Below are 57,671 nucleotides of genomic sequence, written 5' to 3' on the forward strand. Positions count from 1 at the left end.
ACGGTTACGACAACTACACCAACGGGTTCGGCTCGTGTCCGCGCAATATTTGGCGATAGCGTACATCATTTTTACTTACCTTATGATTTACATATGGCCATGGCTGGAATGTTGAAAAGAGTAAAGCCAAAAGCGGTACTTATCACCGAAGTGGAGCTTTGGCCTAACCTCATTCACGCTTGTTGGAAACGAAAAATACCTGTTATGGTGATAAATGCTCGAATGACGGATAGGTCGGCAAAACGATATAAGAAAATATCTAAGCTTTTTCGTCCTATGCTAAGCAAGCTTTCACATGTCTGCGCACAAGGAGAACGTGACTTTAACAATTATCAAAGTCTTGGTGTAAGTGAAGAGAAGCTGACATTAACCAATAATATCAAATTCGACCAAGTAGCTGTTACCCAATCATCAACTACCTCATTTATGAGTCTCAACAATGCAGAATACCCAGTGTTGGTAGCAGGTAGCACGCATGAATCAGAGGAAGCTGAGATTTTAAAAGCTACAACGGAGCTATGGAAGCGCTTTGCAACCTTGAAAGTGGTGATTGTACCTCGTCATCCAGAAAGGTTTAACGCAGTAGCGAAGCTGATAGAAAAGACTGCGCACCCATTTGTTCGTAGCTCTACTCACGCTAAAGTACCAGACGATACGAACATCATATTGCTAGATGAAATGGGAAAGTTAAACGATGCTTATGCAGTTGCTTCTTTCGCGTTTGTTGGTGGTTCGATTGCCAATAAGGGGGGGCATAATGCCTTAGAGCCAGCCAGTTTTTCTGTTCCTGTAATGATGGGCCCTTATACATATAACAACCCTGTTATATGTGACTATTTGAAAGCGAGCAAGGCACTAACTATTGTGAGAGACAGTGCAGATATCGTTAAACTGGTTAGTCGGTGGATAGAGCAACCAGCGCTTTGCCTCCAAGAAGGTAGAGCCGGCAGGAAAGTGCTCGATGACAACAGTGGTGCGCTAGAAGAAACAATGTCGTGCATTCGTAAGTATGTTGTTTAACTTTATGTTTTTGAACAAAAAACAAACCCAAAAACAGTGCAGCTCCCGCACCAAAATTGGGTGAAAGAAGATAATTAACGACAGTTATTTCAGCGTACGCTTGTAAGTTGTTGTAACCTTTAGGTTTAATGAAACTGGTTCGTTCTTTGCTACTAATTAGATGACAGCGTAGTCGAGGCAGAATAACAATCAAATATGCTCCGTCAAAGAGCGCCTAACTATGCCGTTTTCCAGGGCGAAGCCTCCTGTCACCAGGCAGGAGGCTTTCTTCTATCAGTTTTCCTTATCCTCAACGTCTGGCTTAGATTCTGGTTCTATCAAACTGATGATACGCCAACTGGCTTTGGGCTCAATACTATTGCCATTAATAAACGTATAGCTTTTACCTTCTGATGTTATTGCAATAAGCGGAGTTGCACGCTCACCATATTGTTTTACATATTGCTCGTAAGTGAATTCATCGGAAAGACGAGTTGTTTTTATTGTTGCGCCTCGAGCAATAGCCGATGCCAGATATCCATAGGTGACGCCTTCATCGAACAGGGTAAGCTTTTTAGCGTACTGCTCACTGACTTGATGGCTAGGTCGAGTTGCCTGCTCATTATTGGTGAGTGCCCAAACTTTATCTTTACCCATGGTATATTCGAAATGATACGCGATGAGTGGGTTAAGCTGCTTGTATGGAGACATGATTAAAACCGTACCGAAAGTATTGATATCAAGGTGTCTCGCGGCGTGATCTGACATAGGGTTGCCAAAATATACGGGGATATCCATCATTCGTGCTTCACGTATTGCGTCCCAGTTTGTGTCAGCAATAGTGACATCAAGCTTTTGATTCATCATTTCGCACGCCAACGCGCGATTAAATTTACTGCCACCAAAAATCAAATAACCTGTAGGGGCAGGGGCACGAACCTTTAATAGTGTTGCCACAGTGCGAGATGTCAGGCTTTGAACGACAACCGTTGCTATGATTACCATAAACACAATTGGCACGATAATGCCCGCTCCTTCGTAACCAATTTCCTCTAATTTCAAGGAGAATAATGCTGAGACCGCGGCCGCAACAATACCTCGGGGGGCAATCCAACTTAAAAGTGCAAGTTCATTGAGCTTGAGACCAGTTCCAACAGAAGACGCCAGAACTGAGAGGGGCCTTGCAACGAACATTATTGCGGCAAGAACCACAAGCGACCCCCAACCCACATCTATCACCGATTGAAGGTTTAGCCGAGTTGCTAGAAGAATGAATAAACCAGAAATCAGAAGTACGCTGAGTGTTTCTTTAAACTCTAGGATGTCTTCAACATCAACGTCTTTCATGTTAGCCATTACCATGCCCGTTATAGTCACTGCTAACAGCCCCGATTCATGAGCGACATAATTTGATGCGGCGAATACACCAAGAATTACCGTCAAAACAGCGGTATTTAAAAGGTAATGTGGGATCCACTCTTTGCGAACTGATAGCCCTAGCAGATATCCTGAGCCTAGCCCTAGTACAGACCCTATACCTATCGTTTTACCGAAGGCGATAAGCGTGTGCGTAATAGCTGTTTCTTGAGAAGCGACAATAAATTCAAAAACCAATACAGCGAGTAAAGCGCCAATCGGGTCGATAACTATGCCTTCCCAGCGCAGTATATTCGACAAATTTGTTTTGGGTCTAACGGTCCTAAGCATGGGCACAATCACGGTGGGGCCCGTAACGGTGACTAATGCACCAAATAAAAAAGAAAGTTGCCATGTGAGGTCTAAGCTGTAGTGCGCCGCCGTTGCTGCAACTATCCACGTGACCACCACACCAATGGAGCACAGGTTTCTCACCATATTACCGTGACCCGCAATGTCACTGAATTTTAAGGTTAAGGAGCCTTCAAATAAGATAATCGCGACAGATAACGAGACGACAGGAAATAACAAGTCGCCAAACAATGCATCTGCATTTAACAAACCGAACACTGGCCCAACGACAATACCCGTTATTAGAAGAGGAAGTATTGCAGGCAGTCTAACTTTGTACGCTAAGTATTGGCATGTTATCGACAGTAATCCTACTGCAACTAGTGAAATAAGTGGGTCTGACAAGGGGTAATCCTTTCCAAGTTTATGTTTATCAATCGTATATCAGCATAACTGTTTGCGACATAGCGATTTTAAACAAAAAATACGTGTCGACTTCCATTTTAGACCAACGATGAGAATACGCTTGCTGTTATTTGGACTAATAGGCAATAGAATAAATATAATATTCTTATTACACTCAACGCAGGTAAATTAGGGAGAGCTAAAGTTGAATTTTGTTTGTAAATGCGGGGCCATATTATTTTCGCTTTTTGCTCTCTGTGCGTGTGCAGTCCGCTATCCTAATACGTCTGCCGGGTTAAATGTTGAAAGCACAACCGAGTTGCCAGAGGCCCTCTCTGAAACGTCAGGTTTATTTTGTGAAAAAGAAACGCTTTTGTCACTGAATGACTCCGGTAATGATCCCGTCATTTTTACATTAGATTATAAAGGGAATATCGTAAACCAGTCAGGCCTTGGCGTAGATAATAAAGATTGGGAAGCGATTACGGCTGATGAGACTTTTTATTACATTGCAGATGTAGGTAATAACAAAGGTCGACGTGAGCAAGTCGAGATTTATCAAGTTTCAAAACACAGTCCAGAGCAACACGCTACTATTACTCTTAGGTATGCGGGCAATGATTCAAGTAACAACATTCCTTATGCGCACGATTATGACTCAGAGGCAATGGTAAAAGTTAGCGATGATTTATTACTCTTTTCAAAGAGTTGGAGAACAGGTATTACGCATGTTTACCATGTAAACGAGGCCCAGCCCGAACAAATGTTAAGTCCTATTGGCCTCATTAAGGGATTGCCTGGCGTGGTGACTGGCGTCGATTTTGATAAGACGCGCAATCTCTTTGTATTGGTTGGTTATAAATCTGATCCTTTCGGAAATTTCGCAACGTTTATGGCTCAAGTATCACTTAGCTACGAAGTTATAAACGTATGGCCATTAGAAAACTTTAAGCAGGTTGAAGGCGTATGTGTTGACAGCATAGGTGACTACTGGTTTTCGGAAGAAGCCACCGAAGGGCGGGCTGCTTCGTTGTCACGCGCTGTTATTACCCAATAATAAATTCGCCCGGTTACGTTCAGCACTACAAATGATGATATAGCTATATGTGATGATGCTTGCATCACTCTTGTTTTTTTCAATCCGTATTGCTTTTGCAATTTTAGTAAAATGGCTAATACCCTAATCTGAATTTGACTGACTATACTGACCATGAGGACAGAGTGTAAATATACTTTGTCATTATATGGGGCAGCGCTAATGCGACATTTGAACATAGCCATTACTGCGATTTTTATTTACTCGCTTTGTTTACCCTTGACGGTAAGAGCGTCAGCTGTAGAGCGCGCAGAAAAGTGGTTAAATCAGTACGCTGAACGCGGAGATGTTTTTTCACTGTCGCTAATAAAAAATAAAATAAAGTTCGAGGGGTGTAAGCAAAAACAGTATCAACTAGCATTAAGCCACAAGATAACCAATGAGCTTAATATTGATGCGGTTGTGTATTATAACAAAGGGCTTCTAGATTTTGGTGTATTGACCCAGCGCGTGAGAAGTCATGAGTTTGAAGTAGTCGGCTGGTGGAATAAAAAAGGGTATCGAATTGGGTTGAGCCATAAAGTTCGCCCTCGTCATACAATGACCCTCCCTTTATCAGACACTGTGTATCTACCTACATCGACCACCGCCGGCGTTTATATCGAACTGCCGCTAGCCAATGATAATCACCTACTGACGCTCGGAGCAATGCAAGAGTCATGGGATGGTAATAGTGCTTCAATTAACTTGCCGTGGCGTTCCAGCAAAGACAATCAGATAACGCTCACCTACGCCATCACTTATTAGCAACGGCGTAGCCTACGTTTCGGTTAAGATATCATAGTTTAAAGCGGCTCACTTCGGTTTCAAGCTCATTGGCTAACTTATCAAGTCTGTCGCTTACACTTACCAGTACTTGAGTGGCGTTTAACGTTTCTTCGCTTGAAGTGCTTATATCGTTAATGTTTCGGCTAATATCCTCTACTACGGTAGCCTGCTCTTCGGTTGCCGTTGCAACGTGCGTGTTAACATCGTTAATATGAGAAATTTCCTCTGCAATTTCCTGCAGAAGTTTATCTATTTCACTCGTTGCATCGACCACATCATGCGTTTTGTTTCTGCTGGATTCCATTTGTGATACTGCAGACTTTGAATCTTGCTGAAATTTATCAATTTTCACCTGAATTTCGTCGGTGGCTTGGGCTGCTCGTTGAGCGAGTGTTCTTACCTCATCAGCAACAACTGAAAAGCCTCTTCCATGATCTCCTGCGCGAGCAGCCTCAATAGCGGCGTTTAACGCAAGCAAGTTAGTTTGTTCGGATATGCCGCGAATTGTATCTAGTATGCCGCCAATAGCCGCTGTGTGTTCGTCAAGCGATTGAATGACAGTAGATACGGCTTGTATTTGCCCGGATAAGTCGTGAATAGCCTTCACAGCATGCTGCGTGACTTCGCGGCCATGACTCGAATTATTCGTGGCCAGGTTGGCATTTTGCGCGGCAAGCGTTGCTGATTTTGCCACTTCATTCACAGTACTTCCCATTTCTGTTAACGCTGCCGCAGCTTGAAGTGTTTTATCTCGTTGACTCTTGGTTGACAATTCTGTTTGATGAGACTGCTTCGCGACATCTTCTGCTGAAGCTTTGAGGGCATAGCTTGTTTTTGCAACTTTCGAGATGGTTCCGTGAAGATGGTCAATGAAATTGTTGAACCCTTCCACTAATCGCGCAATCTCTCTCTGTTCTGGTACAGTGATGCGCGAGCTTAAATCGCCCTGGCCTTGGCCAAGTTGTTGAAAAACGTCAGCTAATGATTCTAATGGTTTTGTGAGCGTACCCGCGAGCCAAATACCAATAAGAGCAAATGCTAAAGCAATGCCGATTGCCCATAGAATAATTTGTCTACTGCCGGCGTTTAACGTTGCGTAAAGCTCATGTTCTGGGACTTGTGCAATCACGTACCATCCAGCTTTTTTCACATAGGTGCTTGCAAAAAGCTGTGTGTCATGACCTGAGTGGCTTGTTGCCATCGCAAAGCCTTGTTCAGTGAGAAGCTTACTTGCGGCTTTCGCATCGCTTAACGAAGACAATGTGGATTTGCCCAGTAGACTGGTATCTGGATGGGCTATGATAGTGCCGTTACCATCTACTAAAAAAACGAACCCTGTTTGTGCTATTTTCACGGCATTCACAATATCGAGTAATTCGTCAACAGACTTTGCGACTCCAGACATCCCCCTGCCACTTATTTGCTGATAATTTGCGAACAGACGATACCCTTGTCCTGGTTCATTATAGAGGCTCAGTGATATGGGTTGGCCACTGTTCTTATACGCAAAAAACCAACCATCAAATTCATCGTTTTTTAATTGGCGTAAGAAACCGTCTTGGTTCCAATATTTATAAGTCTTTCGGTCTACAAAAGATGCAACGGTTAAGTTATTAAATGCAACAATGTTGCTTAAGTAATTTACGAGTCTCGTTTCACCAGATTTGTCCGCTCCAGATTCGGACCATGCGAGAATATCTGGATTAGAAGCGATACTGTGTGCAACCGTCAGCATAACGCTCGCTTCTTTATCCACACGGTTGCCAATTTGCTTAAGTAGTGAAGGAAGTTGAGTGGATTCCATGTTCTCTTTCATAAGATCACGGGCAATCCACTGGCTAACTGAGCCAACCAAAATTGCAGCGGCGAGGACTGCAACAATAAGAGAAATAATAAGTTTTTGTTTTATACTGAAAGTCATGACTTTCGACCACGTTAGTTAATGCTGATGAAAAAATATGTATGACGAGGCACTCAGGCTCAGCAACGTCTTGAAGTACTAATCCTTCGCATTGATATATTTTTATTATTGCATGCGCGGACTTTGTTATCGGCTAATCAATGAGAAAGTTTATTGTTTCCATTGGTTTAGCCAAACACTTTTGATTGTGCGGCAAAATTGACCAAGGGGTCAATGAAAATAATGACCAAAGGCAAAGAAGTGTTGATAGCTTTTTAGTGATTAAGCGAGTCACTGCCAAAGCAGTAACCCGCATGAGAAAGCCAGGATTGGCTACATTATAGGTTCAACAGTGACGGGAAAGCCTCGGTCGCGCATAAGTGCTTCCACATTTGCATCACGACCACGGAACTTGCGATAGGCTTCTGCCGGATCCATTGCGTTACGCACGGCAAATAAATATTTAACTAACCTGTCGCCGACTTCTTTGTCATAAAAACCGCCGGGTGCTTCCATAAAGGCTTCAGCAGCGTCAGCTGTTAAAACCTCTGCCCACATGTAGCCATAGTAAGCTGCAGCGTAGCCCTCGCTTGAAAAAACATGGCCGAAATGCGGCGAACGGTGTCGCATGACTATTTCCTTTGGCATGCCCAGTTTATTTAACTCTTCACGCTCAAACGTATCAGGCTCAATTTTGCTAGGGTCTGTCGTATGGTATTTCAGATCCATAATGGCGGAAGCCATATACTCTGTCGTAGCAAAGCCTTCATTAAACGTTGCTGCTTTCTTTATTTTCTCAACAAGTTCTGCGGGAATTGGCTCACCCGTTTCGTGATGTACCAGATAGTTGTTGATAACTTCATCGGTCGTTAACCAACGTTCTAACAACTGAGACTGAAACTCTGTGTAATCTCGAACACCAGAGTGAGAGGAAGGGTATTTAACATCTGACGCTAAAAAGTGAAGGGCATGACCAAACTCATGGAAATAAGTTTCAGCATCATCCCAAGAAATAAGCGTAGCCTCTCCGTCAGCGCCCTTAACAAAGTTAGAGTTGTTAGAGGACAACACAGTTTTCTTGCCGTCAAATGTAGTATAAGAGCGATAAGTGGTTGCCCATGCGCCAGAACGTTTGCCTTGACGAGCGAAAGGATCTAAATACCAGAGGCCTATGTGCTCTCCACTGTCTTTGTCGGTGACTTCCCATACTTTCACATCTTCATGAAAAACGGGAACCTCACCCTCTTTTACCGGAGAAAAGTTAAAGTTGAATACGCGACCTGCTACGTAAAACATGGCTTCGCGCAATTTGTCGAGCTGAAGGTATTGCTTTACTTCATTAGAGTCTAAATCGTACTTAGCCTTACGTACTTTTTCTGCGTAAAAACGATAGTCCCAAGGCTCAATGGTGATACCGGCATCTTCTTTATCAGCGATAGCCTGCATATCAGCAACTTCTTCTTCAACACGTGCAATGGCAGCAGGCCACACCTTCATCATTAAATCCATGGCATTTTCTGGGTTTTTAGCCATGCGATCTTCCAAGCGCCACTGAGCATAATTATCATAACCCAATAATGCGACGCGCTCGTCTCTAAGCGTTAAAATTCGTTTGATTATGTCGTTATTATCGAAGCTATCACCGTTGTCACCTCGGTTGTAATAGGTTCTCCATACTTTCTCACGCAGCTCTCGATTAGTGGAATAAGTTAAAAAGGGGTCCATCGATGAGCGAGTATTGGTTATTGCATATTTGCCTTGTTCGCCACGAGATTCAGCGGCAGCTTTTGCTGCCTTTACAAAGGAGTCTGGCAGGCCTTCAAGTTGCGCTTCAGTGATATAGGTAACGTAATTTTCTTCATCAGCAAGAATGTTCGTTGAAAATTTGGTTTGAAGCGTTGCCAACTCTTCATTAATTTCAGCGTATCGTTTTTTTGCTTCACCATCTAAAGTCGCACCGTTACGAGCAAAATTGTTATACGTCATCCAGGTAATGCGTTGTTCTTCAGGCGTTAAAGTCGAAAGGGCTTCAGATTCGTAAACGGCTTTAACTCGTTCAAAAAGCTTTTCGTTCTGAGTAATTTGAGTAAAGAAAGCAGACAGCTTCGGCGACATCTCTGCTTGGATTTCGCGAAACTCTGGACTAGATTTGTTTGCGCTGTAGATTCCGTAATACGTGAATACGCGGTTAAGTTCAGCTCCCGCTCGCTCCATTTCAACGATAACGTTATCGAATGTCGGTGGCGCTTCATTGTTTGCAATAGCCTCTATTTCTGCTAGGTTCAATTGCATCGCCTGCTCTAGCGCTGGTTTTAGATCTTCAAGCTTCATCTTATCAAACGCCGGCACGCCGCCGTAAGGGCCTTTAAATTCCTGAAGTAGCACATTGTTGAATTGAGCCTGCTGAGAGGCTTCTGTGTTTTGAGCATCTTTATCGGTAGCCTCAGTTGTTTTAGGATCCGAACATGCGCCTAGTGCAATAATAACCGCCATGGCGGTAAGTGAAGATTTAAATTTTCCCATGTGTATTCCTGTCATTTTGTTATTTATTTTTCAGCAATAATCTTAAGGTAATGCAAATACAAGTTAAATGCTCTTTAACGTAATTCCGCGCAATATAACGGCTTAATACCCGTTCGCATAGATGATCGCCCATCCAGAGCTCTCTGAAAGGAAGGATTATTTTTGCAAACTGATATTACGATAAGTTGCAGCGGTATAACGTGGGGGCTTGCTGCTACTGAAGCACTATTTGCGCTATCCAACTTATGGTATTACTTGAAGCTCAAGCGGAACTTGAAAGTAACGGTTGTTTAACTTTCCATATTGAATCTAGCCGAAGATTATGATTTTATGATGTTTTTTACTTTGAAAGTGGGATCTATCAAGGACGAACTATGCGAAATAAACAAAAGGACAGATTGCCCCTTTTAATTTTTCCGGTGCTACTTCTGCTACTTTTCGTTATTAACTTAACTGCTGACAGCCGATTGTCAACCGTTACAGCGATAGCTAGCGTGGCTGTTTTAATAGGCTTTATTGCTTATGTGCGAAGTGAGCGTTACAGCAGACGTTTTCCGATAGAGCGCTTAATAACAAAAGAAGATAAGTTGATTGTTTTTGACCAGCTTTACGGCAGTAAGCAACCACCACTTAAATTACCAGTCGAAGGTATTTATGCCCTTAATTTTTCATACCACTACCTAGGCGTTATTGTCGATAAAAACGGTAAGGGCTACGATTTTTACTATCCACATAAGGCGTCAGTTATAGAAGAAAGGCTCAAACGAGTTATCGGCAATGACACTTTTGACAAAATAAAGATTAACACCTAAAAACGGTACGGAATATACGAAACCCAAAGCTAGCGCAGTGCGTTTGGGTTTCGGGGGCTTGCTAATGAGCTTTAGTCACCGTCATTAAGCAAATACCACGGTTTTATTTCTGTGAATGATCACGCGGTCTTCTAAATGATAGCGCACGCCATGAGCTAGTGCCGTTACTTCACAATCTTTACCCTTACGCACCATATCAGCTGCACTGTCGCTGTGACTGATACGTTTAACACTCTGCTCAATAATAGGGCCTTCATCTAAATCTTTAGTAACGTAGTGACAGGTTGCGCCGATTAACTTTACGCCGCGATCATAGGCTTGCTGGTATGGCTTAGCACCGGCAAAGCTCGGCAAAAAGCTGTGGTGAATGTTAATGGCTTTACCTTGCAACTCTTGGCAAAGCATATCAGGTAAAATCTGCATAAAGCGGGCAAGCACGGTCAAATCAATTTTGTATTCTTGAAGTAAAGTCGTGATTTGCGCAAAAGCGGCTTCTTTCCCTAACGCTTTAAAGTCTACCCAATGAAAAGGGACTTTGTACCAGTCTGCAAACTGTTTCATTTGCGGGTGGTTACCAATAATAACTGGAATATCGCAGTGTAGTTCGCCTGTGTGCCAGCGGTGAAGCAGGTCAACTAAACAGTGAGACTCAAGGCTGGCAAGCAGAGCGACGCGCTGTTTTTTGCTGGAGTCGCTCAGCTTCCAGTTCATCTGATATTCGTTAGCAAGCGGGGTGAATTCTTTCACAAAGCTTTGATGATCTAGTTTTAGCGAGTCGGTGCTAATTTCATGGCGCATGAAAAAGCGGCCAGTTTGTAAGTCAGTGTGATGGCTTGCTTCAACGATGGTAGCGTTATGGTCAGCCAAAAATTGTGACACGCTGGCAACGAGCCCAATTTGGTCTGGGCAGTCTATTACTAATCTAAATGTTTGTTGCATTTGGGCAGTTTGAATAAAAAAACAGGCTTTCTTTTTACCTGTGCCATCAGGCGTTGTAAAGGCGGCGCGCTACTTTAAACCAGCTTAAATTGCTATAACTCATAATCACACGCGGTCTTAAACTAAAAAGGTGTGAGTCAAATGAACATCAGTTTACCCAAGTTAGCACGGTATTGCGTTTGCCTTTACTCGTCGGTTATTCCTCGGCGCAGCTTTTCTCTCACCGACATATTGTGTTTTAACGGCCAAGACTGGCGGATAGGGTAGACTACCCCTTGCGGTGTCGAGACAGACTCAAAAAGGTGAAATGCCGAAACGTGAATGTCTACATTGGGGTTATAAAGAGGTAGAGGCAGGCTCGACGTGGCCTTTCTAACAAGCGTAACGTGAGGCTTGTATTCTCTGCTTTCTACCTCTATTGCCGCTTTGCGGGCTGCTTTTCGTGACAGTTTAGCGAGTTCACCTAGCGCCTTTGGCGCATCTGTCGGCGAAGCGAAGAGTATTTTAGGGCCGCTCCATAATCCCGTTGCATCGAGCGTTAAAGAAAAGGGTTCGCTCACAAGCTGATCGAGTTCATACACCAGTGCCTCGTGCTGACGGTGATTTATCTCGCCTAAAAAGCTAAGTGTAATATGGAAGTTTGCCGCTGGCACTGCGTATGGTTGCGCAGGCCCTTGGCTACTGGTGTGATCGTAGCGCTTATTGGACGACTTTCGAGAACGAATAGGCTCGCTTTTTACCCATTGACGGGGCATAACTTCAGGCAGCGCCTGCTGGCGCCAGCTATCTAGAGCAAGTTTTTCTGTGGCGCTAAGATCTAATCCAATAAAGCTTCGCATAGCTTTCCTCCTTCAAATTTGCCCTTTCGTCTGTACATCACGTTGATGTCCATACGAGCCTAAGTTTACCATGGCGCTAACTACGAATTCCAAAACAAGACGCAAGTGTTGAGCTATTTACCAAATTTAAAAAAATAGCAGTGATGTTCAGGTGCATTGCTCAAATCAGGTACACTATATCCATCAACTTATAACACCTTTATGCCCTTTATGTTACAGCCGTTTTCTCATTTGCCCGCTTATGAACTCGTTACGCCGCTCGAAGAAGCTGTAGTCGCAAGCAACGTCATCATAGGCGCGCCTCCAGGCGCGGGAAAGTCAACCGTGCTGCCTTTGTCTCTGCTGAAATCATCGCTCAAAGGAAAAATATTGCTTATGCAGCCGCGGCGCGTGGTGGTGAGAAATCTTGCAGACTACTTGGCTAGGCAATTGAATGAGAATGTGGGAGAAACGATTGGCTATCGCATTAAGGGGGAGTCGAAAACATCGTCTGCCACTCGGCTTGAGATCATAACCGAAGGGGTGCTGAGTCGTATGATTCAGCAAGACCCTGAGCTTGACGGTGTAGCCGCTATTGTCTTCGATGAATTTCACGAACGCAGTATTCACAGTGACTTCGGCTTAGCACTTGCGCTTGAAGTCCAGTCCGGGCTTCGCGATGACTTACGACTAGTTGTAATGTCGGCTACCTTGGATGTAACACCCCTTCAAACGTTGCTCAACGCGCATAGCGTATTGCCAGTGGTGAACTTGAATACCGAAGGGCGCATGTTTCCCGTTGATATCCGCTATACACAAGATATGCAGGCGTACGAGTTAGTACCCAAAACCTGCAATATTATAAAGCAGGCAGTAGGCGAACACGACGGCGATATGTTGGTTTTCCTTCCTGGGCGAGGAAGCATCAATGCTGTTGCCAAAGAGATAAAAGATTTAGCAGAGAGCATGGAAATAGCCGTTCACATGCTCCATGGTGCGCTAAGCAAATCAGCGCAGCAAGCCGCTATTGCACCAGACCCGCAAGGCAGACGAAAAATCATATTATCTACCAATATTGCTGAAACGAGTCTTACCATTGAGGGCGTGACGGTGGTTATTGATAGCTTATGGGAAAACAGTGCTCAGTATCACCCGTCCAGTGACATTACAGCGCTTACCCAGCAGCGTATTTCGCAAGCATCCGCTATTCAAAGGGCGGGGCGAGCGGGGCGGGTAATGGCCGGAACCTGCTATCGTTTGTGTAGCAAAAGCAGCTTCGAGCGTTTGGCCAAACACAATGCGGCTCAAATTGAAAAGGAAGACTTAAGTAGCTTTTTGCTTGATACCTTAGCCTGGGGCAGTAGCCCAGATACCTTGGCATTATTGACGAAGCCTACACAAGCGCAGCAACAGGTTGCACAACAAAAGCTTCAGCGGGTTAATGCTATCTCACAATCCAGTATTACTCCCTATGGAAGAGCGCTGGCCCAGTTACCCTGTCAGCCCCATTTAGCCCACTTATTGCTGACCGTTAAACAAGGAATTGATGGACTTAGTGCCGATAAAAACGACGCGCTTCGCTTTGCGGCACCGTTTGTTGTGGCTCTTAGCGAAGGTAATATCAGCGTGGGTGGCACCACTAACGTAATAGATGCGCTGCTTCTCGCCAATAGCATCACGCGCAGTCAGCTTATACAACAAGCTGCCCGTTATGCGCGCTACGTACAAAACAATGATGGAAAAGCACAGCGGAACCCTGATATTAACGAACTAGATGAGCAAGCCCTTGGGCTTTGTATCGCCATCGCATTTCCTTTGCAGGTGGGCTACAGGCGCAGTGCGCCAGATAAATCAGCAGAGAGCTCGAATACAACAAAGGGTAAGCCTAAGACCAGTATAGTCGAATACAAACTGGCAAGTGGCAAAGGTGCAGAGCTCACTGCTGCTGGTAGTGCGTCCATTTTTAATGAGAGTGAAAATGGCGATGGACCATGGCTGGCAGTGCTCGACGGGCAGCTGATAAAAAGCACGGTGGCAATACGCTTGGCACAGTCAGTGCCTGAAAGCTGGTTGCGTTTAGCCTTTCCTGACGCGTTCAAAGAAAAGCGTAGCGTTATTCTTAACAGCGATACTGGAGTAATGGAAGCTAGAGTTAGTACGGGCTTTTATGAGATAACGTTAAATAGCACACCAGTTTCAGGACAGGAAAAAAGTCGTGAAAAAGCATTCTGGGATGATGTGTTATGCAACGCATGGTTCGCCTATCTTGACGCACTTCCTCTATCAAGTTGGCCACTTTCTGAGACAGACTGGCAATGGTGGCGAAGAGTGGTAATGGCTGGGAAGCTCAATTTGCCACAAGACAAAGCCTTCGATGAACCCGACCCGTGGCCGTTGTCATTGAGCGACCTTGTAAATAAGGCCAAAGACAGTTTAGCGCCTGTCTTGAAAAACTGTAAAAACATCAAAAACCTTAAGCAGTTACCATGGAAAACAGCCTTGAATAATGGTTTGTCTTGGCCTCAGCAAGATGCGTTAGCCACCCTATTGCCCACTCACGTAACGATACCAACGGGCAGAGAGGCGAGCTTGGATTATCGTGACAATGGCGATGTGGTGCTGTCGGTTAAAATGCCAGAGTTGTATTCGCAAAGCATGCCATTAACGATAGCAAACGGGCGAGTTACGGTTGTTTGCGAGCTACTGTCGCCAGCAGGTAGACCGTTACAAACCACCAGTGATTTAGCGACCTTTTGGCAAGGGAGTTATAAGGAAATACAAAAAGAAATGAAGGGGCGCTATCCAAAGCACTTTTGGCCAGATGACCCCGCAAATGCAGCGCCGACCAGCAAAACAAAAAAACATATGTAGTTCGCCTGCAGATACGCTGTCTTCGAATATAATATGTTTAGTTTTTACAACAGTAGCCGTTTTCTAAAAACTACGCTAAGTTGGTGAAGAAACCTTACATTTTTATCTGGGTTAACTTACGCCATGAAATTATCTTACATCATTACTGCTATTTGTTTACTCGTCACTTCAATTAACGCGCAAGCACATGATTTCTGGTTGGAGCCTGCTGTTTATCGCTCCCAAAATCCGAGCTCGATAGCATTGCAATTTAAAGTGGGTCATAAAGAAGATACGTCACATTGGAATCTTGCTTGGGATCGGATAGTAGCGCTACGCACTTATTCTTCTGACGGTGTGACGGATATGGCCGCTAGCGTTGTACCTAAAACCTCAATGCTTCCGGGCATGGCGAAAACGGCAACGCTCTCACCGGGCTCCCATATCATTGGGCTTGAAAGCTATCACGCTACTAGCGTGTTGAAAGCAAAAAAGTTTAATCAATATGCAAAAGAAGAAGGCTTAATCGACATATTGTCGTATCGTGAGTCCAGAGGACAGAACGATATCGCTGGGAAAGAGTTGTACTCTAGAAAGGCGAAAACCATTGTACAAGTTGGTGATGTGGTAACGAGCAACGCATTAAAACCCATTGGCCATACGTTAGAAATAGTGCCGCTTGAGCATCCGTATAAACTTACCAGTGACACACTATCTATACAGGTACTATTTAAAGGAAAACCCTTAAGCAACGCACTTATAGATGCATTGTCGCTGGTCGATCATAACGCTAGAGAGCAAGCGATAACAACAGACAGTGAGGGCAAGGCAACGTTTAAGTTTGACGTTCAAGGGCCAGTAATCCTTACCACTGTATGGGGAGTGCCACTATCAAGTAGCGCAGAAGCAGATTTTGAAACCTATTTTGCAAGCCTAACGTTTGAGTACTTCAGCAACCAATAAGGTGAGAGGTTTTTGCCTTATTGGTTACTGAAAATGCCAAATGATTAATGCGCCCCTGAAAGGGCGCTGTTTCAATCAAGATTAAGAGTTAGCTTTGCTTGCCAGGTCAATATTAAGTGCAGCCATCACTTCAAGGCCCGGGAAGCCATCTGCAATCATGTTGTTACTAATTTGGTAGTTGCGAATACCTTCGCGGGTGGCTGGACCAATGATACCGTCGGGATTGCCTACATCAAAGCCCAATTCATTCAGCTTGCTTTGAAGGGCAATAATATCTTTGCGACTGTACGCGGGCAGGTCAGGCAATGTGGCTGTAATACCTGATGCACCAGCAATGCGGTCGGCTAATACACCCACGGCGATGGCGTAAAACTCAGAGTTATTCCAGCGCATAATAACGCGGAAGTTTTTGTAGGCGATAAAAGCAGGGCCGTTATGTCCTGCAGGCACTATCACATAGGCTGACGTATCGCCTTCTCCCAATTCAGCGCCATTTGCTTTTTTCAAGCCTTGGGCGTTCCATTCGCTAAGCGACTTTCTATTTTTATAGCCAGACTCTTGATAGTCGAAGCTTTCAGGAAGTTGCACTTCACGCCCCCAGCGGAAGCTACGTTCCCAGCCAAGGCTGGCAAGGAAGTTAGCCGCAGAAGATAGCGCATCTTCTTCGCTAGCCCACAAGTTAATTTGCCCGTCGCCGTCTCCATCAATAGCGTAATGGGTATACGCTGAAGGCATAAACTGAGTATGACCCATTGCACCGGCCCATGATCCAATCATGTCTTCTTTTTGCAGCTTCTCTCGTTCCATCAGCTTTACCGCTACCAGAAATTCTTGAGTAAAGTAGGTGCTTCTTCGTTTATCACAAGCCAACGTGGCTAATGAGTCGAGAACCGGCATTTTGCCTTTGTACGAACCAAAGTTTGTTTCTAACCCCCAGAACGCAAGAAGATAATGAGGAGGTACGCCGTACTTATCGTTCAGCCTATGCAAAAGCTGTTCATGCTTTGCATACATTTCCTTACCTTTGTTTGTGCGCCAATCAGTAACGCGTTTGCTGAAATAACCTGGGAAGGTTTGTACAAATTCGGGTTGACTTCGGTCTAGTTCAATTACGCGGTCTTGATGCACGAGATGTGGAAATACGTCATCGATAACTTGTTGGCTAACGCCCTCTTGCTTAGCTTTATCGGCGAGGCTGGCGGTGCAGCTAGCGAACTGGTCATTAGCAAACGCCGGGCTTATCGACGCACTCGCCATAAGCAGTGTAAGAGACGTGCGAAGTGACAATCGAAAAGATGAGACGTAAGACTTGGCCTCTACGAGCGAACGGTTAGAGAAAAAAGAAAACTTGAGTGGAGCTAAGCGCATAGTACGGTTCCTGTGTTACTTGCAAGCATGCTATCGCATTGTGACCTTCAAACGCGAGTAAAATTCATTGTTGTCGTCCATTGTGCAAGCAGCCTAAGGCGTGTAAACAGTGTTTGAATTAGTAGTGTGCCTATTTGGAAACAGTTGTTGAGTGGCTGCCCGAATGGTAATGTTAACAGGATTAAAACTAACGTTTTTTAAATCCATATCGCACTACGTGCGATTTCATCTTCAATGATCTGCATGGCGCTTACACGTGGCAAAAAGGCAAACAAAAGATAAATCCTCTTCTAAAAGCAAAGCACCTCGAAACGATAAAAGTCCGAGCAAGCGCTCGTGGTTTTTCAAACTGTTTTGGCGAGTGACGTTAATTGGCTTGGTCGTGCTTGGGGCGTATGCGTTTTACCTCGACGCACAAATCAAACACGCATTCTCTGGAAACAAGTGGGAGGTGCCGGCGCAGATCTTTGCCCGTCCGTTGGAAATTAGTAAAGGCGAAGAAATTACGCCTCAAGAAGTCATCGATGAACTTAATCTGCTGGGTTACCGCAAAGTAACCTTTGCCGACAGTAGTGGTGAATACAGTTATCAAAATAGAGTACTAACAGTGCAGCGTCGCGCGTTTCAGTTTCCTGAAGGTGCAGAACCTTTGCGCCATTTGGTGATAACGTGGGAAGGGGCGCGCATTGGTGAAATTTACGATAAGTCCCAAAGTCGACCTTTTGGTTCAGTAAAACTTGAACCTTGGTTAGTAACGCGTATGACAAGCGGATCGCAAGAAGACCGTATGCTGGTGACGTTAGACACCATTCCAGAAATGTTACCTAAAGCACTAACGCTGGTTGAAGACCGCAATTTCTATAACCACCATGGTGTGGCGCCGCTTTCAATACTTCGAGCCCTTATGGCGAATATTGCTGCCGGTCGTACCGTTCAAGGTGGCAGTACGCTAACGCAGCAGCTGGTTAAAAATATGTTTTTAACCCGTGAGCGTTCAATAGTGCGTAAAGCAAAAGAAGCGTTAATGGCAGTGATCATTGATGCCCGTTATAGCAAATCAGAAATTATTGAAGCGTACTTAAACGAGGTGTTCTTAGGCCAAAACGGCGATATGGCCGTGCACGGCTTCGGGCTTGCCAGTTATTTCTATTTTGACCGACCGGCGAACGAGCTAAGTACGCCCGAGATAGCCACGCTGGTTGCTATTATCAAAGGCCCATCTTATTACAACCCACGCAGATATGCCGAGCGCACGAAAGAGCGTCGTGACCTGGTGCTGCGAATGTTGTTTGATGAAAATGAAATTAGCCGTCAAGACTACGAACGGTTTGTGAATATGCCGTTAGGGCTTGCCAGTGGTGCAAGTTTAGCAAGCGGTAAACACCCTGCATTTATGGAGCAGGTGCGTAAAGAACTTAATGAAATTCTGGCAGAACCCAGCTTAAGAGACTCAGGGGTAAAAGTGTTTACCACACTAGACATTGTGGCTCAACGCCGCGCTGAAAGCGCATTGTCGGGTACGTTAGACGGTTTGCAAAAAGACAGAAAAGTGCCTTTACAGGGCGCTATGGTAGTCACCGACAGCGCCAGTGGTGAAGTTCGCGCTATCGTCGGCGGAAGGGACTTTGCATTCAAGGGCTTTAATCGTGCGCTAGACGCAAAACGTCCAATTGGCTCGTTGATTAAACCTGCGGTTTACTTAACCGCATTAGAGGATCCAACACAATTTAACTTGGCTACGCCGCTTCAAGATGAACCCATCACCCTTGAAAGTCGAAATGGAAAAACGTGGTCGCCGCAAAACTACGACAAAGAATTCAGAGGTCAGGTGCCTTTACTTCAAGGGCTTGTCGAGTCGCTAAATGTGCCAACGGTTAATTTAGGCATGCAAATAGGGCTGGATGCGTTGGCCGACACGATTGAGCGACTAGGGGTAACGACACCGGTTGACAAAGTGCCTTCGCTAACCCTTGGTGCTTTTGAGTTGACCCCTTTTAGTACCAATCAAATGTATCAGACATTATCAAACGATGGACGTTATATTCCTCTTCACACGGTGACTTCTGTCGTAACGGCTGATAATGCTCTATTGTGGAAAAAGGCCGAGTTTTTTTCACAGCGTACCGATGAAGCCGCAACCTATCTGCTTAACTATGCGTTGTATAAAGTCACCACCGAAGGAACAGCAAAGCGTATAGGTTGGAATTTTGGCAATGTAAATATGGCCGGCAAAACGGGCACCACAGACGATTATCGCGACAGTTGGTTTAGTGGCTTCGATAGAAACAATGTGGTTACAGTTTGGGTTGGTAACGATGATAATCAACCGGTAAATTTAACTGGTGCAGGTGGTGCCTTGCCCGTCTTCATTAACTACATGAAATCTCAGTCGCCTAAATCGTTATCAAGGCGTTTCCCCAAAGGTCTAGGCATTGCACATTTTAACGCAAAAACTGGGGAAGTGGTTGTGGCCGGGTGTGCGGGCAGCTTGAGCGTGCCTGCTATCTTAGATGTACTTCCTCCGCCTCAGCAAGACTGTTCCGGGCGGCCAGTAAGAGAAAATAAAGATAAGAAAAGCTGGTGGGAACGGATATTTGGATAAAAAAACTCCAGAGAGAAGATAGAAAGTGCAATCACTTGGCTTGAAATCGCAGAACGGGCATTCCACTATATTTTCTATCTTCCTCTGGAGAAAAGCTGCCAGGGAAAGGCTAATTCTTAAGTTGCTTATTTCGGCTTCAAACCATACCGGAAGGGCCAATATGCTTGAACGAAATTGGTTTAATTCTGTCTACGCTTTGTGCGTTTTCAGTGCCCTTTTTGAGAAAATGTCGGGCAGTTGAAAAGAGTAATGCACTGACAATAAAAGCGATAAACGGCCCGAGTACTACCATTAAAAATGTACTGACAGTCAACATTGCAGTCTCCTTATGCGTCGTTGTTATCGGTGTCTAGCGTTTCAAGTGGGGTAATTGTTATATCTGCAATCAACGTATCACCCTCTTGCAATTCAGTTTCGAATGTATGGCTCGCGGTCAAAACGTCATGGGTCGCGTCGAGCATTAAATTTTGTTTTACTTCGTGTACAGCTTGCTTCACTTGATAGTCGTTATACTCTTCAACGCTGATGCTGCTGTTTTCATCGGCAAAGGCTGATGCGCTCATTAGAGCAGCGGTTAACGTTAGTGCAGTGACAATATTGCGACGGAATAACATAGTAATCTCCTAAAATATAAAAGTTAGACACTGCACTTAAAACCTACTGCACGGCAGATATCGTATTGCTGAGAGTTCAAAAGTGTCGTTAAAAGAGTGAGTTCATTTCGAAACTCAAGATACATGGTGACGAATGGTTAACAGCACATCACTCATTTAACTAATCAATTTGTTCTTCTTAATTCTACTATTGCGAGGGATGTGCCATTTTTTATTTTGCAATTAAGTTGTTGAATTAAAATAACTTTATTTTTTTGAGTGTTTTTTAAATGTCGCTAATGAAATTTGGAAGGCTAAAAAATGGCGATTTTAGCAACTAGGTTGGTCAAATTGGCTAATGCCAATTCGCATAGGTAGTTGCCCACTCAGAAGGCGCTGGCAAGTTTCCTAGCACAGCGTGGGAATGCAGGATTGGCTGTCCCTTTTCAAATTCTCAGAATGAAGCTAGGAAGTTTGCCAGACCTTGCTGTTGGGCGAGTTTAAAATGTCCGTACTCTATGTTGTAGCACCTTAACGCAGAACCACTATACCTGCGGTAACACGCCGCAATTACGAACATTTTAACGCTCGCTCAGTAGGTACTGATCTATGCGAAATGGTATCAGCGTGTTTGCGCCTAGTGTTTTTTAAATTTACCGTATGTCGTTACGGCTAGCGCAAGCAACGTTCCGGCAACGATGCCTACTATGCCGTCTGCGATGATTGACATTAGAAGTGTGATGTTCGGCGCGAGCGCAGTAAACCACTCACTAACGTAATGAAGTGCATCAATACTGTGTGTAAGTATACCTCCGCCCACTAAAAACATCGCAACAGTACCCACAATAGCGAGTGTTTTCATCATAGCGGGTGCTGCTATCAACAGCGTACGACCAATGAGTCGTTGCGTTGTATTCATTGAACCTGTTAACGATTTGCGCAGCATATAAAGGCCAAGATCGTCCATTTTCACCAGTGCCGCTACCAGCCCATATACGCCTAGCGTGATCGCTAAGCTTAATGCAACCAGTACACCGATCTGAGTAGTCAGTGGTGCATCACTTACGGTTCCTAAAGCAATAACGATGATTTCTGCAGACAGTATAAAGTCCGTTCTTATCGCACCTTTTATTTTTTCTTTTTCAAAAGCGACCATATCGACATCTTGGTGGGCAAGCGCGTCTATTCTGGCTTCTCGCTCTTCGATATCATCATCGTGAGGTAAATACTTATGTAAGAGTTTTTCTGCTCCTTCAAAACATAGATAGAGCCCACCCAATACCAAAAGCACAGTAATGAGCGAAGGGACAAATGCACTGATTGCTAACGCGGCAGGCATCAAGATAGCTTTGTTAAATAAAGATCCCTTTGCAACGGCCCACACCACCGGAAGTTCTCTCTCGGCTTTTACGCCTTGAACTTGGTCGGCATTCACAGCAAGGTCATCGCCTAACACCCCTGCCGTTTTTTGTGCTGCTACCTTCGACATTGTTGCAATGTCATCCATTAACGTTGCAATATCATCTAGTAGGGCTAGTAAGTTAGCTGCGGCCACAGTGATTTTCCTTGTATCTATTTTTATTAAGTATGCTGTTTTTGTGTTTCACAAACATTGTTAATCGACAATCGATTAGTAATGGCGGTATACAAAGAATACGCGCAGCATCTTGTCTTTGGCAACTTATGAATAATATGACATTAGAGAAATAGGATAAATCAGTGTGATTACCGACAGAGAAACAGTAGAAGCAACGGAATTACCCTCGCTTTCAGTTCGTTCCTATGCCAGAGAAGCGCGCAGTCACACACACCCTTTTTACCAGTTGGTTTTGCCTATAAACGGTCATATCGAAATAGCGCAAGATTATTTTACAGGCAGTGTTGGTGTGGGAGAGGGGGTGTGCATTGCGCCGCTTGAAGTACATAATTTTAGTGCAAACGAAAATGCAAAGTTTGTGGTTGCTGATTTACTTTCAGTACCTACGCAGTTGCAAGATAAACGGTCGCCTATTTTTCAGGTTAATGCTGCGCTTCAGGCTTTTTTGAGTTTTGCTGAAGTGCAGTTAACGAATTACGCTTTTGACGGACAAGAGGAAATGGCGACGTTATTTCAGGTGCTATTGGCAAAAAGCAAAGTAGGAGCGGGTACAGATAAACGAATCACCCGGGTGTTAAGCCATATACATTGTGATTTAGGGGCGTCGCATTCGCAGCAGTCTCTTTCAGAGGTTGCCTGTATGGGAACCACACAATTCAAAGTACGTTTTAAAGAGGCCACCGGGCTTAGTTTGCGCGACTACCTTGCAAAAGTAAGAATGGAGAAGGCCAAAGCCCTGTTAAGAAACACTGATGCACCCATGTTGAGTATCGCTCAGCTAACAGGCTACGACGATGTATCCGCCTTCAGCAGGCGGTTCAAAGCATACTTCGGACAGTCTCCTAAGTTTTTTAAAAGAAAGTAACTGCGTTTACGTTTTTATCAGATATGCGACAAATCATTCATAGAGACGCCTAATTTCGCTCTCTCTGTTCAGGGACTTTTTTTACTCTGGAATCTATAAAACGTTTGTGGTCGTCCATTTTGGTGCATTTTAGGGTACCTTTGGCAAAACTACTCAAAATCGCCAAGGTTTTATTAATGGAACTACTACAGTTTACGCGTTTTGATGGGCGTTTATTTTCGGTAGCTTGTATTTGCTGTGTGCTTGGCCCATAAAGCACCGGACTATTTTTACGCTCCTGAAAATCGCTTGCTGCTTGCTTAGCATCTTGGGCTATTCTATCGCTGTGATATTTGTCAAGGTATTGTGCGGTGCCGTCTTTTACGGACAAATTCAATTTTCCGGCGCGCCGATTTGCATCTTTTGAAAGCGTAAGCGTTGGCGGCGTTATAGTTGGCTTATTTTCTATGGGTACTTGCGGTATTTCGGGCCCACTATCTTTTTGCTGCTTGGCTACAGGGTTTTCAGATGTTTTATTTTTACTATCAGGTATTTCAGTGGTTTGCGTGACATCTAACTTCAGCCTAATTTCTTGCTTTTCTGTGGAAACATCGACTGTCTTGATGTCTTGAGGTTCAGCTTGGGCAGCAGGGCGCAGCGCAGGAGGATAATATAGCCTGGCGCTAATCTCGGGCGTTTGCTTTAAAACACTCACTCGCGCTTTTTTATCATCGATACTCAACTGAGAGAGAATGACCACTACGATGACAACGAAGATATGTGCGCAACCCGAAATTAATAGCGGTCGCCACGCCATTTTTTTTGCAAGGGCATGATGTTCAATGCTGCGCTGTGGCGCAAAAAAGGAAGGCGTGATAGACGTCATAGTAAACAACAGACCATGGGTACTGTTGAATAGTTCCATCCTAATTTCATCGTACTTTTTAGTTACCTTACCTCAATACTTCATCTGGCTGCTTCATTGTTGGGCATTTTTATCGCTATGCACCATTAGCGTGCAATATTTTTGTGCATGGTCTCCCTGTTTGTGACTATATCTATGATTTTTAATGAAAATTATTTATGGCATGGCTCTTGGTTTATCTTCAGATAGTTGGAAACACGACCATAAATCACAGAATAACCAAAACAATCTGGGAGCATCTCATGAAACTAGTCACAGCAATCATCAAGCCGTTCAAGCTAGATGATGTCCGTGAAGCCATTTCAGAAATCGGTATCGACGGTTTGACCGTGACCGAAGTAAAAGGCTTTGGACGTCAAAAAGGACACACTGAACTTTACCGCGGAGCGGAATATCAGGTGGATTTTCTACCTAAAGTCAAACTGGAAATTGCTGTTCAGGATGATCAAGTAGAACGCCTGGTAGAAGCCATCGTTGGCGCTGCCAAAACAGGCAAAATTGGAGACGGCAAAGTGTTTGTTTACGACCTTGAACATGCCGTTCGTATTCGAACTGGTGAGTCGGATAGCGACGCGCTGTAAGCCACAACGATATTTTTGCGGAGAAAACCATAATGGAAATCACTTTTGAACTTGGGTATGCGCTAGATACCTTTTATTTTCTAATCTGCGGTGCATTGGTTATGTGGATGGCTGCAGGTTTTGCAATGCTTGAAGCAGGTCTTGTTCGAGCGAAAAACACCACAGAAATTCTAACTAAAAACGTGGCGCTATTCGCTATCGCTTGTACCATGTACATGATTTGCGGTTACGGCATTATGTACGGTGGCGGCGACTGGGGTCCTTTCCTAAGCGGTATCATGGCTGATGGCGCGACAGGTGTCGCTGAAGAGCCAGCAACGTATGCACCTTCTGCTGACTTCTTCTTCCAGGTAGTCTTCGTTGCAACAGCAATGTCTATTGTATCTGGTGCGGTAGCTGAGCGTATGAAGCTGTGGGCATTCCTAGCGTTCGCAGTTGTTATGACGGGCTTTATCTATCCAATGGAAGGTGCTTGGACATGGGGCGGCGAAGCAGTATTCGGTATGTATACGCTTGGCGACCTTGGTTTCTCTGACTTTGCAGGTTCAGGTATTGTTCACATGGCTGGTGCAGCTGCAGCCCTTGCTGGTGTACTTGTACTAGGTGCTCGTAAAGGTAAATACACCGCTGACGGTAAAGTAAATGCGATTCCAGGTGCCAACCTACCGCTTGCAACCTTAGGTACATTTATCTTATGGATGGGTTGGTTTGGCTTTAACGGTGGTTCAGTACTGGCTACTGCAACGGTTGAAAGTGCAAACTCGGTTGCTATCGTATTTATGAACACGAACGCTGCGGCGGCTGGTGGTGCTATTGCTGCACTTATCGTAGCACGTATTCTATTCGGCAAAGCTGACCTTACAATGGTACTTAACGGTGCGCTAGCTGGTCTTGTGGCAATCACAGCCGAGCCTTCTACACCAACGCCTCTACAAGCCACTTTATTTGGCGGACTTGGCGGTATCCTAGTTGTACTTAGCATCGTTGCACTTGATAAAGTAAAAATCGATGACCCAGTGGGCGCTATCTCGGTTCACGGCGTAGTAGGTCTTCTTGGTCTAATCCTTGTACCTTTCACAAACGATGGTTCAAGTATTTCTGGTCAGCTAATTGGTGCAGCGACTATCTTTGTATGGGTATTCGTAGTGAGCCTAGTTGTATGGCTAGTAATCAAAGCGGTAATGGGTGTACGTGTGAGCGAAGAGGAAGAATTCGACGGCGTAGACATGAGCGAATGTGGTCTGGAAGCATACCCAGACTTTACAAGCAGCCGTTCGTAAAAGAGTCTCGATTAGGCAAACTAAACAATATTAATAATGCCTTATTACTTCGTTTAAGCCCTGCACCTGCAGGGCTTTTTTCGTTGTCGCGGTATATTCGTTGAGTGAGCTATCTATGCGCGCTTGCCGTAAAGCGCTAGACTAGGTGCATAGACACTGTACAAATTACTATTAAACGTAATTATCTTCGCTTTGCCACTAGCGCTATTAAAAGCAGCGAGGAAGCGTAAATAACAACGGAAAATTGCTATGGCGATCCATTTAAAACTACCACTACTCGTGCTCATTTTTTTAACGACGTCGGTATGTGCTTACGACCGCATTACTGGCCAGCCATTCGCCAGCCGATCTGAAGTTATCGCACAAAACGGGATGGCAGCGACAAGTCAGCCCTTAGCTACTCAGGTGGCGCTCGATATATTAAAGAAAGGAGGCAGTGCTGTTGACGCCGCCATAGCGGCAAATGCAATGCTAGGCCTTGTTGAGCCCACAGGTTGCGGTATAGGCGGAGATTTGTTTGCAATTGTATGGGATGCAAAAGAAAAAAAGTTAGCAGGTTTAAATGCGTCGGGTCGCTCGCCTCGCCAACTTACCAAAGATGTTTTTGCAAAGCGTGGCCATAATAAAATTCCTAAGTTTGGGCCGTTACCAGTTTCTGTTCCTGGCGCGGTAGACGGATGGTTCGAGCTTCACAGCAAGTACGGCAAGCTACCGATGGCAACGTTGTTGACACCCGCTATCGAGTACGCACGAGAAGGTTTTCCCGTTTCTGAATTAATTGCCTATTATTGGGAAAAAAATGTTGAGCGAATAGGGCATTACCCCGGGTTTTCTGACACATTTCTAGTTAATGGGAAAGCGCCTAAAAAGGGGGATGTTTTTAAAAACCCTGGCTTAGCAGTTACTTATGAAAAAATTGCTACGGGTGGACGAGACGCGTTTTACAAAGGCGATATTGCTCGTACTATCGATGTGTATATGAAGGAGCAAGGCGGCTTTCTTTCATATCAGGATCTGGCTTCTCATCAGTCAGAATGGATAGCGCCGGTTTCTGCTAATTACCGAGGCTATGATGTTTGGGAGTTGCCCCCCAATGGTCAGGGCATTGCAGCATTACAGATCCTAAATATCTTAGAGCAATATGATATTGAGGGTATGGGCTTTAATTCATCGGAATACGTTCACACGTTTGTAGAGGCGAAAAAACTTGCGTTTGAGGATAGGGCTAAGTTTTACGCAGACCCCGACTTTAATGAAATACCAGTGAACTGGCTCATTTCAAAAGCCTATGCACAACAACGACAAAAGCTTATTAATGCCGAGAAGGCAGCAACGCGAGTGGATGCCGGCATTTACGAGGGCGACACTATCTATCTTACTGTGGCAGACAAAGACGGAAACATGGTATCTCTTATCCAGAGTAACTATCGTGGAATGGGTTCTGGAATGACGCCACCTGGCCTAGGCTTTATTCTTCAAAATCGCGGTGAAATGTTTACATTAGAAGAGGGCCATTTTAATGAATATCGTCCGGGAAAGCGTCCATTCCACACAATAATTCCGGCTTTCGTCACAAGAAATGGAGAGCCAGTGATGAGTTTTGGAGTAATGGGAGGGGGTACGCAGCCTCAAATGCACGCCCAAATTATCGTTAATATTCTTGATTTTGGTATGAATCTGCAAGAAGCGGGTGATGCACCTCGCATTTTACACAGTGGCTCAAGCAGTCCGACCGGTGAGCTCATGTTAGACGGCGGTTATGTCAGTTTAGAATCGGGCTTTGATGAAGCTGTTCAGCGTGAACTAATGGAAAAAGGCCATACGCTAAGAAGGGTCGTGGGCGCGTTTGGTGGTTATCAAGCTATAGCGTGGGATGCACAAAAAGAAGTGTACTTGGGCGCATCTGAAAGCCGAAAAGATGGACAAGCTGCTGGCTATTGAGCACACTGTAACGTGGTATATGATTTAAACACAATGTTGTACGGTCGTTCGAATACAAAAATAGAAAAAGAGCAGCAATGACACAACCACAAAAAGGCCTTTGTGCTGAGCCAAACCTACATGCTCAGTATTTATTGCTAAATGTTGTCGACGATGATAGCGAAGCGGTCAGGGCCAAACTATCTCGCGTTTTGAATGTTTTTGAGCATTTTGAGAATGAGCATTATGAAGCAATGGTTACCGGTTTGGTTGCTATTGGTACTGGGTATTGGTCGGAGATTTATCCAGGATTGATTCCTATTGAACTTGCGCCATTTCCTGACATGCAATGTGAAGACCGAAGCGCGCCAACCATGCCCTATGACCTGTTTATTCAAATTCGCGCAGACCGCCTTGATATATGTCACGCCGTAGGTATTGAGGTAATGAACCTGCTAAGGCTGCATGTAGAGCTTGTGGAGCAGATTCGAGGGTTTCGTTACCTTGATGGTCGAGATCTCAATGGATATATCTATGGCGCCGATAACCCTCGGGGAATGAAACGTCGGCAGGTTGCAATAATTAGTGATGATGATCCAGACTTCAGCGGTGGCAGCTACGTCCATGTGCAACGTTACAGGCATGACCTTCGTCGTTGGCATAGCTTGTCGACTCGTCAACAAGAGCAGGTAATGGGCACCACGCAGGAACATAATTTAACAAGCAGTGAGCAATCAGAATCGTCCCACTGTGTAAGAGCAAGCAGTGCTGCGTTAGATAGCGATGAACCACGCCTTATTAAACAAGGTATGCCCTACGGCGATATGGCATCACAGGGGCTATTTTTTGTCAGTTGTAGTGCAAGTGCACGCCCTTTTAAGCAAATGCTACACAGTCAGATTTATGGAAATGGCGAAGGAGACTACGACCGATGGTTAGATTTTACTAGCGCAGAAACGGGAGCGGCTTTTTTTGCCCCGTCGATAAACTTCATACATCAACAGGCTAAGCAATCCTCGTAGCGTTTAACTATTGGAGTACTAAGGCGCCATCCCAGTCGTCCGAAAGTTCTAAGTTTCTGTATATGCTGCAAACATCAATGTGGTGATGAGCTAGCGAATCGTCGGGGTTTATCTCTAATGCTGCATTGAAGAACGCAATAGCTTCGTCCCACTCTTGATTAATTCTACAGGCTAATCCAGCCGCTATTTTTGCTTGCACAGCAAGCTTCAACGACTGCTCATCCTGCGGCAGGTGACTAAGTACTTCGTAAATTTCGATAGGAGCTTGCCTTCCTTTTACCTTTACCCAGTCAAGTAAGCGCGTGTTAATTTCACAACTATCGCCGATGGTTTGAAGTACTTGCGCGCTAACAACAATGTCGGCTTCGTACTTTGTTGTCAGTGCTTCAAGTCTTGATGCAATATTAACACTATCACCGATAACCGTTGTGTCCATGCGATCTTCTGAACCGACGGTGCCCATAATCACTGGGCCAAAATGTATGCCTATGCCAATATTCACAGCTGTATAGTTGCTATTTTTTCTATGGCCGTTGTAAATATTCAGCGCTTTTCTAAGGTCTAATGCAGCATTGATAGCATCTATTGCTTTTTGCTGAGCGCTGCCGCCTGGGTGATCGAAAAGTGCCATAATAGCATCACCCATGAACTTATCGATAAAGCCGCGGTTTTGATGAATGGGGTCGTTCATACGGGTAAAGTACGAATTCAAAAAATTCATCAGTTCGTGAGGGGTAATTCTTTCAGAAAAGCCTGTAAAGCCCCTAATATCACAGAACATGATGGCTACTTCGTTTTCCGACGCATAGCCTAAACCCAAATCATCCACATTGGCTGTTGCCATGTGTTCAACAAATTGCTTTGGAACAAATTTTTGAAAAGTACGCGTTAAGCGCAGCGCTTCATCAGCCGCTGCCTGAAAACGAGACTCGCTCTCATTTTGCGAGTTAAGAATATTTTCGTTGAAAGAGCGGTGACGAGCTTCGAACTGTTTTACGCGACGGGCATACCGACGGCTTCTCTTAACAAGCAGTACTGTGATAAATACACAGTACAAAAAGAAAAGGCAAAAAATGCCAACGATCCACTCCATTGCAAACATAACGCTATATAACTTCTGTATTAATGGGCATTTAATTATGCCTCTAGACGATTAGAAACCACACATGGATACGGCGCCGCTAACTTCCCTGGACCCCAAAATGCTTTTCGTATACTTTATATACTAGATTAAGCAATTTTCGCGTGTAATACCAGCCCGCGAGAATGGGGACCAAAAGTCGATAGGTCTGAGCAAAAGCTCACATGGAAACCTATCGCAACACTTCTAGAAAAACACCTACTTAAGCGTGCTGAACACTTTATCTACCGCGTCAAGCGTCTTTCCAATAACAGCCTCATCGTGGGCTTTAGATACAAAGCCTGCCTCGTACGATGCCGGCGCAAGATACACCCCGTGATCAAGCATACCATGATAGAATTTGTTAAATTGCGCTATATTGCAGTTGATGGCTTGCTTATAGTTTGTCACCTTTTCTACATCAGTGAAGAATATGCCAAACATACTGCCTGCAACGTTTGTGGTTAAGCTAATGCCATGCTTATCCGCAAGTGATTGAAATCCGTCTACCAATGCTTGCGTATTTTCAAATATTGAATCATAAAGGCCAGGCTGTTCAATTTGTTGCATAGCAGCTAGACCTGCTGCCATGGCTACAGGGTTACCAGATAGCGTACCGGCTTGATAAATAGGGCCCGTTGGAGCGATATGCGTGATAATATCACGGCGTCCACCGAAACAACCTACCGGCATTCCGCCACCGATAACTTTGCCTAAACAGGTTAAGTCTGGTTTTACATTGAAACGTTCTTGAGCGCCACCGCGAGAAACTCTAAAACCTGTCATTACTTCATCGAAGATAAGCACGCTACCGTATTGGTCACATATTTCGCGTAAACCTTCAAGAAAACCTTCCACAGGAGGAATACAGTTCATATTGCCAGCAACAGGCTCGACAATAATACAAGCGATATCGTCGCCGTGAGCGCTAAAGACTTCTTTTACACTGTCAATATTGTTGTATTCTACCGTAAGAGTATGCTCTGCCACGTTACTTGGTACACCAGGAGAGCTTGGAACGCCTAGCGTAAGCGCTCCAGAACCTGCTTTTACAAGAAGCGAGTCGGCGTGTCCGTGGTAACAACCTTCAAACTTAACTATTTTATTGCGACTTGTATAGCCTCTAGCTAGCCTAATCGCTGACATGGTGGCCTCGGTGCCCGAATTAACCATGCGCACCATTTCCATTGAGGGCACAAGTTGACTCACTTTTTCCGCCATGATGACTTCGGCTTCTGTGGGCGCGCCAAATGATAATCCGTTGTAAGACGCTTCTATCACTGCTTCGCGAATTTGCGGGTTATTGTGCCCTAGTACCATCGGGCCCCATGATTGAATGTAGTCTATGTACTGCTTGCCATCGGCATCCCACATATATGCGCCATCCGCTTTCGTAATAAAGCGAGGGGTACCACCAACAGCTTTGAATGCGCGTACCGGTGAGTTCACTCCACCTGGAATGGTTTTTTGTGCGCGTGTAAATAGGGCTTCAGATTTTTGCATGTAATTACTTACTCTTATTGCTGTACCAAACCACGTCCTTTTCATACTTGGTGATTAGGTTTTCTACACCAAGTGTTAACGCGAATAGTGCCATTCTTACAAGAACACCGTTGTCGGTTTGTCTGAAGATGGCGAGGTTTGGATTAAGATTTAGATCGTTATCAAGTTCATTTGCCTCTATACGGGAATCTCTAGGCAGGGGATGCATAATAACGGTCTTTGATTGAAAATGTTTGGTGTAAATAGACTGGTTTAGTCTGAATTTTCCACGATATTTGTCTGCTTCTTCCTGTGAAGGGAATCGCTCTTCTTGAATGCGCGTTTGATAGCAAATATCAGCATCCATATTGCCTTCAAGTGTTTCCGTTATCGTTAATTGATGGCCAGCGTTCTCAATAGCATCAATGATAGGTTGAGGCATTGCGAGCTCTTTTGGCGATATTAGCGTGAAACGCACATTGTTAAACAAGCAAAGAAGTCGTGATAGAGAGTGTACTGTACGTCCGTACCGTAGGTCGCCAATCATGGCAATGTGCAAGCCGTCAATGCCATTGCCGTTGAACTCGAGCTCTCTTTTTATAGTAAATAGGTCCAGAAGGGCTTGGGTGGGGTGTTCGTTCGCACCATCTCCGCCGTTAATAACGGGGACACGACTCCCTTCAGCGAACTCTGCGACAGACCCTGCCGAAGGATGGCGCATAGCGATAATATCCGAATAGCCGCTCAACACTCGCGCTGTATCATAAAGCGATTCACCTTTAGCCAGTGCTGAGCTCGACATCCCTGTTGTTTCTCTCACTTCCCCGCCTAACAAATTGAAAGCAGTGCCGAAGCTTACTCGTGTGCGCGTACTTGGCTCGAAAAAAAGGTTCCCCAGTATCGCACCATCTAACACGGTGGTTCGTTTTTGACGTTTGGCATAAGGTTGCATAGAAACCGCAACAGAGAACACTCTTTCGATGGCCTCGCGATCGAATTGATTAACCGAAAGAATATGGTTACCAGTAAAATCTGTCATGCGATTCTCATTCATCAAAGAAAACGCCAATAGTGTATATTACCGGCTTAAATAAGTCATTATCTGAGCTGGGAATGACAGCGTTTTAATGGTTCATGTTGAACGTTGGCAACCAGCATAATAAACAGGGCTCAAGAGCAGGTTGCCACGCGAAAGTAAAGCGGTTCTGTTAGGCATTTTGCCCTAGCGACTTAAAGTGAGAAAACAAAAGAAGCGTTTTGTTCACCACTCTTTTTACATGCTCGTCTATTTCTTCATCATTCATGGGGGATTGAATACCACAAAGCATCATGGTGTGGTGTTCACTTTTTAACAGCGAGCAAAAGTCTATAGCCAATTCATGTGCTATTTGTGCTGACAAAGCGCCCTCGCCAAATTGCGCGATAAGTTCACTTAATGTGGCTTGAGACGCTTGTGGTCCCGCTTGATAAAAAAGCGTTGCAACATGGGAATTGGTAACCGCCTCAGCAATAATCACACGAAAAATTGCAATGCTCTGCGGATCTTGAAGTAGGCGAATAAATTGAGAGCCAACTTGGCACAAACAGTCGTATAACGAATGCGAAGTAGAATTTGAAAGCCGCATTGAATCGCGTTGATACATGCTGCATTTAGACGATATGGCGGCTTTGAACAGAGCGTCTTTACTCTCGAAATGCGAATAAACCGTTTGTTTCGACACGCCAGACGCTTTAGCAACAGCATCCATAGAGGTGTTGGCGAATCCAGTTTGTAGAAATAATTGAGAAGCCGTGTGGAGTATGAGTTTATATTTCTCTTCGCTCTTTGGTCGGCCTTGTTTTTTTGTTTTCACTACATTCTCACATTTTTTTAAAGATAATTAATTATCAAACTGGACGGTCTAGTATTATTAAATTAGCATAACGCAATACACTCGCAATTATAACCCTGTTATTTTTGAAAAAGGATCTGATATGACCAGGCAAAGCAACGCTCCTCAAGAAGGCAAAACTTCGTTATTAATTGCCATTGTTGGTTTTGTCGCCGTACTTGTTGTTCTGCTTATTACGGCGGGGTTAGGAAATGCTACACAATCACCAGAAGCTCGGCTCCCGGTTAATGTATCGACGAGTGTCATTGCTCTACAGAAAGGTTTCAAAACGCCAATTAGCATTTATGGCTTAATTGAATCGCCTAAAACAACGTCATTGTCTTTTGATATTGCCGGTCGTGTGAACGAAATCTTCGTTGAAGAAGGTGAGCGGGTGAACGAAGGACAAATACTAGCGCATCTTGATATCGAGCGTCTTCGAGCCAAAAAGCAAGAATTAGAAGCGAGTTTGTCGAGAGCTGACGCTGATTTGGCGTTGGCAAAAGTAAATAGCGAACGCACGATATCACTTGTGCAAAGAAAGCTGGAATCCTCTCAACGGCTTGATGAAACTGAAGCGGCGTTAAACATAGCGAAAGCGCAGCGAAGCCAAATTCAAGCATCACTTCATTCTATGGATGTTGAGATATCGAAGGCTACCTTAAAAGCACCTTTTGACGGTGTTGTTACACGACGTTTTGTCGATGAGGGCAGTGTTACTAACTCGGGTGTACCTGTATTGGGTGTTACCGGCGTGGACGCATTTCACGCACGGTTTGCGGTACCCGCTGACGTTATAGAACAATTTTCAATGGGACAGGTCGTTGACGTCCAAGTGGGCCAGCGTCGAATTCAAGGCACAGTCACGCAAAGGTTGCCAATCAGGAATGTCCAGACACGTACCATAGACATACTTGTTACGTTAAAAAATAACGAAGGCGTTAGACCCGGCGATATGGGTTTACTTACAGGCGAACGCGTTCACAATGAAGCTGGAGCCTGGCTGCCAGTAAATGCGCTGAGTAATGGTCTGCGTGGGCTGTGGCGCGTTTTTGTCATTGCAAATAATCAGCAGCCGAAGCTCGAGGCACGCGTTGTCGAAGTGATTTACACAGATGGTAAAGATGCGTTTGTTCGCGGCGCAATAAAAAATGGAGAAACCTTTGTTAACGAAGGGACGCACAAGCTAGCGCCAGGGCAAGTGGTTTCGCTTTCCTCTCAAAGAGAAAGCGGAGCAATGTAATGAAGCCTTTTAACGTTAATACTGATAAATCATACCCCTGGTACACGTTGTTTTACCGACGAGGTCATTTACTGATATTAAGTATTTTAATTTTAATAACAGCTGGCTTGTCGGCGCTAGGCGCTTTACCACGTATAGAAGATCCCCGAATTGATACCCGCAACGCAATGATTATCACGCCTTATCCCGGTGCTTCAGCAGAGCGAGTTGAGGCGTTGGTGAGCGACGTAATAGAAGATAGACTGCGGGAGATTTTTGAAATAAAAGAGGTGAAATCTACTTCGCGAGCAGGCATTTCTGTCATTCTTATCGAAACACAAGATTGGGTTGATAATACCAGCAACGAAGAGTTGTTCAGTGAAATCCGCGATGCAATAGGCGCTGCCTCTGCGTCATTCCCTCCGGGGGCAATGGCGCCTATTTTTGACGAAAAGCGTGGCGCAACAGCATTTACTTTACTTCTGTCACTTAGCGCTAATCACCCAGACACAACGCCCATAACGCTGACAGGTCGCTTAGCACAAGAGCTTACCGATAGACTGCGCAATGTAAGTGGAACGGAATTAGTAAGGAATTATGGTGCGCCAAAAGAAGAAATAAGCGTCAATATAGACCCCACTAAACTTGCATCCACGGGGCTTACTCTTCAACAAGTAAGCGCTTTGATAAGAGAAGCCGATCCTAAATTGCCTGCAGGAACGCTTAATACACAACAAAGCAACCTACGCTTTACCGTAGGCGAGGGACTTGATGGCGTTAATATGATTGCCTCAATTCCTTTGGTGAACTCGCAAGGACGTTATTTGCGAGTAGAAGATATTGCAAGTGTGAAACGGAGCTACACAACGCCAAGAAGTGAAATTGGCTATGTAAATGGAGAAGAATCTATTTTTATCGCAGCGCGTATGCAACCCTCATTGCGGTCAGATGTCTGGACGAAGAACGCGCTCGATGTTGTAGCACAATTTAATCAGGATTTTAGTGGTTCTATCACAGCAACGGTGGTGTTTGAGCAAAACGAATATACGGCTTCGAGACTCTCTGATCTCTCCATTAACTTATTAATGGGGTGTGCGGTGGTCATGTTTGTCATATTGCTTTTCATGGGGTTCAGGGCAGCATGGATAGTGGGAATAGCCCTGCCTTTGTGTGCTGCGTTTGCATTGTTTTCGCTAAGTTTTTACAACGAGCAAATTCATCAGATGTCTATTTTTGGAATGATCATCGGGATAGGGTTGCTCATAGACAACGCAATTGTGATAACCGATGAAATACGAATTAATTTACAAGACCCAGACTTAACCCGCGTCGGTGCAATGGCAAAAAGCGTATCCCATTTATTTGCGCCTTTGCTGGCGTCTACGTTAACAACGATTCTGGGGTTTATGCCTATTTTTCTGCTTGATGGAAATATCGGAGATTTTGTTGGGCCTATCGCAATTAGTGTTGTAATGGCGCTTATCGGCTCATTGTTCATATCGTTAACTATTATTGCTGCATTAGCAGCCCGATTTTTACCTAAAAACGTAGGCGAAAAAGGCCAAGAAACGCCTAAATCTTGGTTTTTGGTAGGGCTTCAAGCCCCTCAGCTCACAGAGGTCTTTAAACGTCAATTAGGACGATGGATTAAACAACCTCTATTGGTCTTACCCGCTGTGACCATTTTATGTTTGTCCGGGTTCGCATTGTCGCAAACACTGGCTAATGTGTTCTTTCCAAGCGCCGACCGCGACCAGTTTGAAGTTTATTTGTGGGCCAAAGAGGGCAGTAGTATTGAAAATACTGCTGCTTACGTAAAGCGCGTTGACCAACATATTCGAGATGAGGAAGGCGTGAAACAGGTCACATGGCTCGTGGGTGGGTCAGCACCTTCTGTGTATTACAATCAAATAATGACGCGTGATAATACGCCCTACTTTGCTAACGCCGTTGTGACGACAACATCGGTCGACGATGCAGCGAAACTAGTTGGAGAATTGCAGCGTAGTTTGGATGAATTGTACCCGCAAATTCAGATAGTTGTGCGAGCTTTTGGGCAAGGTCCTCCGATAGCTGCGCCTATTGAAGTAGAAGTTTTTGGTCCCGACCTAAATGTACTGAATGACTTAGGTGATCAGGTGCGTATGCTGATGTCTGAGGTAAATGGCATTTCACAGGCCACTGCCAGTATTTCTATGGGGGAGCCTGAGCTAAAGATTAATGCCGATAGCGATAATTTATCGTATTTAGGGCTGACGCTGTCAGAACTAGCAAATCAGATGCAGAGCAATTTTTCAGGCGTTACAGGTGGCTCGGTTTTAGAAAGCACAGAAGAGATCCCTGTAAGAGTAAGACTTGACAGTCAGTATAGACAAAACACCTATGGGGTAGACGCAATGCCGATACCCGTAGCAGGAGACAACGCAATTTCATGGTCGTCATTAGCCGCAGTGGCGACGTTAAAATTGCAGCCTGCAATTAGCAGCATTACGCGGGTAAATGGTGAAAGACTTAATCGAATTCAGGCTTTCCTTTTGCCAGGAGTGCCGGCGATAGACGCGAATATAGCCTTACGAGAGTTATTAGAAAGTAGACTTTTATTGCCTCAAGGGTACCGCATTCATTTGGCAGGTGATGCAGATGAGCAACAGCAAGCGCTAGGAAAGTTAGGTACCTATGCTCCCGTGTTATTAGTATTGATGCTAACGACGCTTATTTTAACTTTTACTAGTTTGCGTATGGCCGGTGTTATCGCAATGGTAGCGGTCTTATCAGTTGGTTTGGGAATGCTCAGTTTGTGGATCTCTGGTTTACCAGTAGGCTTTAACCCACTACTAGGCTGTGCAGGTCTTATTGGTGTGGCTATTAATGGGTCAATTGTTGTAATAGCTGCCATTAACGCAAACCCTGAGGCTAAACAAGGTAATACAAAAGCCATTGTTGATGAAACGATGAGCTGTAGCCGCCATATATTATCCACCACGTTCACAACGGTCGGTGGGTTAATACCTTTGTTACTCTTCAGTGAAGGAAGCTTCTGGCCACCACTTGCCGTTGTTCTTGCCGGTGGCGTGGGCTTCTCTGTTATATTATCTTTAGTTTTTACACCGACAATAGTGGCGGCGTTTCAGCGCTATCGATATAAAACTGCATCGTAGTTTCAAGCAGCGCAAATTCGCATTACACCAATAGAGTCAGGTGTTTTAAAAGGAAGGTATTGCGCTGTAAACTATCTTATATAATAAACCGTATAAAAGAGTAGCAAATATGCGAAGTAAACATCCGTTACTGCGATGGTGGAATACGGAGTGCGAGAGGTGTAGGCGTATACGACTTTACATCGTGTGGGCAATTATCATGGTACTGGTTTATTTTTATGTCTGGTTCTGAAGTAGAGCAAATTTTTATTCGAGCCTCCTCGAAAAGCAACGGTATAACGAGTGTTGTATTTGGCGTTATCGGTCTTTGTATTTCTGTGCTTTGGTTGGCGTTTCTTCCCGATTGGTTGTTCTTAGCAGGAATTTTCCTTACCAGCGCCGCATTGGTTTGCTTGCTTATCGGTTATTTTAAAATTCGAGAGCCGGAATATAGCTTAGAGATAGCAAAAGACTTCATCACCTATCGCCATAGGCTGGGAAGTTGGCGCATTCATTGGGATAATTTGCAGCGAGCAGATTGTCCGCGTGTACGTCATGGTATGGAGCATATTCCCCTGGAAACAATAGGCTTTAAAATTAAAAGTTATACCGACTTTTTAAATACCATATCGCCCCGTTTGGCCACGCATCTTCTCATGGAGCAGCGTCCACTTTTAATGCAAAATATCGGCGAAAATTGTGCTTCAGGAAGTTGTTACGAGCAGTCTATGTTCGACGACAAACCGTTTGTTATGGATGATGGAACTGTCATAAAAGGCGTGAAAGCGATGCTTGCACACAGAATGGTAGAGTTGCGTAATCGTCTAGGCTTAGACATTTTTATATCAAGTTCTGAGCTAGACCGAGACGCAACCGAATTTGCTGCACTTATTTCTCAATGCCAACAGGCAAGGCAACGTACCATCTAAACAGCGCCATAGCTGAAGTTAACGATGCTAAAAAGAGGGCGTGTTCTCATCGAGCACACGGTTAGCCTCGCACAGCAGTGCAGGTAAATGTTCAGCCACCAGATTGTGTTGCCCCAGTTTGAGCGCACTTTCTGTTTCATTGGCCAAGTGTTGCAAGCATGGCAGGCCAGTATAACAACACGCGCCATGTAGTTTATGCACTTCACTTTTTAAGCGAACAAAGTCTTTCTTCTCCCAGAGCTCTGCTAACGTATTTATAACCTCAGGCAGCAAGGCTAAAAAACTGTCGAACAGTTCTTGCGCGGTTTCTTCGTTCTGGTTAGCCCTTTTTAGTGCAAGTTGCCAATCGACAGAGGGAAATTCTATTTCGCTTGGTTCAATGTCGTGACACCAAGATTTAATGAGATCGATAAGAAGCTCTATTTCAATAGGCTTAGGCAAGTAATCGTCCATGCCTGAAGCGAGCAGTCGCTCTTGTTCCTCTTTAAATGCGTGTGCCGTTACTGCAACAATAGGCGTTCCCATATTCAGTGCCGATTTTCTTATTTCGCGTGTCGCCTGTAATCCGTCCATTCCTGGCATTTGAACATCCATTAGGATCAGGTCGAATTCTTCGGTTTGGCACTGGTTAACCGCGTCTTGCCCACTGAGCGTCGTTATTAGCTCGATAGGCGAATGGTCAAGCCAAGTGTGTAAAAGCTTGAGGTTCATCTCCATATCATCTACTGCAAGAACTTTGGCCCTTGGAAGGTTATCAATCTTCTCGTGCATGGGGTTTCGCACAGGAGCGCTTTGATGATGGACCAAACTATCGAGTTTTGTCAGTGTCATGGGCATTCGTACTTGCGCATCAAAATGCTGGGTAAGACGCGGGTACTGTGTAAATGGCTCAGGGCCCGAATACCAAAGGATCCTCTTATCTGCTGAGAAGTGCACAAAACGGCGTAAGAATGCGTCTCTAAACGATATTTTTGTAACTGGTACGGTGGCCATAAAGAAATCGTATTGGCCCTGTAATGTGGAGAGGTAATCGATTGATTCAACAGAGGTTACGTTTGCACCTAGTGCTACAAGGATACCGGCACTAGCTCTTCGGGTAACGGGAACAGGATCAAATAGAACGACAGATTTGTTTTGCCATTTCTCATCCGTACTCAGTGAGTATTTCTGGCTTAGCTGGTTCATGCGTAATGTAACAGTAAACGTGGAGCCTTGTCCCAGAGTACTTTTTAAGTGAAGGTCGCCGTTCATGAGTCTTACCAATTCTCGGCTGATAACCAGTCCTAGCCCTGTTCCTTGGTAGCTTCTATTAAGCGCATCTTCTACTTGCGAGAAAGCATTAAAAAGCTTTTTACGGTCTTGTCGACTGATACCTATACCCGTGTCTTCAACGGTAATCATCAGCTCATAAATCCCGTGCTGCAAAGCACGCCCTTCCACTGCGAACGTGATAGTGCCACTTGATGTGAACTTAAGTGCATTACTTAACAGGTTATTGAGCACCTGCTTGATGCGAAATACGTCACCAATAAGTTTCTCGGGAAGCGGTTTCAAATCAAAGACAAACTCGATGCGCTTACTATGGGATGATTTTGCCATTAGGGTGACCATTTCTTCCAAGAGCTTATTTGGAGAGAAAGGCTGGTTATTAATACGTAACTTACCCGCTTCAATTTTTGAAAAATCTAATACGTCATTTACGATGGTAAGCAGGTTGTCGGCTGCTGTATTTACTATCCGAACCTGCTCTAGCTGATCGGTGGGTAAAGGTGCGTTGTTTAACTCTTTGCTGAATCCTAAGATCGCATTTAATGGCGTTCGAATTTCGTGGCTCATGTTTGCTAAAAATTGAGACTTAACTGCACTCGCTTTTAGTGCGTCTTTTCTAGCAATATCAAGACGAGCATTTTGTTCTTCGATTAGCTCCATATTATTGCGTAGGTCGTCCGTTGCTTGTTCAACCTCTCTTTCCAACTGGCCCCTGCTTTTTTCCATTAATGCAAATGAAAACAAGCCAGCCTCAATGAATACACCCACTTGAAAGCAATAGGTTGTAAAGTCATTTGATGGGAGGATGCCAATCAAGCTGAGCATGCCGACTACGGCTCCTAAGGCAAGCATGCCCCAAGCGAATATAAAATAGCGTGCTGGCTTGAACTGATTAACAAAAGCTTCAAATCCGGCGTAAATATAACTGAGAATAGCAACAAGACCTACGCCGTATACAAGATTGTTTTTCCAAATTGAAGGTAACACATTGATAAAACAAATCAGGCCAGTGGCAGCTTGGCAAATCAGCAGCAGTTTGATGATAGGGTGGGCTGTTGGCGAATTTTTCTTAGTATTTAGAAATGTAAGGGTAAAGATACCCGACGTTACACCTATAATGACAAAGATGAGTTCACTATGCGTGACTAACCACAGTGGTATTCCGCTTGTAAAGGCTAGGTGAGTATGGCCTCCCCAAACAAACTGCCACAGCACAACCGCAAGAATATAGCCAACATACGCTAAAAGACTGTTTTCACGAACGCCGAAATAAAGGGCGAGGTTGTAAACAGCAAGAATGAGTAGTCCACCATAAAAAAGTCCCCACACTAGGCTGTCTACCTGAAAAGCGCTGCTATGAGAGGGGGCAGATTGCACTTTAAGCGGCGCAATTAAGCTAGAAGAATGGCTCTCAATTCTTACATAAAGGTCGAAGGGTACACTATCTTGAAGATCCACATTGAATGTGGGTACTCTGAATCGTTGCTCTTTCTGGGCTTTGCCTTGATGACTTTGTGTTATGACTTTTCCATTTTGAACGAGGTAGAAGTCAACGCTGTCCAGCTGGCTAAAATTGATTGTAAAAACCCAATTGCTCTCACTCGATACATTGGCCACTGATGTGAGAAGCCATAAACCGTTCTCACGGAAACCAAAATTAGGATTTTCGTGAGGGTGCATGAGAAAGTCACTGCGCCTTCTAGCCACATCACCAATCGTTAGTTGATAGTCATTTTCGAGTAAGTAATAAAGTGAATCAGAGAGATCAAGCGTAACTTTTTCATCGTATAGCTGCTCAATGTGCTGGCTATTTGCGGTTAACGAGACGGCAAATGTTGAAATGCAGATGATGAAAATAAAAACTCGACTGATAAACATATATAAAGGTAATGATACTGTTTTTGACATTAAACCATTCTCGACATTGAATGACAAAAGATTACCTCTAAGCTGTATTGCACACTATTGTGCTTTCCCCCACAATAAGGATTAACGCAGAGTAACTTAAATTCAGCAGCGCAAAAGAATCGTGTTTTGATGCTGGCATTGAGTCACGCGCGCATTGGTATTAATAACAAAATGAAAAATTATCATGAGTGACGAGATCATCATTAACCGCGATGGGGTGGAGCAATTACCCCTTCGACGTTTCACCGAAGATGCTTATTTAAACTATTCCATGTACGTGATCATGGATAGGGCATTGCCGCATATAGCTGACGGACTAAAGCCGGTTCAGCGGCGAATCATCTATGCAATGTCAGACTTGGGGCTAAGTGCTAATGCCAAATATAAAAAGTCAGCGAGAACTGTTGGTGACGTACTAGGTAAGTTCCACCCGCATGGTGATTCAGCGTGCTACGAGGCAATGGTGCTGATGGCACAACCGTTTTCCTATCGATATCCTTTGGTAGACGGTCAGGGCAACTGGGGCGCGCCTGATGATCCTAAATCATTTGCTGCTATGCGTTACACCGAAGCGAAATTATCTCGCTTTGCAGAGGTGCTTTTAAATGAACTTGGCCAAGGCACCGTGGATTGGGTACCTAACTTCGACGGCACATTAGAAGAGCCAAGCGTATTACCAGCGCGTTTACCACACATTTTACTTAACGGCGTAACGGGGATTGCTGTAGGGATGGCTACTGACATTCCCCCCCATAATGTTCGCGAGTTAGCCAATGCATGCGCTTTACTACTCGACAACAGTAAAGCCGAACTGAGCGATGTATTAGCGCACGTGAACGGCCCGGATTACCCAACCGAGGCAGAGATTATTACGCCTAAAGCTGACATCCAAAAGTTATATGAAACTGGGCGAGGCTCAATAAAGATGCGTGCGGTATATCTCGAAGAGAATGGCGACGTGGTTATTACAGCGTTACCACATCAAGCATCAGGTGCCAAAATCCTTGAACAAATTGCCTCTCAAATGCAGGCGAAAAAGCTACCAATGGTCAGCGATCTGCGCGACGAATCAGATCACGAAAACCCCACGCGGTTAGTCATAACCCCTCGCTCTAATCGTGTTGATGTTGCTCAATTAATGCAGCACTTATTTGCTACAACAGATCTAGAGAAAAACTATCGTGTAAACCTAAACATGATTGGTTTGGATGGGCGCCCACAGGTCAAAGACTTACGTACTATTCTAGCTGAATGGCTGCAATACAGAAAAGATACGGTTACACGTCGATTGCAGTATCGTTTAGACAAAGTGTTGGCGCGTCTACACATCTTAGAAGGCTTGCTTATCGCCTTTTTAAACATAGATGAAGTGATAGAAATTATTCGCACGTATGATAAGCCCAAGCCAGAATTGATGGCGCGATTTGGCCTTACTGATATACAGGCTGAGGCGATCTTAGAACTCAAGCTCCGCCATTTAGCAAAGCTAGAAGAAATGAAGATAAAAGGCGAGCAAGATGAACTCGCTGAAGAACGTGACAAGCTTCAACAGCTATTGGGTTCTGATAGACGCCTTAAAACACTAATTAAAAAAGAAATTTTGGCAGATGCAGAGAAGTATGGAGATGATCGACGCTCTCCGATCGTTGAGCGTGGTGAGGCAAAAGCGCTGTCAGAGAAGGAATTAGTGCCTGCTGAGTCAGTCACCGTTGTACTGTCTGAAAAAGGCTGGGCACGCTGTGCCAAAGGCCATGATATTGATGCCGAAGGGTTGAGCTATAAAGCAGGAGATGGGTATTTATCGAGTGCAGAAGGTAAAAGCAACCTGCCGGCCGTTTTCATGGACTCATCGGGGCGTACATTTTCCTGTGATGCACATGCATTACCTTCCGCTAGAAGTCAGGGGGAGCCACTAACCGGCCGGTTCAGCTTGGTGGGAGGTGAGTCTTTTGAGCATGTGATCATGGCGCAAGAAGAGAGCAAATTCTTGGTAGGCTCAGATGCTGGTTATGGTTTCGTCGGTACCTTCAAAGACATGGTCAGTAAAAATAAAGCCGGCAAAGCGTATCTATCTCTACCAAGGGCTGCGAAAGTGCTCAAGCCTACTCAAGTAGCGAACCCAGACTCAGACTGGTGCTTAAGTATTTCTAACGAGGGCCGTATGTTGATGTTTCCGTTACGCGACTTGCCAAGTCTTGGTAAAGGTAAGGGGAATAAACTGATAAACATTCCATCGGCAAAAGCCCAGTCTCGAGAAGAGTATGTAAAAGTCCTCACGGTTGTTCCCGATGGAGCATCAATCAAGGTCTCTGCGGGTAAACGCAGCATGACATTGAGTGCTGATGATTTAACACATTACCAAGGTGAAAGAGGACGTCGCGGCAACAAACTACCTAGAGGGTTACAGCGCGTTGATAGCGTGGAGCTAGTGATGTCTGATAACCAGAATGAGGCAGAAAATTCGGCATAAAGTTTAAGTTGTTCTTAAGATTAGGTGAACTACACTGAGGTTAAGGGTAGAAGAGGATTTGACATGTTAGGCATTGTTTTTACATCGTTGATAGATATGCTTGAAGAGAAGGTGTCTCCTGAGTTTGCCGATGACGTCATTATGGAGGCTCAGTTGGAAAATGACGGTGCCTACACTGCCGTTGGGTATTACCCGTTTGAAGAGATGCAGCGTTTGGTGAACGTGCTGGTAGAAAAAACAGGTAAATCAGCAAACACCTTGCTTTACGACTTCGGTTATTACTTGTTTGGCAAACTTGGTTCTGTTCACGGCGATGTACTTGCAAACACAAATAGTATGTTTGACATGCTTGAACATCTCGATGGAGATATTCACGTTCAAGTCAAAAAACTCTACCCTGACGCAGATTTGCCTCGGTTTAAGGTGCTGTCTAAAACCGATAAATGTATGCGGCTGCAATACTATTCTGAAAGAGAGCTCTATGCGCTAGCAGAGGGACTTATGGACGCTGCGGCCGAATACTACGACTGCAAACTCGAGCGTGAAACCCATCAACTGGACACGCCTTATACCTATGAATTCAGTATTTCTTTGGTAAATTAGCGCTGAGCACGATGGCAGAGCAGTTGAGCGAACATAGTAAAAAAATCGCAATACTAGAAAGGCGTTTAAAGCGAGAGCGAAATGCGCGTGAAAGCGCTGAAAAGCTGCTTACTGAGAAATCAGCTAGTTTGTATGCGCAACTCAAAACTACGCAAAGCGCACAAAAAGATCTTGAGCTTGCTCTGTGGGCGTCTCAAGAGTCGTTTTGGAACTGGCACGCCAATACCGATATTATTGAAATCCGTTCGTTTTCACTCCATTCTGAGAGTGTTTCAACTTGGAAAAGTACTATTATTAAGTTGATGGAGCGTGTTCATGAGGATGACCTTGACGGACTTCAGTTTCACTGGAGCATGGCACTTCATGGTAACCGCGATCGTATTGAATTTTCGTTTCGTATAAAACTCGATGATGGCTACCAATGGATACGCCTTAGAGGTCGGGTGTTAACGCGTGGTAAAGCTGGAGAAGCACTCAATATCGTTGGTACAACCAAAGATATCACTCGACAGCGCAAAGCTGAGCAGTCTTTTCACCTAATGGCATCAGCGTTTGCCAGTTCCCGTGAACCCATGTTAGTACTTTCCCCCGACTTCGAAATTACAGAGTGCAACGATGCGTTTCTAACGCTCATCGAGTGCAGAATTAAAGAGCAATGTATAGGGCGAGATTTTAACCATATTTTTGATGGCGAAGGCGTTGATAAAAAGCTGTTGTTGGAAAATAAGCAGCTACGCGTTGAGGACAAGGTTAAAACACAATCTGGCGATATTAAGTCTGTTGATATATCTGTCGCGCTGTTCGAAAGTCAGCATCAGACATCTACTTATTTAATCGCAACTATGCGTGACATCAGCGACAGAAAGCGCAGCGAAGCCAAGCTGCGTCAGCTAGCACTTCACGATAGCCTTACGGGTTTGTCAAACAGGAATGCACTGCGAGAAATAATCAGCAGCTATGTCAATGAAAATAAGCCATTTATAGTAGTGTTTGTTGATCTTGATGGATTTAAAGCAATTAACGATAACGCGGGGCATGAGCGCGGCGATATTGAACTTCAGCGCGCAGCTGCTTTACTAACCGGTATTTTTGGTTCCATAGGCAATGTTGGTCGATGGGGGGGCGATGAATTTATCGCGATTTTGCCAAACCAGAGCAGCGACGAGGTTTTAGATAAATCGGATAGACTTATTTCGTTGATAGAAGAAGACGCCGTTTATGTAAAAGGAAGTGAGTTGCGCCTTTCTGCAAGTATTGGCGTTGCAATATACCCCGAACATAGTAACGACATTGAGAGTGTCATTCAATGTGCTGATGCCGCTATGTACCGTGCAAAAGAGCTGGGGAAAGGCCAGACATATCTTTACGAGCCAGGCTTATATGAGAGTATGACGCAGCAAGTCAGCATGGTTAATGACTTGCGGCGGACCGTTGAAAACCATTTGCTTGACTTTTACATCCAAGGAAAATACGACCTTAACGGTGAATTGAAAGGGGGTGAAGTACTTTGTCGGTGGATTTCAGGCCTCCATGGCGTTGTTTCACCCGCGGTATTTATTCCCATTGCTGAAGAATACAAGCTCGATAGCACTATTGGACTGCAGGCCCTAGAGTCGGCCTGTGACTACATTTCAATAATGGAATCACATCAAGGTGAAGCTATCCCACTATCGGTCAATATCAGCGCAAACCAAATGCTCGACCCACACTTCCCAGAACAGGCACTCGCTATTTGTTTAAACAACCACGTGTCGCCCGAATACATTGAACTAGAACTTACTGAGTCTGTTTTCATACGCGATGAAAAAGCAGCGCTTAGAGCACTGACTGCATTAAGAGAGAGTGGCTTCAAGCTGTCGCTAGATGATTTCGGGAGCGGTTTTTCTTCACTGAGCTATCTGCGTAGTTTTCAATTTGAAGTAGTTAAGGTAGATAAAAGCTTGGTACAGGGGATCCACCAGGACAGCAAGGCAAATTCACTTTTCAATGGTTTAATCGCCATGTTACGAAGCCTCGAAATAGATATTGTTGTTGAAGGCGTAGAGTTTGAGTCTTACCTACCATTCATGGAGCAGGCAGATGTTCAATTGATGCAGGGTTTTTACTTCGACAAACCTATGCCTTATGACCAATTTATAGCTCGCCATACGAGTGAGCCCAATCGCTAGGTGATGACCTGTGAGGGCGGTTATAAGCCGCTTCATTCATTGTGCATTAAAAAGCCCGAGGTCAATACGCTCGGGCTCATTCTAAATGGAAGAAAATACTGATTATTTAACGTTGGTGCTTTCAAATATTTTGTCTGCCGAGGCAGCTACAAAACCTTGGTAGCGTTTACCATTTGGCATATTGTAGCGCTGCGCAAATTCATAAAAGCAACTAGGTATAGATACCGTTTCATCGGCGAATGCCACGTCTGCACGGTCTGCCATTGTTGCAGATTGCGCTAAAAATACATCTGCGCCACCTTTAATTTCACCACCTGATGTGTTTAACACAAAACCCGCTTCTTTTAGAAGTGCGTTAACGTCTTCAAGTTCATTGGTTCGGGTGAGGTGATTGACACTTACCGTAAAATGGTTCGCGCGAAACCCCCATGCAGCCATCCAAGCAGCGTACTCGGATTCGTTAAGCAAGGTGTCGTACTCTGCTTTAGTTACGTTCCAGTGCTTGCCTGAATAAAGGAAATTGTCGGCTTCGACAACTTCAGCCGGCATTTGCTCGACCATTTTTTTAATGATCGTTTGAGCCGTCGTCGACAACTCGTTTACACGTAATTCGCTTATAAATACCTTCGGCTTAGTGTCGTCTGGGTGTTCAAAGTGTTTGGCTGTAAGCTTCTTTGCCTCAAAGTCATAGTCACCCTTCTCTTCGTAGCCTAGTGCTAGAAAATGGGCAGCAAGTTTGTTGAGGCGAGTTTTATCAAGTGCGAACGTTCTGAATGCTACATGGTCATTGACGATATCGTTCGTGTTTTCTTCACCTGCTAATAACGCATGAATTTTGTGCGCAGAAGGTGTAATAGTCACGTAATCGTCCCACATGTTGCTGAACAACGTGTCTATGTTGCTGTGCATAATAGTAGGATCCTTTCTGTCGTCGACTCCCTGAAGGAGTTAGTTTTTGGTGGGCTATCGAAATGGCCAGTAGAACGAGTTCCACTGGCCATACACGTATTACATAATTAAGCCGGGACTCAACTTCCCAGGCATTGTGACTTTATCTAGCTCAACTGATGCTACAGGGTATGCACAATAGTCTGCTGCGTAGAATGCACTTGCACGATGGTTACCGCTATCACCAACGCCGCCAAATGGCGCTGCACTGCTAGCTCCCGTAATTGGACGGTTCCAGTTAACGATACCTGCACGGATACGCGCGAAGAAATAGCGATAGTCTTCTTCGTTGTCTCCTAACAATCCCGCAGACAAGCCGAAGCTAGTGTTGTTTGCTTCATCGATGGCCGCGTCAAAATCGGTATAGCGAATAACCTTGAGCAGTGGGCCAAAGTGTTCCTCATCGGGTAATGAAGACAGCATGTCGGTAACATCAATGATACCTGGTGTCGCGAACCCTTTATTCTTGTCTTTTTGCTCAAGACGGACCAGCACCTTACCACCAAGATTTTCAAGCTCTTGTTGCGCTTTAACCATAAGTGCTGCTGCGTTGCTAGAAATCATTGCACCCATAAATGGCTGGGCTTCAGCGTCATAATCTCCTACGCTGATATTTCTAGTGACTTCAATAAGTCGCGCAAGTATGGCGTCGCCTTTTTGGTCGTTAGGTAAAAACAAACGTCGCGCACAGGTGCAGCGTTGCCCTGAGGTAATAAACGCAGACTGCACAATGTCGTGAACAGCAGCATCTACGTCGGCAACATCTTTTACTATCAACGGGTTATTACCGCCCATTTCAAGTGCTAGGATCTTGCCAGGGTGTCCTGCAAATTGCTCATGCAAAATTTTGCCTGTCCGCGAGCTACCGGTAAAGAAAAGCCCATCGATGTCAGCATGTGATGCTAACGCTTTACCTGTTTCAACTTCGCCCTGAACAAGATTTAAAACACCTTTTGGTAGGCCTGCAGCTTCCCATAGTTTTACCATTTCTTGAGCAACCATTGGGGTTAAATCGCTGGGCTTGAAAACAACAGTGTTACCTGCGATAAGTGCCGGAACGATGTGTCCATTCGGTAAGTGACCAGGAAAATTATAAGGTCCAAATACTGCGACCACACCATGAGGCTTATGACGAATAAAGGCCTTACCAACTGGCATTGGGTTTTCAACGTTACCTGTACGTTCAAAATACGCCTTTTCCGAGATGCCAATTTTACCCATCATGGCGCCAACCTCTGTGGCTGTTTCCCATTCTGGCTTTCCGGTTTCTTTGGCCATTACCTTGGCAAGGTGTTCTTTTGTTTCTTCTAATTTAACGCCGTAAACCTTAATGATATCAAGGCGCTCTTCCACGCTTTTCATACTCCATGAGGTAAGCGCTTTGCGAGCTGCATCAACAGCAACATCAATTTGCGCGCCCGTCGCAGATTTACCTTCCCATATAATTTCATTCTTTGCAGGGTCAATTGACTTAAGAGCATGCCCCTGTCCGGCAACCCATTCACCGTTTATAAAATGTGTATGTAGCATAGTGGGTGTCCTTAATTAGTCTCTAAAAGTAACGGGTGAGAAGCGTACTTGCTCACCTTCTTTTACATTAAGTGCTGCTGCCGCTTGTCGCGACAACACGGCAACGTTTTGTTCTTCGCTTACCGTCATTTCCGTCGCTACTGCACGAAAATCTGAAATTGATGTGTTGATGATATAATGCGTCTGGCCTAGTGATGCAGCGCTGTCGTCAATTACTACAGGCAGTTTTAAGCTTGCTTGCGCGGTGCGAATGTGGCTCAAATTAGCTTCAACTGTCGGGCCAGCGTCAAAAATGTCTACATATCCGCGACATGAAAACCCTTCCTCTTCTAACAACTGCAAAGCAGGACGAGTTTTATCGTGTACTTCACCGATTACTGCCTGAGCTTCTTTACTCAATAAATTTACATAAATAGGGTATTTAGGCATCAGTTCGGCAATAAATACTTTATTACCAATTCCTGTTAAATAGTCCGCAGTTGGGAAGTCCATCGAGAAAAAGTGTGTTTCCAACCACTCCCAGAAAGGAGAACGCCCTTCTTCATCACTAACGCCACGCATTTCAGCTATAACCGTTTCAGAAAACCGCTCACGATGTTCCATCATGAAAAGAAAGCGCACTTTCGAGAGAAAGCGACCGTTGATGCCGCCCCGTGCTTGCTCACGAAGAAAAAGAGTGCAGATTTCAGTAACACCCGTGTAGTCGTTGCAAAAAGTCAAAATATCCACAGTATTGTGAATATTCAGTTCACGAGAGGCGTGAACCACCTTGCTAAGGTGATAATGGTAAAAAGCGTCGTCAATTCCGACCGCAGCTTCTATTCCTGTAGTCCCTACCACTGCGCCAGTAGTAGTGTCTTCCATAACAAATAAGTACGACTCATCGCCAGGTTCGGTAACATTCGTTTTGTTGAATGCAGCTTCAGCTCGATCAATTTTACGTTGCAGTAGCTCGTCATTGACGGGCAATGACGTGAAGCCAATGCCCGATTCGACTGCTATTTCTTTTAACGCACTATAATCGGCTTTTGTGATAGGGCGAATGATATTCATGTGAGGCTACTCGTTGTGTAGTTATTCGGCGTTTACAACGGCAGCAACGGCACGTTCAAAACGGGCCAGACCTTCTCTGATATCTTCATCAGGAATAACCAGCGACGGTGCAAAACGAATTACATTCATGCCGGCTACTAAGCACATAAGATGCTCGTTAGTTGCCGCCATCATAAAGTCGCGAGCGCGACCCTGGTATTTCTCGTTAAGTGCGCAACCAAGCAGCATGCCTTGACCGCGAACCTCGTCAAAAACGTTGTACTTTTCGTTAATCGCACCTAGTAATTCACGGAAAAGCGCTTCCTTCTTAAGGACACCTTCCATAACTTCTGGCTGATTCACAATATCAAGTGCTTTCTCAGCCACCGCACACGCGAGCGGGTTTCCGCCGTAAGTACTACCGTGCGTTCCCGCTTTTAAGTGCGCCGCGATTTCAGTAGTTGTTAGCATTGCACCAATTGGAAAGCCGCCTCCGAGTGACTTCGCTGTGGTAAGGATGTCAGGAGTAACACCTAAGCCCATGTATGCGTATAGGTGCCCCGTGCGTCCAACACCTGATTGCACTTCATCAAAAATTAAAAGCGCGTTATGTTTATCGCACAGTTCACGAACACCTTTTACAAAATCTGCATCAGGTGGAATGATCCCGCCTTCACCTTGAAGCGGTTCCATCATTACCGCACACGTTTTGTCAGATATCATTGCTTCAAATGCCGCAAGGTCATTGTAATCACAGTGCGACACGGCGCCTGGTTTCGGCCCGAAACCGTCAGAATAAGCGGCTTGACCACCGACTGTAACGGTGAAAAACGTACGCCCGTGAAAACCTTTATTAAAGGCTATAATTTGGTTCTTGTCTTCGCCATGCTTGTCCAGTGCCCAACGACGCGCAAGCTTCAAAGCTGCTTCGTTTGCTTCTGCCCCTGAGTTTGCGAAATACACCTTGTCTGCAAATGTCGCATCGGCTAATTTTTTAGCTAAGCGAAGGGCTGGCTCATTTGTAAAAACATTACTCAAATGCCACAACTTACTGCCTTGCTCATTAAGAGCTTTCACAAGTTCTGGATGGCAATGACCCAGCACATTTACTGCAATACCGCCTGCAAAATCGATGTACTCAGCACCGTCTTGGTCCCAAACGCGAGAACCTTCACCTCGAACAGGTACCATTCCCGCTGGGTTATAGTTCGGAACCATTACATCATCAAATGTAGCGCGAGTTACGTTCATCTTTGTTACCTCTGCGTTGGGGCGCCAGACACCAATTGTGTCATAATTTCTGTTCCGCTAGACCTAGCAAAAAACGTGTTTGCTACAGCGACATTGGCGCGTAAAAACTAATCGTATGTGACACGTATTATGCCATTTTATTTAACATTTGTCTTGTGTGAGAAAGGCTGAAGCCCTTTATTTATAAGGACTGTGGCTTAATTTGCAGGAAAAGTGAATAACTATTAAACGCTGAGCTATAACGTTTTGCGATAAACCATAAATTAAGCAAAATGTGAGCGCTCAAGTGCTATTGTTAGTTTTTTTAACACGCTCTACAGGTGCGAAATGCAAGTCACTTCACCCGCTGTTTAGGCTCTACGACTTGCATGATTATCCAATAAAAATTTAACGTTCTGCGTCGTTTTTTACGAGGGGCAGGTTAAAAATATCAATGGTTTTAAGCCTTTCTAGAGCGCCCGTGGGGTATTTCTGCTCAGCTAAAATAGGTTTAACGTCTATGATTTCGACAAGCTTTTGCTGGTGGAGCATACGAACCTGAGTATAGGTTCTTGCTTGATGCAAAAGCTTACAAAGTGTGCCTATTTTTGCGGGTATTTTATCGGCACAAGTGCGCATGGACAGCGCGATACGAAGTCGCTTTAGCTGCATATGTTCAAAAAGGTCTGCAGTGATTGAATCGGCAAATTCTTGCTGTAACGCAATAAGATGATTAGCCGATGGCGTTATTTTCAGCAAAGCTTCATGTCGCTTTTGCTCTCCATCTTTTTGGCATTCTTTAAGTAAATGAAGCTGGATTTTATCGAAAAGCTTGAAGTAAAGGCGGGTTACCACGCATCTGCCTAGATTGCTTAATAGAGCTAAGGTAAAAGCTTCATTTTTATTGAGGCCATTTAAGGTAGCAAGATGTTTTGCTGTTACCGCAACACCTGTTGAATAGGGAAGCAGTTTTTGTTTTATCAATGGGTATGGATCGGTAACTTGTGGTATTGAACGCTTAACAATGATAGAGGGAATAAGCATACGCATGTTCTCAACACCTAAAAAACTTAGTGCAGTGCGTAGTGTTTCGACAACGATAATCCTCCCTCGAGAGTCTTTGCGACGAAATGCAGGGCTATTAACTATTGCGATAAGCTCATCGTAAAGCCACGGTAGAGATGCGACAATAGGTTCAAGTTTAGACACCGAGCACGCCTTAACTGAAAGCGCATCTAATAGTGTACCGATGTTTTCGTTCAAGTTGAGAACATCAGAGAAAATTTCTGGGGTATCACCTAAATGCTCTACGAGTTCACCCATTAAAATTTCGTGTAGTTGGTGATTCACCGTTTCTAAATAGGATGCTTCGCTTTTTTGCTGTAAACGTTTGTTTTCTATCGCTACTTTTTCTACATGCAAAAGCGTGCGTCGAGCATCGCCTTGCTCTGATTGCTCGAAGCTAATCTGGCCAGCCCGACGCTTTCCCAACATAGCGAGTACGCGATCTGGCGAGATAAGAAGATTCTCAAATCGATCATCGAATGTTGGCGGTGTAGATACACCCATTGTCATATTGAGTTTGCTCCTGCGTAAATCAGTGCTGCTGTTAACCTTATAGCTTAGCATTGCGTGCCTTTTTTAATCTGAAGTTGTAACACTTTCAAGTCCGCTAGCGCTCTTTTTGGCGTTAGCGATTAGCACTATAAGTTGTAAAGCACCCCGTGGATAAAACGGAGTGGCGCGTGTGCCGATCTTGATTCTAAAAATCTATCGGCCGGTTGCTGCATTCCTTGAACGCACGATAACGTCTTTCCATATTATCTACTAACGCCGTGTAAAAACGATTCCAGCACGTCGTGACCATACTCAGTGAGCAACGATTCAGGATGATATTGAACGCCCCAAATCGGGTACTTTTTGTGAGATATAGCCATAATTTCTCGCACGCCCTGTTCTGTTGTGCACCAAGCATCAACCGCAAGTGTGTCGGGAAGGGAATCAGGCTCTAGTACAAGAGAATGGTATCGCGTGACGTTAAAAGTGGTAGGCAGTTCACGAAATAGCCCTGTGTTGAGATGCTGAATTCGTGAAACTTTTCCGTGCTTGATTTCTTGTGCGTTTACTACTTGCGCGCCAAAAACCTGTCCTATTGCTTGATGTCCCAAACACACCCCAAGAATAGGTAGCTTACCTGCAAAATGACGGATTGCAGCAAGGCTTATACCTGCTTGGTCTGGTGTGCACGGGCCTGGTGATATGACCAAATGTGTTGGCGACAAGCTTTCGATAGTAGCTAAATCAATGGCATTATTTCTAACAACCTCAACGTTAACCTCAAGTTCCGTAAAGTACCGAGCAAGATTGTGAGTGAATGAATCATAGTTATCAATTAACAGCAGCACAGCAACTTGGTTCCTCGGTTCCCTATCTTTGAGCGTTTCGGGTAAATATATCTACTTAAGGTTTTGGAATAAAACCAACGGCACGATAAGCTTTTGCCAGCGTTTGCGCTGCGCGCGCAGAGGCTTTCTCTGCGCCTTGACGCATTACTTGATCAAGATAAGCGCGGTCGTTTCTAAACTCAGCATAACGCTGTTGTATTGGCTCCAATAGCGCTACAACGGCATCGGCAACATCTCCTTTGAGATGACCGTACATCTTGTCAACGTACTCAGGCTCGAGCTCTTTCACAGATTTTCCGGTAGATAAGGAGAGAAGTGTAAGCAGGTTAGACACGCCTGGTTTCTCTGCTGGGTTATAATAGATGTTTGCCTGCTCATCGGAGTCAGTTACTGCACGCTTAATCTTTTTCGCTAGCTTTTTAGGATCTTCCAGTAATCCAATAAAGTTGTTTGGATTTACATCAGATTTTGACATTTTTTTCTCGGGCTCTTGGAGGCTCATGATGCGCGCGCCAAAGTCAGGAATATAAGGTTCGGGTAAGCGAAAAACATCGCCGTATAGGTTATTTACTCGTGTAGCGATATCACGCGTAAGTTCTAGGTGTTGCTTTTGGTCTTCACCAACAGGTACTTTATCGGCCTGATACAACAAAATGTCCGCTGCTTGTAAAACAGGATAACTATACAAGCCAACATTGATATTGTTTTCGTTCTTAGCTGACTTGTCTTTAAACTGGGTCATCCTGTTGAGTTCGCCCATTTGTGCGTAACAGTTGAGTACCCACGACAATTGCGCATGCTCAGGAACGTGAGATTGAAGAAATAGTGTACTTTTTTGCGGGTCGATACCACACGCGAGATAAAGCGCGAGTCCATCTAAGCACGCTTCGGCTAATGCGGTTGGATCTTGTCGCACCGTAATCGCGTGCAAATCTACAATCATATATAAACAGTCATGATCTTCCTGCATGGAAACCCACTGTTTAAGCGCACCCATATAGTTGCCAAGGGTAAGTTGTCCAGAAGGCTGACAGCCACTTAATACAACGGGTTTGTTACTCATTTTGATTTACCTGTAATTCAATTTTAAAAAAAATATCGATTATGCTTGAGAAATTGATGCTAATTCAGCGCGCATTTGTTGAATCACTTCAGCGTAATCGTCTTTAGAGAATATCGCAGACCCAGCGACAAACATATCTGCGCCTGCCTGCGCGATATCGCGAATATTATCCACTTTAACGCCACCGTCAATTTCTATCCTAATATCAAAGCCACTTTCAGCAACGCGTTGTTTAACTGCTCTGACTTTGTCGAGTGTCGAAGGAATAAAAGCTTGGCCTCCAAACCCTGGATTTACCGACATAATAAGTATGTGATGTAGCTTGTCCATTACATGGTCAAGATAGTGAAGCGGTGTGGCTGGGTTAAAAACTAAGCCTGGCTTGCAGCCGGAATCGATAATCAATTGTAAAGAGCGATCGATGTGTTCAGATGCTTCTGGGTGAAAGCTGATGAAACTCGCGCCTGCCTTTGCGAACTTTTCAATAAGGTCGTCTACCGGTTTTACCATTAAGTGAACATCAATGGGCGCTTTTACGCCGTAGTTCCGCAGTGCCTCACATATCATGGGACCGAAAGTAAGGTTAGGAACATAATGGTTATCCATTACGTCAAAATGAACAATGTCGGCACCTGCTTTTAACACGTTTTCGACATCTTCACCTAAACGTGCAAAGTCTGCAGACAGTATTGATGGTGCTATCAGAAACGGTTTCATTTCAAATTCCTCAAATGGTATTTAGCATTGCTACACAAGGGCAATGCACGAAGAGTGCGAAAGTTTACCCAAATATGAGAATGTTTACTATGCAAAGGGACAATCAACAGGCTCTTAACTCTACAACCCTCTTTTTCCTTGCCCCATAATGGTGAGTGCGCGTCAACATGGTGCATTTTTATGCTAAAAAACTGATTATAAATTTGTGTGGTTGTGGGCTTTATAAAATTAAAGCCTTTATTTTTCAGTATTTTAATTTTAATTTCTGCATATTTTTTACTGAACCATATATGGGCATCATCTTTGCGTTGTCTAGCTCAAAAATAAAAACAGACAGAAAAACGAATTATAACAAGTTTGAATTTTGACTGGAGAACACACATGAAAACATCTACAAAAAGAACTTTACTTGCCGCTGCTATATCTTCAGCGTGTTTGCTGACTGCTATGCCAACTTATGCAGAAGGTTCGTTTAGTGCCAACGCGAGTGCTACTAGCAACTACATTTGGCGTGGTTTGACACAGACAGAAAACGAAGCAGCAGTACAAGGTGGTATCGATTATTCACACGAGAGTGGTTTTTATGCAGGTACTTGGGCATCAAACGTAAACTATGGCGCAGGTGACCCTTACTCATACGAGCATGATATGTACTTCGGCTTTGCTGGAGAGGCGGACGGCATCTCTTATGACTTCGGTTACCTTTACTACAACTACGATGATGCAGCAAACTTCGATTTTGCAGAAGTATACGGTTCAGTAGGTATGGGCGGTTTAAGTTTAACGGTTTATTTACTAGCTCATACCGAGGCCGATGAAGGCGACGAACAGGACTTTGGTTTTGCCCAAGCATCTTACACGTCACTAGATTATAGCTTTGAAGTGCTAAACGGTACCGAACTTGGTCTACATGTTGGCTATCACGAAGGCGACTTTGCTGAAGCATTTAACGGTGTAGAAGGTTATGTTGACTACGGTATCTCAATTGCTAAAGATGGCTTTAGTTTCGCAATCACGGGCACCGACCTAGACGACGCGGGAGATGACGACGCGTTTGACAATGACGCAATTAAATTTACAGTGGCTTATTCAGTAGATTTTGAGCTTTAAGTTATTGAAATAACGATTTAAATTATGAGACGTTTAATCGCCATCTCATGATTTAATGACGAAAAGGCCATCCGTTTCTGACGCGTTTACTTCGTGGAGGAAAGTTGGCCTTTTTTCTTTATTTACAACAATATATGTTAAATAAATATCACTTGTGACAAGCGCTGAAACAATTTTCTTGTCTGGTAAGATGTTTTGTTTATAATAAGGTTAAAAATTAAACGAGAAAAGGGCATTCAAGATGAAAGTGATTCCACTTTTAGCCGTTATTGTTGCGGTAATAACAGGTAGTTTCGCCATATCATCACACTCTGAATCTCGTTCGTCAGTTTGTGAATTCCAGCCGGTTGCTGAGTTTAATCCAAAATTACCAGCTAGCCACATTCAAAACCAATGCGCTCGTTATCATGACGGCGTCACCGAAGTGAGTTGGTTTTCATGGTTTGCCGGTAAATCCTCTTCTTTTCAATTCCATTTCTTAGATTTACTCGAGTTGCTCCACAATGACGAGGGCAACAGGGATTTCGGCACATCGCCTAACGACGCTTAGGGTACGCAATGCAACCCGGCACGGGCTTTTGGTCAGTATTGCGCAGCGTAATTGCTAGTCTTTTTGGCGTGCAAAGCCATAAAAATTATGAGCGAGACTTTACCAAGGGAAGTTTCATCAGTTTTGCGGTTATCGGAGTGATTTTAGTTGCCACGTTTGTAATTTTGCTGTTTTCTTTTGTGAAGTGGTACGTTACGGCTGCTGGTTAGACGAAGGAACAACGGACGTAAACTGTAGTGTATTGCGCGTGCGCTTTCGTTTTTTTGGCAGTACCTTAGCTGGAGGGAAATAAGCCAATATCTCTGATGCAGGTTGTCTTTTAGCGCCGTTTTGGCTGATAGAGCGCTTTACTGAAAGCATACTAAAATCCGCACCCTTATAAAGTGTTCGGGTAA

Annotated in this window: 45 protein-coding genes (2 of these 45 running past the window's edge); 21 read left to right on the top strand and 24 right to left on the bottom strand. The window is 44.5% G+C overall.

Going from position 1 to position 57,671, the window contains the following annotated elements:
* On the top strand, positions 1-1,020 hold the 3' portion of the coding sequence (gene waaA / locus BK026_RS16245; protein ID WP_071816773.1) for a lipid IV(A) 3-deoxy-D-manno-octulosonic acid transferase. Its footprint begins 291 nt before the window's first position; the window shows 1,020 of its 1,311 coding nt (coding positions 292-1,311); the start codon falls outside the window, past its left edge; its stop codon occupies positions 1,018-1,020.
* Positions 1,021-1,293: 273 nt separating this feature from the next.
* Here the strand turns inward: waaA and BK026_RS16250 are convergent, their stop codons facing one another.
* On the bottom strand, positions 1,294-3,111 hold the full coding sequence (locus BK026_RS16250; RefSeq protein WP_071816774.1) for a sodium:proton antiporter: 1,818 nt from the start codon (positions 3,109-3,111) through the stop codon (positions 1,294-1,296).
* A 373-nt stretch (positions 3,112-3,484) separates the two neighbouring features.
* Here BK026_RS16250 and BK026_RS16255 point away from each other — a divergent pair, with 373 nt between their 5' ends.
* Together BK026_RS16255 and BK026_RS16260 are read left to right on the top strand one after the other, a co-directional pair.
* Positions 3,485-4,168: a hypothetical protein gene (locus BK026_RS16255; RefSeq protein WP_256253866.1), complete on the top strand. Its 684-nt coding sequence runs from the start codon at positions 3,485-3,487 to the stop codon at positions 4,166-4,168.
* 201 nt (positions 4,169-4,369) lie between these two features.
* Complete coding sequence (locus tag BK026_RS16260) at positions 4,370-4,954, top strand: hypothetical protein (protein WP_071816776.1); 585 nt, start codon at positions 4,370-4,372, stop codon at positions 4,952-4,954.
* 31 nt (positions 4,955-4,985) lie between these two features.
* On the opposite strand, the gene BK026_RS16265 is transcribed toward BK026_RS16260, so the two are convergent.
* Both BK026_RS16265 and BK026_RS16270 read right to left on the bottom strand, forming a co-directional pair.
* Entirely contained in the window at positions 4,986-6,896 is a 1,911-nt protein-coding gene (locus BK026_RS16265; RefSeq protein ID WP_071816777.1) for a methyl-accepting chemotaxis protein, read from the bottom strand.
* 312 nt (positions 6,897-7,208) lie between these two features.
* A complete protein-coding gene (locus BK026_RS16270; protein WP_071816778.1) occupies positions 7,209-9,398 on the bottom strand; it encodes a M3 family metallopeptidase in 2,190 nt (729 codons plus the stop codon).
* Between the two features lie 374 nt (positions 9,399-9,772).
* On the opposite strand from BK026_RS16270, the gene BK026_RS16275 reads away from it, so the two are divergent.
* Complete coding sequence (locus tag BK026_RS16275; protein ID WP_071816779.1) at positions 9,773-10,210, top strand: hypothetical protein; 438 nt, start codon at positions 9,773-9,775, stop codon at positions 10,208-10,210.
* Between the two features lie 84 nt (positions 10,211-10,294).
* Here BK026_RS16275 and purU read toward each other — a convergent pair whose 3' ends face one another.
* Entirely contained in the window at positions 10,295-11,149 is an 855-nt protein-coding gene (gene purU, locus BK026_RS16280; protein ID WP_071816780.1) for a formyltetrahydrofolate deformylase, read from the bottom strand.
* A 185-nt stretch (positions 11,150-11,334) separates the two neighbouring features.
* Positions 11,335-11,988, bottom strand: a complete 654-nt coding sequence (gene thpR / locus BK026_RS16285) for an RNA 2',3'-cyclic phosphodiesterase (RefSeq protein WP_071816781.1) — start codon at positions 11,986-11,988, stop codon at positions 11,335-11,337.
* Between the two features lie 156 nt (positions 11,989-12,144).
* Here thpR and hrpB point away from each other — a divergent pair, with 156 nt between their 5' ends.
* Positions 12,145-14,838 carry an ATP-dependent helicase HrpB gene (hrpB, locus tag BK026_RS16290; RefSeq protein ID WP_071816782.1) on the top strand — a complete coding sequence of 898 codons (2,694 nt, stop codon included), beginning with the start codon at positions 12,145-12,147 and terminating at the stop codon, positions 14,836-14,838.
* A gap of 123 nt (positions 14,839-14,961) precedes the next feature.
* Positions 14,962-15,780, top strand: a complete 819-nt coding sequence (locus tag BK026_RS16295; RefSeq protein WP_071816783.1) for a DUF4198 domain-containing protein — start codon at positions 14,962-14,964, stop codon at positions 15,778-15,780.
* A gap of 81 nt (positions 15,781-15,861) precedes the next feature.
* Here the strand turns inward: BK026_RS16295 and BK026_RS16300 are convergent, their stop codons facing one another.
* Positions 15,862-17,148 (bottom strand): lytic murein transglycosylase, encoded by a 1,287-nt coding sequence (locus BK026_RS16300; RefSeq protein ID WP_071816784.1) that lies wholly within the window; start codon positions 17,146-17,148, stop codon positions 15,862-15,864.
* 256 nt (positions 17,149-17,404) lie between these two features.
* Here BK026_RS16300 and mrcB point away from each other — a divergent pair, with 256 nt between their 5' ends.
* Positions 17,405-19,750: a penicillin-binding protein 1B gene (mrcB, locus tag BK026_RS16305; RefSeq protein WP_071816785.1), complete on the top strand. Its 2,346-nt coding sequence runs from the start codon at positions 17,405-17,407 to the stop codon at positions 19,748-19,750.
* 136 nt (positions 19,751-19,886) lie between these two features.
* Here the strand turns inward: mrcB and BK026_RS16310 are convergent, their stop codons facing one another.
* The 3 genes from BK026_RS16310 to BK026_RS16320 form a co-directional block, all read right to left on the bottom strand.
* The gene (locus BK026_RS16310) at positions 19,887-20,066 is read right to left on the bottom strand and encodes a hypothetical protein (RefSeq protein WP_071816786.1); all 180 of its coding nucleotides are present in this window, start codon (positions 20,064-20,066) and stop codon (positions 19,887-19,889) included.
* Between the two features lie 10 nt (positions 20,067-20,076).
* A complete protein-coding gene (locus BK026_RS16315; protein WP_071816787.1) occupies positions 20,077-20,364 on the bottom strand; it encodes a hypothetical protein in 288 nt (95 codons plus the stop codon).
* A gap of 616 nt (positions 20,365-20,980) precedes the next feature.
* The gene (locus tag BK026_RS16320) at positions 20,981-21,898 is read right to left on the bottom strand and encodes a DUF808 domain-containing protein (RefSeq protein WP_071816788.1); all 918 of its coding nucleotides are present in this window, start codon (positions 21,896-21,898) and stop codon (positions 20,981-20,983) included.
* Between the two features lie 166 nt (positions 21,899-22,064).
* Between BK026_RS16320 and BK026_RS16325 the strand changes: the two genes are divergently transcribed.
* Positions 22,065-22,805, top strand: a complete 741-nt coding sequence (locus BK026_RS16325) for an AraC family transcriptional regulator (protein WP_256253868.1) — start codon at positions 22,065-22,067, stop codon at positions 22,803-22,805.
* 49 nt (positions 22,806-22,854) lie between these two features.
* Here the strand turns inward: BK026_RS16325 and BK026_RS16330 are convergent, their stop codons facing one another.
* A complete protein-coding gene (locus BK026_RS16330; RefSeq protein ID WP_071816789.1) occupies positions 22,855-23,709 on the bottom strand; it encodes a hypothetical protein in 855 nt (284 codons plus the stop codon).
* Between the two features lie 242 nt (positions 23,710-23,951).
* On the opposite strand from BK026_RS16330, the gene glnK reads away from it, so the two are divergent.
* From glnK to BK026_RS16350, 4 genes are all read left to right on the top strand, one after another.
* Positions 23,952-24,290: a P-II family nitrogen regulator gene (glnK, locus tag BK026_RS16335; RefSeq protein ID WP_012516988.1), complete on the top strand. Its 339-nt coding sequence runs from the start codon at positions 23,952-23,954 to the stop codon at positions 24,288-24,290.
* 32 nt (positions 24,291-24,322) lie between these two features.
* Positions 24,323-25,570 carry an ammonium transporter gene (locus tag BK026_RS16340; RefSeq protein ID WP_014997086.1) on the top strand — a complete coding sequence of 416 codons (1,248 nt, stop codon included), beginning with the start codon at positions 24,323-24,325 and terminating at the stop codon, positions 25,568-25,570.
* Between the two features lie 249 nt (positions 25,571-25,819).
* Positions 25,820-27,511, top strand: a complete 1,692-nt coding sequence (gene ggt / locus BK026_RS16345) for a gamma-glutamyltransferase (protein ID WP_071816790.1) — start codon at positions 25,820-25,822, stop codon at positions 27,509-27,511.
* A gap of 77 nt (positions 27,512-27,588) precedes the next feature.
* Entirely contained in the window at positions 27,589-28,512 is a 924-nt protein-coding gene (locus BK026_RS16350; protein WP_071816791.1) for a Dyp-type peroxidase, read from the top strand.
* A gap of 7 nt (positions 28,513-28,519) precedes the next feature.
* Here BK026_RS16350 and BK026_RS16355 read toward each other — a convergent pair whose 3' ends face one another.
* The 4 genes from BK026_RS16355 to BK026_RS16370 all read right to left on the bottom strand — a co-directional run bounded on the left by BK026_RS16355 (position 28,520) and on the right by BK026_RS16370 (position 32,967).
* A complete protein-coding gene (locus BK026_RS16355) occupies positions 28,520-29,605 on the bottom strand; it encodes an adenylate/guanylate cyclase domain-containing protein (RefSeq protein WP_071817727.1) in 1,086 nt (361 codons plus the stop codon).
* A 246-nt stretch (positions 29,606-29,851) separates the two neighbouring features.
* The gene (gene hemL / locus BK026_RS16360; protein WP_071816792.1) at positions 29,852-31,135 is read right to left on the bottom strand and encodes a glutamate-1-semialdehyde 2,1-aminomutase; all 1,284 of its coding nucleotides are present in this window, start codon (positions 31,133-31,135) and stop codon (positions 29,852-29,854) included.
* A 4-nt stretch (positions 31,136-31,139) separates the two neighbouring features.
* Positions 31,140-32,153, bottom strand: a complete 1,014-nt coding sequence (locus BK026_RS16365) for an aspartate carbamoyltransferase (protein WP_071817728.1) — start codon at positions 32,151-32,153, stop codon at positions 31,140-31,142.
* Positions 32,154-32,322: 169 nt separating this feature from the next.
* Positions 32,323-32,967, bottom strand: coding sequence for a TetR/AcrR family transcriptional regulator (locus BK026_RS16370; protein WP_071816793.1), 645 nt, complete (start codon positions 32,965-32,967; stop codon positions 32,323-32,325).
* A 121-nt stretch (positions 32,968-33,088) separates the two neighbouring features.
* Between BK026_RS16370 and BK026_RS16375 the strand changes: the two genes are divergently transcribed.
* The 3 genes from BK026_RS16375 to BK026_RS16385 all read left to right on the top strand — a co-directional run bounded on the left by BK026_RS16375 (position 33,089) and on the right by BK026_RS16385 (position 38,273).
* Positions 33,089-34,228, top strand: coding sequence for an efflux RND transporter periplasmic adaptor subunit (locus BK026_RS16375; protein ID WP_071816794.1), 1,140 nt, complete (start codon positions 33,089-33,091; stop codon positions 34,226-34,228).
* A complete protein-coding gene (locus BK026_RS16380) occupies positions 34,228-37,365 on the top strand; it encodes an efflux RND transporter permease subunit (RefSeq protein ID WP_071816795.1) in 3,138 nt (1,045 codons plus the stop codon). Before BK026_RS16375 ends, BK026_RS16380 begins: the two co-directional genes overlap by 1 nt.
* A 218-nt stretch (positions 37,366-37,583) precedes the next feature.
* Positions 37,584-38,273: a DUF2982 domain-containing protein gene (locus BK026_RS16385; protein ID WP_071816796.1), complete on the top strand. Its 690-nt coding sequence runs from the start codon at positions 37,584-37,586 to the stop codon at positions 38,271-38,273.
* A gap of 27 nt (positions 38,274-38,300) precedes the next feature.
* Here the strand turns inward: BK026_RS16385 and BK026_RS16390 are convergent, their stop codons facing one another.
* Complete coding sequence (locus BK026_RS16390; protein WP_071816797.1) at positions 38,301-41,420, bottom strand: hybrid sensor histidine kinase/response regulator; 3,120 nt, start codon at positions 41,418-41,420, stop codon at positions 38,301-38,303.
* A gap of 214 nt (positions 41,421-41,634) precedes the next feature.
* On the opposite strand from BK026_RS16390, the gene parC reads away from it, so the two are divergent.
* The 3 genes from parC (at position 41,635) to BK026_RS16405 (ending at position 46,691) form a co-directional block, all read left to right on the top strand.
* The gene (gene parC / locus BK026_RS16395; RefSeq protein WP_071816798.1) at positions 41,635-43,920 is read left to right on the top strand and encodes a DNA topoisomerase IV subunit A; all 2,286 of its coding nucleotides are present in this window, start codon (positions 41,635-41,637) and stop codon (positions 43,918-43,920) included.
* Between the two features lie 63 nt (positions 43,921-43,983).
* A complete protein-coding gene (locus BK026_RS16400; protein ID WP_071816799.1) occupies positions 43,984-44,523 on the top strand; it encodes a heme NO-binding domain-containing protein in 540 nt (179 codons plus the stop codon).
* Between the two features lie 11 nt (positions 44,524-44,534).
* Positions 44,535-46,691 (top strand): bifunctional diguanylate cyclase/phosphodiesterase, encoded by a 2,157-nt coding sequence (locus tag BK026_RS16405; protein WP_071816800.1) that lies wholly within the window; start codon positions 44,535-44,537, stop codon positions 46,689-46,691.
* A gap of 102 nt (positions 46,692-46,793) precedes the next feature.
* On the opposite strand, the gene BK026_RS16410 is transcribed toward BK026_RS16405, so the two are convergent.
* The 8 genes from BK026_RS16410 to rpe all read right to left on the bottom strand — a co-directional run bounded on the left by BK026_RS16410 (position 46,794) and on the right by rpe (position 55,616).
* Positions 46,794-47,600 carry a DUF1338 domain-containing protein gene (locus BK026_RS16410; protein ID WP_071816801.1) on the bottom strand — a complete coding sequence of 269 codons (807 nt, stop codon included), beginning with the start codon at positions 47,598-47,600 and terminating at the stop codon, positions 46,794-46,796.
* Between the two features lie 99 nt (positions 47,601-47,699).
* Positions 47,700-49,169 carry a succinylglutamate-semialdehyde dehydrogenase gene (astD, locus tag BK026_RS16415; protein ID WP_071816802.1) on the bottom strand — a complete coding sequence of 490 codons (1,470 nt, stop codon included), beginning with the start codon at positions 49,167-49,169 and terminating at the stop codon, positions 47,700-47,702.
* Positions 49,170-49,184: 15 nt separating this feature from the next.
* Complete coding sequence (gene astA / locus BK026_RS16420; RefSeq protein WP_071816803.1) at positions 49,185-50,222, bottom strand: arginine N-succinyltransferase; 1,038 nt, start codon at positions 50,220-50,222, stop codon at positions 49,185-49,187.
* Between the two features lie 21 nt (positions 50,223-50,243).
* Positions 50,244-51,452, bottom strand: a complete 1,209-nt coding sequence (locus tag BK026_RS16425; RefSeq protein ID WP_071816804.1) for an aspartate aminotransferase family protein — start codon at positions 51,450-51,452, stop codon at positions 50,244-50,246.
* Positions 51,453-51,839: 387 nt separating this feature from the next.
* Positions 51,840-53,006, bottom strand: coding sequence for an HDOD domain-containing protein (locus BK026_RS16430; RefSeq protein WP_071817729.1), 1,167 nt, complete (start codon positions 53,004-53,006; stop codon positions 51,840-51,842).
* A 245-nt stretch (positions 53,007-53,251) separates the two neighbouring features.
* Positions 53,252-53,836, bottom strand: coding sequence for an aminodeoxychorismate/anthranilate synthase component II (locus BK026_RS16435; protein ID WP_071816805.1), 585 nt, complete (start codon positions 53,834-53,836; stop codon positions 53,252-53,254).
* 55 nt (positions 53,837-53,891) lie between these two features.
* A complete protein-coding gene (gene trpS, locus BK026_RS16440) occupies positions 53,892-54,899 on the bottom strand; it encodes a tryptophan--tRNA ligase (protein ID WP_071816806.1) in 1,008 nt (335 codons plus the stop codon).
* Positions 54,900-54,938: 39 nt separating this feature from the next.
* The gene (gene rpe / locus BK026_RS16445; protein WP_071816807.1) at positions 54,939-55,616 is read right to left on the bottom strand and encodes a ribulose-phosphate 3-epimerase; all 678 of its coding nucleotides are present in this window, start codon (positions 55,614-55,616) and stop codon (positions 54,939-54,941) included.
* 381 nt (positions 55,617-55,997) lie between these two features.
* Here rpe and BK026_RS16455 point away from each other — a divergent pair, with 381 nt between their 5' ends.
* The 3 genes from BK026_RS16455 to BK026_RS16465 all read left to right on the top strand — a co-directional run bounded on the left by BK026_RS16455 (position 55,998) and on the right by BK026_RS16465 (position 57,485).
* Positions 55,998-56,726 (top strand): TorF family putative porin, encoded by a 729-nt coding sequence (locus BK026_RS16455; RefSeq protein WP_071817730.1) that lies wholly within the window; start codon positions 55,998-56,000, stop codon positions 56,724-56,726.
* Positions 56,727-56,967: 241 nt separating this feature from the next.
* Complete coding sequence (locus BK026_RS16460) at positions 56,968-57,276, top strand: hypothetical protein (RefSeq protein WP_071816809.1); 309 nt, start codon at positions 56,968-56,970, stop codon at positions 57,274-57,276.
* 8 nt (positions 57,277-57,284) lie between these two features.
* Positions 57,285-57,485, top strand: coding sequence for a DUF2970 domain-containing protein (locus BK026_RS16465; protein ID WP_071816810.1), 201 nt, complete (start codon positions 57,285-57,287; stop codon positions 57,483-57,485).
* Here the strand turns inward: BK026_RS16465 and BK026_RS16470 are convergent.
* On the bottom strand, positions 57,469-57,671 hold the 3' end of the coding sequence (locus BK026_RS16470; protein ID WP_071816811.1) for a Dam family site-specific DNA-(adenine-N6)-methyltransferase. The gene runs 703 nt beyond the window's last position; only the last 203 of its 906 coding nucleotides appear in the window; its start codon lies off the right edge, out of view — the gene reads right to left on this strand; it ends in the stop codon at positions 57,469-57,471. The genes BK026_RS16465 and BK026_RS16470 overlap by 17 nt on opposite strands.

Origin of the sequence: Alteromonas sp. V450 (assembly GCF_001885075.1) — a bacterium.
Classification (GTDB): domain Bacteria; phylum Pseudomonadota; class Gammaproteobacteria; order Enterobacterales; family Alteromonadaceae; genus Alteromonas.

Coding starts and splice junctions, on each gene's coding strand:
- BK026_RS16260 (WP_071816776.1), top strand. CDS start 4,370: ATGCGACATTTGAACATAGCCATTACTGCGATTTTTATTTACTCGCTT.
- BK026_RS16265 (WP_071816777.1), bottom strand. CDS start 6,896: ATGACTTTCAGTATAAAACAAAAACTTATTATTTCTCTTATTGTTGCA.
- BK026_RS16270 (WP_071816778.1), bottom strand. CDS start 9,398: ATGGGAAAATTTAAATCTTCACTTACCGCCATGGCGGTTATTATTGCA.
- BK026_RS16275 (WP_071816779.1), top strand. CDS start 9,773: ATGCGAAATAAACAAAAGGACAGATTGCCCCTTTTAATTTTTCCGGTG.
- purU (WP_071816780.1), bottom strand. CDS start 11,149: ATGCAACAAACATTTAGATTAGTAATAGACTGCCCAGACCAAATTGGG.
- thpR (WP_071816781.1), bottom strand. CDS start 11,988: ATGCGAAGCTTTATTGGATTAGATCTTAGCGCCACAGAAAAACTTGCT.
- BK026_RS16295 (WP_071816783.1), top strand. CDS start 14,962: ATGAAATTATCTTACATCATTACTGCTATTTGTTTACTCGTCACTTCA.
- BK026_RS16300 (WP_071816784.1), bottom strand. CDS start 17,148: ATGCGCTTAGCTCCACTCAAGTTTTCTTTTTTCTCTAACCGTTCGCTC.
- BK026_RS16310 (WP_071816786.1), bottom strand. CDS start 20,066: ATGTTGACTGTCAGTACATTTTTAATGGTAGTACTCGGGCCGTTTATC.
- BK026_RS16315 (WP_071816787.1), bottom strand. CDS start 20,364: ATGTTATTCCGTCGCAATATTGTCACTGCACTAACGTTAACCGCTGCT.
- BK026_RS16330 (WP_071816789.1), bottom strand. CDS start 23,709: ATGGAACTATTCAACAGTACCCATGGTCTGTTGTTTACTATGACGTCT.
- glnK (WP_012516988.1), top strand. CDS start 23,952: ATGAAACTAGTCACAGCAATCATCAAGCCGTTCAAGCTAGATGATGTC.
- BK026_RS16340 (WP_014997086.1), top strand. CDS start 24,323: ATGGAAATCACTTTTGAACTTGGGTATGCGCTAGATACCTTTTATTTT.
- ggt (WP_071816790.1), top strand. CDS start 25,820: ATGGCGATCCATTTAAAACTACCACTACTCGTGCTCATTTTTTTAACG.
- BK026_RS16350 (WP_071816791.1), top strand. CDS start 27,589: ATGACACAACCACAAAAAGGCCTTTGTGCTGAGCCAAACCTACATGCT.
- BK026_RS16355 (WP_071817727.1), bottom strand. CDS start 29,605: ATGGAGTGGATCGTTGGCATTTTTTGCCTTTTCTTTTTGTACTGTGTA.
- hemL (WP_071816792.1), bottom strand. CDS start 31,135: ATGCAAAAATCTGAAGCCCTATTTACACGCGCACAAAAAACCATTCCA.
- BK026_RS16365 (WP_071817728.1), bottom strand. CDS start 32,153: ATGACAGATTTTACTGGTAACCATATTCTTTCGGTTAATCAATTCGAT.
- BK026_RS16375 (WP_071816794.1), top strand. CDS start 33,089: ATGACCAGGCAAAGCAACGCTCCTCAAGAAGGCAAAACTTCGTTATTA.
- BK026_RS16380 (WP_071816795.1), top strand. CDS start 34,228: ATGAAGCCTTTTAACGTTAATACTGATAAATCATACCCCTGGTACACG.
- BK026_RS16385 (WP_071816796.1), top strand. CDS start 37,584: ATGTCTGGTTCTGAAGTAGAGCAAATTTTTATTCGAGCCTCCTCGAAA.
- BK026_RS16390 (WP_071816797.1), bottom strand. CDS start 41,420: ATGTTTATCAGTCGAGTTTTTATTTTCATCATCTGCATTTCAACATTT.
- parC (WP_071816798.1), top strand. CDS start 41,635: ATGAGTGACGAGATCATCATTAACCGCGATGGGGTGGAGCAATTACCC.
- BK026_RS16400 (WP_071816799.1), top strand. CDS start 43,984: ATGTTAGGCATTGTTTTTACATCGTTGATAGATATGCTTGAAGAGAAG.
- BK026_RS16405 (WP_071816800.1), top strand. CDS start 44,535: ATGGCAGAGCAGTTGAGCGAACATAGTAAAAAAATCGCAATACTAGAA.
- BK026_RS16410 (WP_071816801.1), bottom strand. CDS start 47,600: ATGCACAGCAACATAGACACGTTGTTCAGCAACATGTGGGACGATTAC.
- astD (WP_071816802.1), bottom strand. CDS start 49,169: ATGCTACATACACATTTTATAAACGGTGAATGGGTTGCCGGACAGGGG.
- astA (WP_071816803.1), bottom strand. CDS start 50,222: ATGAATATCATTCGCCCTATCACAAAAGCCGATTATAGTGCGTTAAAA.
- BK026_RS16425 (WP_071816804.1), bottom strand. CDS start 51,452: ATGAACGTAACTCGCGCTACATTTGATGATGTAATGGTTCCGAACTAT.
- BK026_RS16430 (WP_071817729.1), bottom strand. CDS start 53,006: ATGACAATGGGTGTATCTACACCGCCAACATTCGATGATCGATTTGAG.
- trpS (WP_071816806.1), bottom strand. CDS start 54,899: ATGAGTAACAAACCCGTTGTATTAAGTGGCTGTCAGCCTTCTGGACAA.
- rpe (WP_071816807.1), bottom strand. CDS start 55,616: ATGAAACCGTTTCTGATAGCACCATCAATACTGTCTGCAGACTTTGCA.
- BK026_RS16455 (WP_071817730.1), top strand. CDS start 55,998: ATGAAAACATCTACAAAAAGAACTTTACTTGCCGCTGCTATATCTTCA.
- BK026_RS16460 (WP_071816809.1), top strand. CDS start 56,968: ATGAAAGTGATTCCACTTTTAGCCGTTATTGTTGCGGTAATAACAGGT.
- BK026_RS16465 (WP_071816810.1), top strand. CDS start 57,285: ATGCAACCCGGCACGGGCTTTTGGTCAGTATTGCGCAGCGTAATTGCT.